Origin of the sequence: Burkholderia pseudomultivorans (genome assembly GCF_001718415.1) — a bacterium.
In the GTDB taxonomy this organism is placed as follows: Bacteria; Pseudomonadota; Gammaproteobacteria; order Burkholderiales; family Burkholderiaceae; genus Burkholderia; species Burkholderia pseudomultivorans_A.
This window is the reverse complement of sequence record NZ_CP013377.1, coordinates 1,772,535-1,829,152: the sequence shown is the minus strand read 5'-3', so window position 1 is coordinate 1,829,152 and position 56,618 is coordinate 1,772,535. Positions and strand designations below refer to the sequence as shown.

At 69.7% G+C, this 56,618-nt stretch carries 49 protein-coding genes (1 of these 49 only partly in view); 28 read left to right on the top strand and 21 right to left on the bottom strand.

From position 1 onward, the window contains the following. Positions 1-283: the final stretch of an SH3 domain-containing protein gene (locus tag WS57_RS07750; protein ID WP_069243993.1), read on the top strand. It extends 587 nt beyond the left edge of the window; only the last 283 of its 870 coding nucleotides appear in the window; its start codon lies beyond the left edge, outside the window; it ends in the stop codon at positions 281-283. Between the two features lie 129 nt (positions 284-412). Here WS57_RS07750 and ilvD read toward each other — a convergent pair whose 3' ends face one another. From ilvD to WS57_RS07730, 4 genes are all read right to left on the bottom strand, one after another. Continuing rightward, complete coding sequence (gene ilvD, locus WS57_RS07745; RefSeq protein WP_009689752.1) at positions 413-2,272, bottom strand: dihydroxy-acid dehydratase; 1,860 nt, start codon at positions 2,270-2,272, stop codon at positions 413-415. Between the two features lie 279 nt (positions 2,273-2,551). Beyond that, positions 2,552-3,574 carry an Ldh family oxidoreductase gene (locus tag WS57_RS07740; protein ID WP_009693180.1) on the bottom strand — a complete coding sequence of 341 codons (1,023 nt, stop codon included), beginning with the start codon at positions 3,572-3,574 and terminating at the stop codon, positions 2,552-2,554. Next, positions 3,567-5,159 (bottom strand): aldehyde dehydrogenase (NADP(+)), encoded by a 1,593-nt coding sequence (locus WS57_RS07735; RefSeq protein ID WP_069243992.1) that lies wholly within the window; start codon positions 5,157-5,159, stop codon positions 3,567-3,569. The genes WS57_RS07740 and WS57_RS07735 overlap by 8 nt, the downstream gene beginning before the upstream one ends. A gap of 65 nt (positions 5,160-5,224) precedes the next feature. Next, on the bottom strand, positions 5,225-6,850 hold the full coding sequence (locus WS57_RS07730; RefSeq protein WP_069243991.1) for an APC family permease: 1,626 nt from the start codon (positions 6,848-6,850) through the stop codon (positions 5,225-5,227). 383 nt (positions 6,851-7,233) lie between these two features. Between WS57_RS07730 and WS57_RS07725 the strand changes: the two genes are divergently transcribed. The 4 genes from WS57_RS07725 to WS57_RS07710 are packed head-to-tail and all read left to right on the top strand — an operon-like array spanning position 7,234 to position 10,785. Then, on the top strand, positions 7,234-8,166 hold the full coding sequence (locus tag WS57_RS07725) for a 4-hydroxyproline epimerase (protein WP_009694647.1): 933 nt from the start codon (positions 7,234-7,236) through the stop codon (positions 8,164-8,166). Beyond that, positions 8,163-9,290, top strand: a complete 1,128-nt coding sequence (locus WS57_RS07720) for an NAD(P)/FAD-dependent oxidoreductase (protein WP_059515774.1) — start codon at positions 8,163-8,165, stop codon at positions 9,288-9,290. The genes WS57_RS07725 and WS57_RS07720 overlap by 4 nt, the downstream gene beginning before the upstream one ends. Then, positions 9,287-9,520, top strand: coding sequence for a 2Fe-2S iron-sulfur cluster-binding protein (locus tag WS57_RS07715; RefSeq protein WP_059515772.1), 234 nt, complete (start codon positions 9,287-9,289; stop codon positions 9,518-9,520). Before WS57_RS07720 ends, WS57_RS07715 begins: the two co-directional genes overlap by 4 nt. After that, positions 9,517-10,785 (top strand): NAD(P)/FAD-dependent oxidoreductase, encoded by a 1,269-nt coding sequence (locus WS57_RS07710; RefSeq protein WP_059515769.1) that lies wholly within the window; start codon positions 9,517-9,519, stop codon positions 10,783-10,785. The genes WS57_RS07715 and WS57_RS07710 overlap by 4 nt, the downstream gene beginning before the upstream one ends. Before the next feature lie 121 nt (positions 10,786-10,906). Here the strand turns inward: WS57_RS07710 and WS57_RS07705 are convergent, their stop codons facing one another. Beyond that, on the bottom strand, positions 10,907-11,860 hold the full coding sequence (locus WS57_RS07705) for a LysR substrate-binding domain-containing protein (protein ID WP_059515767.1): 954 nt from the start codon (positions 11,858-11,860) through the stop codon (positions 10,907-10,909). Between the two features lie 164 nt (positions 11,861-12,024). On the opposite strand from WS57_RS07705, the gene gtdA reads away from it, so the two are divergent. The 8 genes from gtdA (at position 12,025) to WS57_RS07665 (ending at position 18,505) form a co-directional block, all read left to right on the top strand. Then, positions 12,025-13,071 carry a gentisate 1,2-dioxygenase gene (gene gtdA / locus WS57_RS07700; RefSeq protein ID WP_059478336.1) on the top strand — a complete coding sequence of 349 codons (1,047 nt, stop codon included), beginning with the start codon at positions 12,025-12,027 and terminating at the stop codon, positions 13,069-13,071. 99 nt (positions 13,072-13,170) lie between these two features. Then, positions 13,171-13,869 (top strand): fumarylacetoacetate hydrolase family protein, encoded by a 699-nt coding sequence (locus WS57_RS07695; RefSeq protein WP_009690214.1) that lies wholly within the window; start codon positions 13,171-13,173, stop codon positions 13,867-13,869. Between the two features lie 24 nt (positions 13,870-13,893). After that, positions 13,894-14,535, top strand: a complete 642-nt coding sequence (gene maiA / locus WS57_RS07690; protein WP_069243990.1) for a maleylacetoacetate isomerase — start codon at positions 13,894-13,896, stop codon at positions 14,533-14,535. Positions 14,536-14,554: 19 nt separating this feature from the next. Next, a complete protein-coding gene (locus WS57_RS07685) occupies positions 14,555-15,763 on the top strand; it encodes a 3-hydroxybenzoate 6-monooxygenase (RefSeq protein WP_069243989.1) in 1,209 nt (402 codons plus the stop codon). A 60-nt stretch (positions 15,764-15,823) separates the two neighbouring features. After that, positions 15,824-17,176 carry an MFS transporter gene (locus WS57_RS07680; RefSeq protein WP_059515763.1) on the top strand — a complete coding sequence of 451 codons (1,353 nt, stop codon included), beginning with the start codon at positions 15,824-15,826 and terminating at the stop codon, positions 17,174-17,176. Between the two features lie 109 nt (positions 17,177-17,285). Further along, positions 17,286-17,636 (top strand): ArsR/SmtB family transcription factor, encoded by a 351-nt coding sequence (locus tag WS57_RS07675; RefSeq protein ID WP_009692735.1) that lies wholly within the window; start codon positions 17,286-17,288, stop codon positions 17,634-17,636. Continuing rightward, positions 17,626-18,060, top strand: coding sequence for a YeeE/YedE family protein (locus WS57_RS07670; protein WP_059515761.1), 435 nt, complete (start codon positions 17,626-17,628; stop codon positions 18,058-18,060). The genes WS57_RS07675 and WS57_RS07670 overlap by 11 nt, the downstream gene beginning before the upstream one ends. A gap of 1 nt (position 18,061) precedes the next feature. Beyond that, on the top strand, positions 18,062-18,505 hold the full coding sequence (locus tag WS57_RS07665) for a DUF6691 family protein (RefSeq protein ID WP_069243988.1): 444 nt from the start codon (positions 18,062-18,064) through the stop codon (positions 18,503-18,505). A gap of 28 nt (positions 18,506-18,533) precedes the next feature. Here WS57_RS07665 and WS57_RS07660 read toward each other — a convergent pair whose 3' ends face one another. Next, positions 18,534-18,887 carry a hypothetical protein gene (locus WS57_RS07660; protein ID WP_069243987.1) on the bottom strand — a complete coding sequence of 118 codons (354 nt, stop codon included), beginning with the start codon at positions 18,885-18,887 and terminating at the stop codon, positions 18,534-18,536. A 211-nt stretch (positions 18,888-19,098) separates the two neighbouring features. Here WS57_RS07660 and WS57_RS07655 point away from each other — a divergent pair, with 211 nt between their 5' ends. Further along, entirely contained in the window at positions 19,099-20,592 is a 1,494-nt protein-coding gene (locus WS57_RS07655) for a PLP-dependent aminotransferase family protein (protein ID WP_059603080.1), read from the top strand. 89 nt (positions 20,593-20,681) lie between these two features. Here the strand turns inward: WS57_RS07655 and WS57_RS07650 are convergent, their stop codons facing one another. From WS57_RS07650 to WS57_RS07640, 3 genes are all read right to left on the bottom strand, one after another. Beyond that, positions 20,682-20,957: a hypothetical protein gene (locus tag WS57_RS07650; protein WP_009692742.1), complete on the bottom strand. Its 276-nt coding sequence runs from the start codon at positions 20,955-20,957 to the stop codon at positions 20,682-20,684. Positions 20,958-21,054: 97 nt separating this feature from the next. After that, a complete protein-coding gene (locus WS57_RS07645; RefSeq protein WP_069243986.1) occupies positions 21,055-22,416 on the bottom strand; it encodes a cytochrome-c peroxidase in 1,362 nt (453 codons plus the stop codon). A 239-nt stretch (positions 22,417-22,655) separates the two neighbouring features. Then, positions 22,656-24,119, bottom strand: a complete 1,464-nt coding sequence (locus tag WS57_RS07640; protein ID WP_059603073.1) for a metallophosphoesterase family protein — start codon at positions 24,117-24,119, stop codon at positions 22,656-22,658. Positions 24,120-24,291: 172 nt separating this feature from the next. Here WS57_RS07640 and WS57_RS07635 point away from each other — a divergent pair, with 172 nt between their 5' ends. Next, positions 24,292-25,146, top strand: coding sequence for a class I SAM-dependent methyltransferase (locus tag WS57_RS07635; RefSeq protein ID WP_059478355.1), 855 nt, complete (start codon positions 24,292-24,294; stop codon positions 25,144-25,146). A 12-nt stretch (positions 25,147-25,158) separates the two neighbouring features. Here WS57_RS07635 and WS57_RS07630 read toward each other — a convergent pair whose 3' ends face one another. The 5 genes from WS57_RS07630 to WS57_RS07610 form a co-directional block, all read right to left on the bottom strand. Then, positions 25,159-25,470 (bottom strand): hypothetical protein, encoded by a 312-nt coding sequence (locus tag WS57_RS07630; RefSeq protein WP_009695072.1) that lies wholly within the window; start codon positions 25,468-25,470, stop codon positions 25,159-25,161. 58 nt (positions 25,471-25,528) lie between these two features. Continuing rightward, positions 25,529-27,550: a BCCT family transporter gene (locus WS57_RS07625; RefSeq protein ID WP_059478356.1), complete on the bottom strand. Its 2,022-nt coding sequence runs from the start codon at positions 27,548-27,550 to the stop codon at positions 25,529-25,531. Between the two features lie 304 nt (positions 27,551-27,854). Continuing rightward, entirely contained in the window at positions 27,855-29,042 is a 1,188-nt protein-coding gene (locus WS57_RS07620; protein WP_009689170.1) for a porin, read from the bottom strand. A 103-nt stretch (positions 29,043-29,145) separates the two neighbouring features. Next, the gene (locus WS57_RS07615; protein WP_069243985.1) at positions 29,146-31,566 is read right to left on the bottom strand and encodes a glycoside hydrolase family 31 protein; all 2,421 of its coding nucleotides are present in this window, start codon (positions 31,564-31,566) and stop codon (positions 29,146-29,148) included. A 27-nt stretch (positions 31,567-31,593) separates the two neighbouring features. Further along, positions 31,594-32,865: an MFS transporter gene (locus tag WS57_RS07610; protein ID WP_059515741.1), complete on the bottom strand. Its 1,272-nt coding sequence runs from the start codon at positions 32,863-32,865 to the stop codon at positions 31,594-31,596. Between the two features lie 354 nt (positions 32,866-33,219). On the opposite strand from WS57_RS07610, the gene WS57_RS07605 reads away from it, so the two are divergent. The 8 genes from WS57_RS07605 to WS57_RS07570 all read left to right on the top strand — a co-directional run bounded on the left by WS57_RS07605 (position 33,220) and on the right by WS57_RS07570 (position 42,539). Continuing rightward, positions 33,220-34,164 (top strand): MurR/RpiR family transcriptional regulator, encoded by a 945-nt coding sequence (locus WS57_RS07605; RefSeq protein WP_059515740.1) that lies wholly within the window; start codon positions 33,220-33,222, stop codon positions 34,162-34,164. Next, entirely contained in the window at positions 34,161-35,153 is a 993-nt protein-coding gene (locus WS57_RS07600) for an isoaspartyl peptidase/L-asparaginase family protein (RefSeq protein ID WP_059515737.1), read from the top strand. The genes WS57_RS07605 and WS57_RS07600 overlap by 4 nt, the downstream gene beginning before the upstream one ends. Positions 35,154-35,180: 27 nt before the next feature. Continuing rightward, positions 35,181-37,067 (top strand): dipeptide ABC transporter ATP-binding protein, encoded by a 1,887-nt coding sequence (locus tag WS57_RS07595; protein WP_059603063.1) that lies wholly within the window; start codon positions 35,181-35,183, stop codon positions 37,065-37,067. A 112-nt stretch (positions 37,068-37,179) separates the two neighbouring features. Next, positions 37,180-38,742: a glutathione ABC transporter substrate-binding protein GsiB gene (gene gsiB, locus WS57_RS07590; RefSeq protein ID WP_009689180.1), complete on the top strand. Its 1,563-nt coding sequence runs from the start codon at positions 37,180-37,182 to the stop codon at positions 38,740-38,742. Between the two features lie 75 nt (positions 38,743-38,817). Beyond that, a complete protein-coding gene (gsiC, locus tag WS57_RS07585) occupies positions 38,818-39,738 on the top strand; it encodes a glutathione ABC transporter permease GsiC (protein ID WP_009689181.1) in 921 nt (306 codons plus the stop codon). Positions 39,739-39,745: 7 nt separating this feature from the next. Further along, positions 39,746-40,639, top strand: a complete 894-nt coding sequence (gene gsiD, locus WS57_RS07580) for a glutathione ABC transporter permease GsiD (protein ID WP_009689182.1) — start codon at positions 39,746-39,748, stop codon at positions 40,637-40,639. Then, complete coding sequence (locus WS57_RS07575) at positions 40,639-41,715, top strand: P1 family peptidase (RefSeq protein WP_059515731.1); 1,077 nt, start codon at positions 40,639-40,641, stop codon at positions 41,713-41,715. Before gsiD ends, WS57_RS07575 begins: the two co-directional genes overlap by 1 nt. Next, entirely contained in the window at positions 41,712-42,539 is an 828-nt protein-coding gene (locus WS57_RS07570; RefSeq protein WP_069243984.1) for a M55 family metallopeptidase, read from the top strand. The genes WS57_RS07575 and WS57_RS07570 overlap by 4 nt, the downstream gene beginning before the upstream one ends. Before the next feature lie 26 nt (positions 42,540-42,565). On the opposite strand, the gene WS57_RS07565 is transcribed toward WS57_RS07570, so the two are convergent. Then, positions 42,566-43,345: an alpha/beta fold hydrolase gene (locus WS57_RS07565; protein ID WP_059515729.1), complete on the bottom strand. Its 780-nt coding sequence runs from the start codon at positions 43,343-43,345 to the stop codon at positions 42,566-42,568. Between the two features lie 142 nt (positions 43,346-43,487). Between WS57_RS07565 and WS57_RS07560 the strand changes: the two genes are divergently transcribed. Then, on the top strand, positions 43,488-44,267 hold the full coding sequence (locus WS57_RS07560) for an AraC family transcriptional regulator (RefSeq protein ID WP_009688949.1): 780 nt from the start codon (positions 43,488-43,490) through the stop codon (positions 44,265-44,267). Positions 44,268-44,721: 454 nt separating this feature from the next. Here the strand turns inward: WS57_RS07560 and pcaG are convergent, their stop codons facing one another. The 3 genes from pcaG to WS57_RS07545 form a co-directional block, all read right to left on the bottom strand. Continuing rightward, positions 44,722-45,315 (bottom strand): protocatechuate 3,4-dioxygenase subunit alpha, encoded by a 594-nt coding sequence (gene pcaG / locus WS57_RS07555; RefSeq protein ID WP_009688950.1) that lies wholly within the window; start codon positions 45,313-45,315, stop codon positions 44,722-44,724. A gap of 3 nt (positions 45,316-45,318) precedes the next feature. Further along, entirely contained in the window at positions 45,319-46,026 is a 708-nt protein-coding gene (gene pcaH, locus WS57_RS07550; RefSeq protein ID WP_009688951.1) for a protocatechuate 3,4-dioxygenase subunit beta, read from the bottom strand. Between the two features lie 288 nt (positions 46,027-46,314). Further along, on the bottom strand, positions 46,315-46,878 hold the full coding sequence (locus tag WS57_RS07545; RefSeq protein WP_059515727.1) for a YiiX/YebB-like N1pC/P60 family cysteine hydrolase: 564 nt from the start codon (positions 46,876-46,878) through the stop codon (positions 46,315-46,317). A 122-nt stretch (positions 46,879-47,000) separates the two neighbouring features. Here WS57_RS07545 and WS57_RS07540 point away from each other — a divergent pair, with 122 nt between their 5' ends. The 4 genes from WS57_RS07540 (at position 47,001) to WS57_RS07525 (ending at position 49,642) form a co-directional block, all read left to right on the top strand. Then, positions 47,001-47,738 carry a helix-turn-helix domain-containing protein gene (locus tag WS57_RS07540; RefSeq protein ID WP_040129478.1) on the top strand — a complete coding sequence of 246 codons (738 nt, stop codon included), beginning with the start codon at positions 47,001-47,003 and terminating at the stop codon, positions 47,736-47,738. A gap of 93 nt (positions 47,739-47,831) precedes the next feature. Then, positions 47,832-48,818, top strand: coding sequence for a pca operon transcription factor PcaQ (pcaQ, locus tag WS57_RS07535; protein WP_059515725.1), 987 nt, complete (start codon positions 47,832-47,834; stop codon positions 48,816-48,818). A gap of 115 nt (positions 48,819-48,933) precedes the next feature. Next, positions 48,934-49,293, top strand: coding sequence for a type II toxin-antitoxin system RelE/ParE family toxin (locus WS57_RS07530; RefSeq protein WP_059515798.1), 360 nt, complete (start codon positions 48,934-48,936; stop codon positions 49,291-49,293). A gap of 52 nt (positions 49,294-49,345) precedes the next feature. Then, the gene (locus WS57_RS07525; protein ID WP_069243983.1) at positions 49,346-49,642 is read left to right on the top strand and encodes an XRE family transcriptional regulator; all 297 of its coding nucleotides are present in this window, start codon (positions 49,346-49,348) and stop codon (positions 49,640-49,642) included. A gap of 220 nt (positions 49,643-49,862) precedes the next feature. On the opposite strand, the gene WS57_RS07520 is transcribed toward WS57_RS07525, so the two are convergent. The 3 genes from WS57_RS07520 to WS57_RS07510 all read right to left on the bottom strand — a co-directional run bounded on the left by WS57_RS07520 (position 49,863) and on the right by WS57_RS07510 (position 56,553). Next, a complete protein-coding gene (locus WS57_RS07520) occupies positions 49,863-51,137 on the bottom strand; it encodes an APC family permease (RefSeq protein ID WP_069243982.1) in 1,275 nt (424 codons plus the stop codon). A 133-nt stretch (positions 51,138-51,270) separates the two neighbouring features. Further along, positions 51,271-55,764 (bottom strand): DEAD/DEAH box helicase, encoded by a 4,494-nt coding sequence (locus tag WS57_RS07515; protein ID WP_069243981.1) that lies wholly within the window; start codon positions 55,762-55,764, stop codon positions 51,271-51,273. A gap of 264 nt (positions 55,765-56,028) precedes the next feature. After that, a complete protein-coding gene (locus WS57_RS07510; RefSeq protein WP_009694477.1) occupies positions 56,029-56,553 on the bottom strand; it encodes a metal-dependent hydrolase in 525 nt (174 codons plus the stop codon). Positions 56,554-56,618 lie beyond the last annotated feature (65 nt).

Here is a 56,618-nt window from a genome sequence, read left to right as displayed (position 1 = left end):
GCAGGGCGGCCCCGCGCCGATGCAGGGGCGGGGCGCCGAGATGCACGCGCCGGCGCCTCAACCGCAGGGCGGCCCCGCGCCGATGCCGGGTCGAGGCGCCGAGCCGCACACGCCTGCGCCGTCGGCCGTCATGCATCCGCCGGTCGCGCCGGGCGGCGCACCGCGTACGATGCAGCCGCCGACGTATCAGGGTGGCGGCGGCCGGTCGCAAGGCGGGAACGGCGGCGGCAATCACGGCGGGGGCGGTGGCGACGGCGGCCGCGGCGACGAATTCCGTCACTGACGCCGACCGCGCGATCGACGAAAAAAAGCCGCTCCGAAGAGCGGCTTTCCGAGCGGGCGGGTTGGCGGGCGGGCGGGTTGGCGGGCGGGCTGCCGGTCGATAGTCGCCCGCAGCCGGTCGCCCGTCACATCAGTCGTCGAGCAGCGACAGGTCGCGCACAGCGCCCTTGTCGGCCGACATCACGAGCTTCGCGTAAGCCTTGAGCGCCGCCGACACCTTGCGCGGACGCGGCTGCGCCGGCTTCCAGCCCTTCGCGTTCTGCGCTTCGCGGCGACGCGCGAGTTCGTCGTCCGACACCAGCACGTCGATCGTGCGGTTCGGAATGTCGATGCGGATCCTGTCGCCGTCGCGCACGAGGCCGATTGCGCCGCCCGCGGCCGCTTCCGGCGAGCAATGACCGATCGACAAGCCCGACGTGCCGCCCGAGAAGCGGCCGTCCGTCAGCAGCGCGCATGCCTTGCCGAGGCCCTTCGACTTGATGTAGCTGGTCGGATAGAGCATTTCCTGCATGCCGGGGCCGCCCTTCGGGCCTTCGTAGCGCACGATCACCACGTCGCCGGCCTTGACCTTGTCGTTCAGGATGTTCTCGACCGCCTCGTCCTGCGACTCGGTCACGTGCGCGGTGCCTTCGAACACGAGGATGCTCTCGTCGACACCCGCCGTCTTCACCACGCAGCCGTCGAGCGCGATGTTGCCCGTCAGCACCGCGAGGCCGCCTTCCTTCGAGAACGCGTGCTCGTACGAGCGGATGCAGCCCTCGGCGCGATCGAGGTCGAGGCTCGGCCAGCGCGTGTTCTGGCTGAACGCGACCTGGGTCGGGATGCCGGCCGGGCCGGCCTGGTAGAACGTGCGGACCGCTTCGTCCTGCGTGCGGACGATGTCCCACTGGTCGAGCGCGTCCTTCAGCGTCGGCGCGTGCACGGTCGGCACGTCGGTGTGCAGCTTGCCGGCGCGGTCGAGCTCGCCGAGGATCGCCATGATGCCGCCGGCGCGGTGCACGTCCTCGATGTGGTACTTGTTCGTGTTCGGCGCGACCTTGCACAGCTGCGGCACGACGCGCGACAGGCGGTCGATGTCCTTCATCGTGAAGTCGATGCCGGCTTCCTGCGCGATCGCGAGCAGGTGCAGGATCGTGTTGGTCGAGCCGCCCATCGCGATGTCGAGCGTCATCGCGTTCTCGAATGCCTTGAAGCCGACCGAGCGCGGCAGCACGCGTGCGTCGTCCTGCTCGTAGTACTGGCGCGTCAGCTCGACGATGCGGCGGCCGGCGCGCTTGAACAGCTGCTCGCGGTCCGCGTGCGTCGCGACCACCGTGCCGTTGCCGGGCAGCGACAGGCCGAGCGCTTCGGTCAGGCAGTTCATCGAGTTCGCGGTGAACATGCCCGAGCACGAACCGCAGGTCGGGCAGGCCGAGCGCTCGACTTCGGCGACCTCGGCGTCCGAGTACGACTGGTCGGCCGCGATCACCATCGCATCGACGAGGTCGAGCTTCTTCAGCTCGACGGTCTTGGTGACCGGGTTGGCGAGGCGCGTCTTGCCCGCTTCCATCGGGCCGCCCGACACGAAGATCACCGGGATGTTCAGGCGCATCGCGGCCATCAGCATCCCCGGCGTGATCTTGTCGCAGTTCGAGATGCAGACCATCGCGTCCGCGCAGTGCGCGTTGACCATGTACTCGACCGAGTCGGCGATGATGTCGCGGCTCGGCAGCGAATACAGCATGCCGTCGTGGCCCATCGCGATGCCGTCGTCGACCGCGATCGTGTTGAATTCCTTCGCGACGCCGCCGGCGGCCTCGATCTCGCGCGCGACGAGCTGGCCGAGATCCTTCAGGTGCACGTGCCCGGGCACGAATTGCGTAAACGAGTTGACGACCGCGATGATCGGCTTCGAGAAATCGTCGTCTTTCATGCCGGTGGCGCGCCACAGCGAGCGCGCGCCTGCCATGTTGCGACCGGCGGTGGAAGTTTTGGAACGGTATGTGGGCATTGTGGTTGCTGAAGAAAGATCGCGGAAAAGGGTTCGGGGCACGGGAATAAGGCCCCTCGCGCGCCCGTGCGAACAACCTCTTGAGCTGCGCCCTGGGCAAACTTCGCGATTATCCCACAGGCGGTGCGGGCGTGGCGCCGGCGGGGTGGGCGGGGCGGCAGCAGGGTGCCGGATGCCGTGGCGGCAGGACGGCGCGGCGCGGGGGTGTTCCGGAGCAGGGCCGGAAGCGGCGGCGGCGCACCGGGGCGCGCCGCCGCCGTCCCGCATCCCGCCGTCAGCTCAGTCGAGCAGCGCCAGGATCTCGTCGTAGAGCGCCTTGCCGATCCGCACGCCGTTCGCGAGGCTGCGCGCGCGGGCGTCGAAGCGCCGCTGCGACGGCAGCCGCGCGCCTTGCGCGACGATCGACTCGAACAACCGTTCGCCGCGCGCGAGCCCCGCGTCGAGGTCGTCGCCGAGGAACACCTTCGGATCGAACGCGATCACGAGCTCGCCGTGGCACGGCGTCGCGCCGACGCCCTCGTCGAAGTCCATCGACTCGCGGCTCGTCATGTCGCCGATCAGCGCGCCGCCGAGCAGCTCGACCATCGCCGCGAGCGCCGACCCCTTGTGGCCGCCGAACGTGCGCATCGCGCCCTGCAGCGCGGCCTTCGGATCGGTGGTCGGCCGCCCGTCGGCGTCGATCGCCCACTCGGGCGGGATCGGCTTGCCCTGCTTCGCGTGCAGCTCGATGTCGCCGCGCGCGATCGCGCTGGTCGCGAAATCGAACACGAACGGCAGGCCGCCCGGCCGCGGCCACGCGAACGCGATCGGATTCGTGCCGAACACCGGTTCCTTGCCGCCTTCCGGCGCGACCCAGCTGTGACTCGGATTCATCGCGATGCCGACCAGCCCATGCGCCGCAATCGCCTCGACTTCAGGCCACAGCGCGGAGAAGTGGTAGCAGCGGTTGATCGTCATCGCGGCGATCCCGTGCTGCTTCGCCATCTCGACGAGCACGGGCAAGCCCGTCTCGAAGCTCAGCAGCGAGAAGCCGCGATGCGCGTCGACCGAGACGATCGACGACGACAGCCGGCGCAGCGTCGGCACCGCCTGCGGATCGACCTTGCCCTTCTTCAGCGAACGCACGCAGACGAGCAGCCGGTACATGCCGTGCGAATGACATTCGTCGCGCTGGCCCTGCGTGATCACGTTCGCGATCGCGCGCGCATGCGCCTCGGTCATCCCGTTGTGCGTCAGCACGCGCAGCGCGAGCGCGTGGACTTCATCGAGCGACAGGACGATTTCGTCGGCGGACTCAGTCACGTCCGGCCTTTCGCGGTGCAGGCACGCCGTCGATGCGTTGCGGCACGTTCAGCGGATTGCCGTCGCGGATCGCGTCGGGCAGCAGTGCGTCGGGCACGTCCTGATACGACACGGGGCGCAGGAAGCGCTCGATCGCGCGCGCGCCGACCGATGTCGTGCGCGTGTCCGACGTCGCCGGGAACGGGCCGCCGTGCACCATCGCATGGCCGACCTCGACACCGGTGCCGAAACCGTTGACGAGAATGCGCCCGGCCTTGCGTTCGAGCGTCGGCCGCAGCGTGGCGAACAGCGCCGCATCGCCGTCGGAGAGGTGCGCGGCGATCGTCAGCTGGCCTTCGAGCGACTTCAGCACGCGATGCAGCGTGTCGGCATCCGGGCAGCGCACGATCAGCGACGCGGGGCCGAAGACTTCGTCGCGCAGCTCCGGACGCGAGACGAACGCATCGGCCGAGGTCGCGAACAGCGCCGCGCGGGCCTGGTAGCGGCCGCCTTCGGCACCTTCCGCAAGCGATTCGACCGCCTCGTGCGCGCGCAGCGATGCGACGCCCTGCGCGTAGCTCGCGTGGATGTGCGGCGTCAGCATCGTCTGCGCGGCGGCGGCGCGCACGGCTTCGGCGGCCGTCGCTTCGAACGCGCGCAGCGCGGGGCCGTCGACGGCCAGCACGAGGCCCGGGTTCGTGCAGAACTGGCCGGCGCCGAGCGTCAGCGATGCGACGAACTGCTGCGCGATCGCGTCGTGGCGCGCGTCGAGCGCGGCGGGAAGCAGCAGCACCGGATTGATCGAGCTCATTTCCGCGTAGACGGGAATCGGCTCGTGGCGCGCGGCCGCGACATGCATCAGCGCGACGCCGCCGCGGCGCGAGCCCGTGAAGCCGACCGCCTTGATGCGCGGATCGGCGACGAGCGCCTGGCCGACCTCGCGCGACGTGTCGAACAGCAGCGAGAACACGCCGGCCGGCAGCCCGCATTCGCGCACGGCCTGCTGGATCGCGCGGCCGACGAGCTCGGACGTGCCCGGATGCGCGGAATGCGCCTTCACGATCACCGGGCAGCCGGCCGCGAGCGCCGATGCGGTGTCGCCGCCCGCGACCGAGAACGCCAGCGGGAAGTTGCTCGCGCCGAACACGGCGACCGGGCCGATCGCGACGTTGCGCAGGCGCAGGTCGACGCGCGGCAGCGGCTTGCGCTCGGGGCGGGCCGGATCGATCCGCGCATCGACGAAAGCGCCGTCGCGCACGATCGACGCGAACAGCGCGAGCTGGCCGACCGTGCGGCCGCGCTCGCCTTCGATGCGCGCGCGCGGCAGGCCCGTTTCGATGACACAGCGCTCGATCAGCGCGTCGCCGAGCGCCATGATGTTGCGGCCGATCGCGTCGAGAAACGCGGCGCGCGCCTCGGGGCCGGTTTCGCGATACGCGTCGAACGCTTCGTCGGCGAGCGCGCAGGCCGTTTCGAGGTCGTGCAGGCTTGCGCCGCCGAACGCGGGTTCGAGCGCTTCGCCGGTCGCGGCGGCGATTGCATGGAGGGTGCCGTTCTGTCCGGCGACGCCGGACTGGCCGATCAACAACTGACCTGTGAGTTGCATGGTTTTCCTCGAAAAAAGCAGGCCGGGCATGGCGTGCCCGGCCGAATGGTGCAAAGGAACGGGCGTCAGTTTTCGTCGTCGTCGAGCTGGAGCTTCTCCGTGCACACGCCGGTATTCGCGCCCCAGTAGTAGATGACGAGTGCGACGGCGGCGACCACGACCGTGTCGTACGGATGCGCGAGCTGGCCGGTGCCGCCGAAGCCGCCGAAATACGACAGCACGATCATCGCCGCGTAGAACGCGACGAGCCACGCGGACGAGCGGACCTGTTCGCGCAGGCTCAGGTGCGCGGTCGGCACCCAGCGGCGGCACGCGAGATAGATCGCGTACATCGCGATCTGCAGGCCGAGCAGCCAGGACACCGTGTGCCAGCCCGACCAGTAGACGATCAGCGCGGCGATCACGAACGACGCGGGGCCGGTGATCGCGAACGCGCTCGCGCGGAACGGCCGCGGCAGGTCGGGCGCGTTGCGGCGCAGCGCGGCGACCGACACGGGCGCGACCGCGTAGCTGAGCACCAGCGCGGCCGACACGATGTTGATCAGCGCTTCCCACGACGGGAACGGCAGCGTCCAGAAGATCGACAGGCCGAAGGTGAGCCACAGGCCCGCGCGCGGGATGCCCGACGCTTCGTCGACGCGCGTGAACACCTTGAAGAAGGTGCCGGTCTTGGCCCAGCCGTAGACGACGCGCGGCGTCGCGTTCATGTAGATGTTGCCGCAGCCGCTCGGCGAGATGATCGCGTCCGCGACGACCATGTATGCGAGCCAGCCGACGCCGAGCGCCAGCGCGATGTCGCGGTACGGCAGTGAGAACGCCTTGCTGACGTCGTGCCAGCCGGCCGCGATCAGCTCGGTCGGCACGCTGCCGATGAACGCGAGCTGCAGCAGCACGTAGATCAGCGTCGACAGCAGGATCGACAGGATCAGCGCGATCGGGATCGTGCGCTGCGGGTTGCGCACCTCGCTCGCAACCGAGACGATCGGCGTGAGGCCGAGATACGCGAAGATGACGCCGCCTCCGGCCACCGCCATTTCGATGCCGGAGATGCCGAACGGCGCGAAGCCCTGGATCGTCAGGTTCGCGGGCTTGAAGAACGTGAACAGCACCGCGATCACCGACAGCGGCACGACGAACTTGAAGACGCTGATGATGTTGTTCGCCTTCGCGAACGTCTTCACGCTCGAATAGTTCAGGTAGAAGAAGAAACAGAGCAGCGCGGCCTGCACGATCCAGCCGAGCGTGGTCGGGTCGCTCGAACCTTCGATCGTCAGGCCCGGAAACCACGCGGCCGCATACTGGCGCGCCGCGACCACTTCGATCGCGATCAGGCTCGAGAACGCGATCAGCGTGATGAAGCCCATCAGGTAGCCGAGCAGCGGGCCGTGCGAGAACACCGGGTAGCGGACCACGCCGCCCGCGCGCGGCAGCGCGGCGCCCAGCTCGCAGTAGACGATGCCGAGCAGCAGCACCGCGAAACCGCCGAGCAGCCACGAGAAGATGCCGGCCGGGCCGGCGATCGTCGACACGTGACTGGCGGCGAACAGCCACCCCGAACCGAAGATGGCGCCGAGACCGATGAACGTCAGGTCGGTCAGTGACAGCTGTTTCTTGAATTTGCCGTGACCCGCGTCGGGGTGCGCGGAACGGGAAAGCGGGGCGGTCGATTGAGCGTTGCCTTGGCCTGGCATGGGCGTGTCTCCTATGGGAATGTCGGCACAGGCGTCGTGCGCGCCGCGCCCCGACGGAGCAGCGGCGCACGCCTGCCGGCCGGCGTTGCCCGGTTCGAACGACCGGGGCGGGCCCGTGGGCCATGCCGGACCGGAGACGATTGCGCGGGGGGAAGCCGGCGCGCCGTCGTCAGGGGAACGGAACTCAGTATCGCCGCGCAAACCCTCATCGCGCTTGAGTCATTTCCCGGAGCAGAATGACGAAATCGGCATAGCCATCGCGGCTCGGACAAGACCGCAGCGCGCTATGCCGATTTCGTCGTCGTCCTTATCGAAAACCCACAAGCGGCCGGACGCGCGACGGAGGAAGCTGTGCTCCTTTCCCCACTTTCGGACGACGCATGATGAAGCGCATCCAGATCATCGATTCGCACACGGGCGGCGAACCCACGCGGCTCGTCGTGTCCGGCTTTCCGTCGCTCGGCAGCGGCACGATGGCCGAGCGGCGCGACCGGCTCGCGCGCGAGCACGATCGCTATCGCACCGCCTGCATTCTCGAACCGCGCGGCAGCGACGTGCTCGTCGGCGCGCTGCTGTGCGAGCCGGTGTCGGCCGACGCGGCGGCCGGCGTGATCTTCTTCAACAACAGCGGCTATCTCGGGATGTGCGGGCACGGCACGATCGGCGTGGTGCGCACGCTGCATCACATGGGCCGCATCGCGCCCGGCGTTCACCGGATCGAGACGCCGGTCGGCACCGTCGAGGCGACGCTGCACGACGACCTGTCGGTCAGCGTGCGCAACGTGCCCGCGTATCGCCATGCAAAGGGCGTCGCCGTCGACGTGCCGGGCTACGGCCCCGTCACCGGCGACATCGCCTGGGGCGGCAACTGGTTCTTCCTGATCAGCGATCACGGCCAGCGCGTCGCCGGCGACAACGTCGCGGCGCTGACCGCGTATGCGTCCGCGGTGCGCGAAGGGCTCGAACGCGCGGGCATCACGGGCGCGAACGGCGGCGAGATCGACCACATCGAGCTGTTTGCCGACGATCCCGAGCACGACAGCCGCAGCTTCGTGCTGTGCCCGGGCCTCGCGTACGACCGTTCGCCCTGCGGCACCGGCACCAGCGCGAAGCTCGCCTGCCTCGCGGCCGACGGCAAGCTCGCGCCGGGCGTCGTGTGGCGGCAGGCGAGCGTGATCGGCAGCGTATTCCAGGCGAGCTATGCGCAAACCGACGGCGGCATCGTGCCGACGATTCGCGGCAGCGCGCACCTGAGCGCGGAAGCGACGCTGCTGATCGAGGACGACGATCCGTTCGGCTGGGGCATCGCGTCGTGAGCGCAGCGGGGACCGATGTCGTCGTGATCGGCGCCGGCATCGTCGGCGCGGCCTGCGCGCACGAATTCGCGCAGCGCGGGCTGCGCGTGATCGTCGTCGACGATGCGAGTGGCGGCGCGACCGGCGCGGGCATGGGCCACCTCGTCGCGATGGACGACAACGCGGCCGAACTCGCTCTGAGCCATTACTCGATCGAACTGTGGCGCGCGTTGAGCGGCGCGATGCCGGAAGGGTGCGCGTATCGCAACTGCGGCACGCTGTGGCTCGCGGCCGACGCGCACGAGATGGACCTGGCGCGCGCGAAGCAGGCGACGCTGGCCGCGCACGGCGTGGCCGGCGAGCTGATCGACGCGGCGACGCTCGCGCGGCTGGAGCCGATGCTGCGTCCGGGCCTCGGCGGCGCGCTGAAGATTCCCGGCGACGGCATCCTGTATGCGCCGGTGACGGCGAACTGGCTGCTGCAGCGCGTGCCGGGCATCACGCTGCGGCGCGAGCGGGCCGTCGACGTCGACGGCGCGAGCGTCACGCTCGCGAGCGGCGACGTGCTGCGCGCGCAGCGCGTGGTCGTCGCGAACGGCGTCGCCGCGCGCACGCTGCTGCCCGAACTGCCGCTGCGCCCGAAAAAGGGCCACCTGGTGATCACCGACCGCTATCCGGGGCGCGTCGCGCACCAGCTCGTCGAACTCGGCTATGCGGCGAGCGCGCATGCGAGCGACGGCACGTCGGTCGCGTTCAACGTGCAGCCGCGGCCGACCGGCCAGCTGCTGATCGGCTCGTCGCGCCAGTTCGACACCGAGGATGCGCGCATCGAGCCGCCCGTGCTCGCGCGCATGCTGCGCCGCGCGGTCGGCTATCTGCCGGATCTGGCCGAGCTGAACGGCATCCGCGCATGGACGGGATTCCGTTCGGCGAGCCCCGACGGCCTGCCGCTGCTCGGCGAGCACCCGGCGCGGCCGGGCGTGTGGCTCGCGGTCGGGCACGAAGGGCTCGGCGTGACGACCGCGCCGGGCAGCGCGCGGCTCGTCGCCGCGCTGATGGCCGGCGAACGGCCGCCCATCGACATCGAACCGTATTTGCCGGGACGTTTCCTGATGACGTCCCCTGTAGCCGGAGCGCTTTCATGATCATTCACCTGGACGGCCGCGCGCTGACGGTGGCCGACGGTGCGACCGTCGCGGCCGCCGTCGCGGCGAGCGGCGACGACACGACGCGCGTGTCGTGCACGGGCGCGCGGCGCGCGCCTTTTTGCGGGATGGGCATCTGCCAGGAATGCCGGATGACGATCGACGGCCGCCGCCGGCTCGCGTGCCAGACGCTGTGCCGCGACGGCATGCAGGTGGAGCGCACGCGATGACACAGCAACGACTGAGCGTCGACGTCGCGATCGTCGGCGCGGGGCCGGCCGGGCTGTCGGCCGCGCGCGCGGCCGCGCAAAGCGGCGCGACGATCGCGATCGTCGACGACAATCCGCGCGCGGGCGGCCAGATCTGGCGACAGCCGGCGGCCGTGTCGCCGGTGCCGGCTGCGGCCGAGCGCCTCGCGGTGCTGCGGCAGCCGAACGTCACGCATCTCGCGGCGACGCGCATCGTCGCCGAAACGCAACCGGGCACGCTGCTGCTCGAAGACGACGAGCGCGGGCTGCTGCTCGACTACCGGACGCTGATCCTGTGCTGCGGTGCGCGCGAGCTGCTGTTGCCGTTTCCCGGCTGGACGCTGCCGGGCGTCACCGGCGCGGGCGGCTTGCAGGCGCTGATCAAGTACGGCCTCGACGTGCGCGGGCAGCGCACGGTGATCGCGGGCAGCGGGCCGTTGTTGCTGGCGAGTGCGGCGACTGCCCGCCAGGCCGGCGCGCGCGTGTCGCACGTGCTCGAACAGGCGGCGTGGGGCGACGTCGCGCGCTTCGGCGCGGGGCTGTGGCGCTGGCCGTCGAAGCTCGCGCAGGCGGCGAAGCTCGTCACGGCGGCTTATCGACCGGACGCGCATGTGGTCGCGGCATTCGGCGACAAACGGCTCGAAGGCGTGCGGATCCGGCAGGGCGGGCGCGAGTTCGACGTCGCATGCGACCGGCTCGCCTGCGGTTTCGGCCTCGTGCCGAACACGGTGCTGCCGAGCCATCTCGGCTGCCGGATCGAGGACGGCGCGGTAGCGGTCGATGCGCACCAGCGCACGAGCCGCGACGGGCATTTTGCGGCGGGCGAGTGCACCGGCGTCGGCGGCAGCGAGCTGGCGATGATCGAGGGCGAGATCGCCGGCCATGCGGCGACCGGGCAGACCGCGCCGCTGGCCGCGCTCGTCGCGCGGCGCGCGCACTGGCAGGCGTTTGCCGACACGGTGCGCGAACGCTTCGCGATCCGCGAGCCGATTCGCCGGCTCGCGCGGCCCGATACGCTGCTGTGCCGATGCGAGGACGTGCGCTTCGACGCGGTCGCGGGTGCGCCCGGCTGGAGCGCCGCGAAGCTGCAATCGCGTTGCGGGATGGGCGCATGCCAGGGCAGGGTATGCGGGGCGGCCGCGCAGGCGCTGTTCGGCTGGACGCCGCCGGTGCCGCGCACGCCGCTCGTGCCGGCGCGAATCGGCACGCTGACGCTCGAATGCGAGGCGCGCTGCGACGGCGCGTGACGGCTGGCGTGCGTTCCGCTTGCCGGCTCAAATCCCGGTGCGGCCCTGCTTATGAACGCGCCCCGGGCTTGACCCGCGGCGTCTGACGACGAAGCGGCCCGGTTCGTGCCGGGCCGCCGATTCAATCTGCCCTGGCGTTCGCCGTTGTCGCCGTATCACCGGCCTGCGGCGTCGCACACGCACGCAGGCATTCGATTGCGGCCGCCACCGCCGCGCGATTCTCGCTGTCCGGATGCCAGTACATCGACACCGCGCCCTGGCCTTCGAGCTGCATCGGCAGGATGCGCAGCGCGTTCATCTGCGCGAAGCGGGTCGCGGCGCGCTGCGACGCGACGCCGAGCAACGACGTATTGTTCAGCAGCGTGATGTTGAGGATCGACGAGTTCGATTCGACGCAGTGCGGCGGCTGCGTGCGGCCGGCCGCCGTCAGCGCGGCCTCCAGCGCGTTGTGCACGGGCGTGCCGGCCGGCCAGACGATCCACGGGTAGGCGAACACGTCGTCCCAGCCGACCGACGCGGCTTCGGCAAGCGGATGATCGCGCCGTGCGACGAACACGACCGGATCGACATACAGCGCCTCGACCTGCAGCAGCGGATCGACGGACGCGGAACCGGAGCGCCCGACCACGATGTCCAGTTCGCCGCGCGCCAGTTGCGGCATCAGCTGGACCATCGTGCTTTCGGTGAGCCGCACCTGGGCGCGCGGCATCCGTTTCAGCAACTGCGACACCGCGAGCGGCACCGTGTCGGCCGCGGCGACGCCCGACGTGCCGATCGTCACGAGGCCGCTGCCGCCTTCGCGCAGCGCGGCCATGTCGTCGCGCGCGATGTCGAGCTGCGCCTCGACCCGCCGCGCGTGCTCGATCAGCGCCTCGCCGTACGGCGTCGGCCGCAGCCCGCGCGCATGCCGTTCGAACAGCGGCAGCCCGACATCCTCCTCCAGCTCCTTCAGCCATTTCGACAGCGCCGGCTGGGTGGTCGCGAGCGCCGCCGCCGACTGGCTCAGATTGCCGGTGCTGGCCACGCTCAGCAGCACCTGCAGATGCCGCAGCCGCAGCCGGTAAGTCCAGTCCATCGCACACCTCGTATCGGAAGGTATATCCAAAACAATATGGATTAGATGATTTGACCATTTTACCGGGTATGGCTGCGTCGAATATAAATGTGCTGACGGACTGAAGCACGCGGTCCCGCCCCGACACAGCGCCGATGCCGATCGGCCGACATCAAGGAGACACCATGACGACCCGACACCCGGATGCGTCGCGCGCCGCCTACTACGCACGGATCGCCGAGCAGCGCCTGACGCCGCTGTGGGAATCGCTGCACAGCCTCGTGCCGAAGACGCCGCAGCCGGCCGCGCAGGCCGCGATCTGGAAGTACGCGCAGGTGCGCGACCTGGTGATGCAGGCCGGCGACGTGATCAGCGCGGAAGAGGCCGTGCGCCGCGTGCTGGTGCTGGAGAATCCCGGGTTGCCGGGCAAGTCGAGCATGACGCCGAACCTGTATGCGGGCCTGCAGCTGATCCTGCCGGGCGAGATCGCGCCGAGCCATCGCCATACGCAGTCGGCGCTGCGCTTCATCGTCGAAGGGCGCGGCGCGTGGACCGCGGTGAACGGCGAGCGCACGACGATGCATCCGGGCGACTTCATCATCACGCCGTCGTGGACCTGGCACGACCACGGCAATCCGTCCGTGGAAGCGGGCGGCGAGCCGGTCGTGTGGCTCGACGGGCTCGACATCCCGCTCGTCGCGCATCTCGACGCGGGCTTCGCGGAGAACTACCCGGAAGCCGTGCAGCCCGTCAGCCGGCCGGAAGGCGACAGCTTCGCGCGCTACGGCCACAACATGCTGCCGGTGCGGCATCGCGTGACCGATCCGACCTCGCCGATCTTCAGCTATCCATATGCGCGCAGCCGCGAGGCGCTCGACGCGCTGTACCGGAACGGCGAACTCGACGCGTGGGACGGCGTGAAGCTGCGCTACGTGAACCCGGCAACGGGCGGCTGGCCGATGCCGAGCATCGCGACCTTCATGCAGTTCCTGCCGGCCGGTTTCGACGGCCGCACGTATCGCAGCACCGACGCGACGATCTACTGCGTCGTCGAAGGCAGCGGCACCGCGCATGTCGGCGGCGATGCGTTCGCGTTCGAGCCGCACGACATCTTCGTCGCGCCGTCGTGGGCGCCGGTGCGGCTGTCGGCGTCGTCCGACAGCGTGCTGTTCAGCTATTCCGACCGGCCCGTGCTGTCCGCGCTGAACCTGCTGCGCGAAGCGCGCGACTGACGCCGCCGGCCGCCGCCTCGCGGCGATTCGATTCGTTTCATGCGCCGCGCAAGCGGCGCGTACCCCTCACTCGTTGTTCACGCTGGAGCCGTTCCGATCATGACTTTCGTTTTCCCGCCCGAAGCCCCGGTCGCCCTTTCCGTCGCCGGCAGCGACGCCCGGTTCGCGGTGCGCCGCGTCTACTGCGTCGGCCGCAACTATGCCGCCCATGCGCGCGAGATGGGCTTCGATCCCGATCGCGAGCCGCCGTTCTTCTTCTGCAAGCCGGCCGATTCGGTCGTGCCGGTCGCGTACGGCGAGACGCTCGATCTCGCGTACCCGTCGCAGACGCGGAACTATCACTACGAAGCCGAGCTCGTCGCGGTGATCGGCAAGGGCGGTGCGGACATTCCGCTCGACAGCGCGCTCGATCACGTGTGGGGCTATGCGGTCGGCCTCGACATGACGCGCCGCGACCTGCAGATGAAGATGCGCGAGATGGGCCGGCCGTGGGAAATCGGCAAGGCGTTCGACCGTTCGGCGCCGATCGGCCCGGTGCATCCGGCGAGCGAAGTCGGCCATTTCGAGCAGGGCGGCCTGTGGCTGACCGTCAACGGCGCGACCAGGCAGAAGAGCGACGTGTCGCACCTGATCTGGTCGGTCGCGGAGACGGTCGCGGACCTGTCGAAGTTCTTCCGCCTCGAACCGGGCGACGTGATCTTCACGGGCACGCCGGAGGGCGTCGGCGCGGTGGTCGCGGGCGACGTGATGCAGGTCGGCGTCGAGCGGCTCGGCGAACTGACCGTGCGCGTGGTTTGACGCGCGTTCCGGAAAGGTGCCATCGTGAAACTGCACAGCTTCTTCAACAGTTCGACCTCCTATCGGGTGCGCATCGCGCTCGCACTGAAGGGTTTGCCGTACGACACGCTGCCGGTGAACATCCGCACCGGCGAGCACCGCGACGCCGGCTACGTCGAACGCGTGAACCCGTCGGCGTCGGTGCCCGCGCTGATCGACGGCGACTTCCGTCTCGGCCAGTCGCTCGCGATCCTCGACTACCTCGACCAGTTGCATCCGGAACCGCGGCTGATTCCGCTCGAGCCGCGGCAGCGCGCCCGCGTGCTGGAGCTCGCGACGCTGATCGCCTGCGACATCCATCCGGTCAACAACCTGCGCGTGCTGCGCTATCTCGATACCGAGTTGAAGGTCACGCCGCAGCAGAAGACCGCGTGGTACCGACGCTGGATCGCCGAAGGGATGGCGGGCGTCGAGCGGCTGCTCGCGCGCGCGGACACGGGCCCGTGGTGTTTCGGCGATGCGCCGACGTTGGCCGACGTGTGCCTCGTGCCGCAGGTCGCGAATGCGCTGCGGATGGATTGCGACCTGAGCCCGTATCCGCGCAGCCTCGCGGTGTACGAACACGCGCAGCGCGAGCCGGCCTTCGCGGCCGCCCAGCCGCAGCGGCAACCGGATTACGTCGCCTGAGGCGATGGTGGAGACAGAGATGAATCAGACAGGAGACAAGGGCCGGCACGTGCTCGTGATCGGCGGCGGCATCGGTGGGCTGGCGGCGGCGCTCGTGCTGGCGCGCCAGGGCATTCGCGTGAAGCTGCTCGAGCAGGCCCCGGAGATCGGCGAGATCGGAGCGGGCATCCAGCTCGCCGCGAACGCGTTCAATGCGCTCGATGCGCTCGGTGTCGGCGAGGCGGCGCGCAGCCGCGCGGTGTTTACCGACTGGCTGCAACTGATGGATGCGGTCGATGCGCACGAGGTCGCGCGCATCGATACGGGCGCTGCGTATCGCGCGCGGTTCGGCAATCCGTATGCGGTGATTCATCGCGCGGACATCCATCTGTCGATCTACGAGGCGGTCAGGGATCATCCGCTGATCGAATTCCGCACCAGCACGCAGGTGTGCGCGTTCGAGCAGGACGGCAGCGGCGTGACCGTGACCGACCAGCACGGCGAACGCTATCGCGCCGACGCCGTGATCGGCTGCGACGGCGTGAAATCCGCGATCCGTCAAACGCTGATCGGCGACGCGCATCGCGTGACGGGGCATGTCGTGTATCGCGCGGTGGTCGACGTCGACAACATGCCGAAGGATCTGCAGATCAATGCGCCGGTCGTGTGGGCCGGCCCGCATTGCCATCTCGTCCACTATCCGCTGCGCGGCGGCCGGCAGTACAACCTCGTCGTCACGTTCCACAGTCGCGAGCAGGAAACCTGGGGCGTGCGCGAAGGCAGCAAGGAAGAAGTGCTGTCGTATTTCGACGGGATCCATCCGCTGCCGAAGCAGATGCTCGACCGGCCGACGTCGTGGAAGCGCTGGGCGACGGCCGACCGCGATCCGGTCGAGCGCTGGAGCGTGGGCCGCGCGACCGTGCTCGGCGACGCCGCGCATCCGATGACGCAGTACATCGCGCAGGGCGCGTGCCAGGCGCTCGAGGACGCGGTGACGCTCGGCGCGGCCGTCATCCAGGCCGATGGCGATTTCGAGGCCGCGTTCGCGCTGTATGAACGCGTGCGGATTCCGCGTACCGCGCGCGTGCTGTATTCGGCACGCGAGATGGGGCGGATCTATCACGCGAAGGGCGTCGAGCGGCAGGTGCGCAATGCGCTGTGGGTCGGACGCACGCAGGCGCAGTTCTACGACGCGCTCGACTGGCTGCACGGCTGGCGCGCCGAGGATTGCCTGAAGTCGGCCGTGTAACGCACGCTGCGCGCGCTGCCGGCGGCGTCGCGCGCCCGCCATCCTGGAGGAGACACCATCATGACCAATACGCTGTCCATCGACGTCAGCGAATGGATCGATCGTCATCGCGTTGCGCCGTTTCAGGCCGCGATCGTCGTGCTGTGCTTTTTGATCGTCGCGATCGACGGCTTCGATACCGCCTCGATCGGCTTCATCGCGCCGGTGATTCGGGCGGAATGGGGACTGTCGCCCGCGCAGCTCGCACCGGTGTTCGGCGCGGGGCTCGCGGGGCTGATGGCCGGCGCACTCGTGTTCGGGCCGTTCGGCGACCGGTTCGGACGCAAGCGCCTGCTGCTCGCATGCGTCGCGTGCTTCGGTATCGCGAGCGCCGCGTCGGCGAGCGCGGGCGGACTGACCGAGCTGATCGCGTGGCGTTTCGTGACCGGCCTCGGGCTGGGCGGCGCGATGCCGAACGCGATCACGCTGACCTCCGAATACTGTCCGGCACGGCGCCGCTCGCTGCTCGTGACGACGATGTTCTGCGGCTTCACGATCGGCTCCGCGCTCGGCGGCCTTGCCGCCGCGTCGTTGATCGAACGCGACGGCTGGCGTGCGGTGCTGCTCGTCGGCGGCGCCGCGCCGCTGCTGTTGCTGCCCGTGCTCGCGTGGCGGCTGCCCGAATCGGTGCGCTACCTCGTCAACGCGGGCGCGGCGCGCGAACGGATCGCGGCAATGCTGGCCCGCATCGAGCCGGACCCGCACCTCGCGCACGCGTCGTTCGTCGCGCCGCGCGGCAAGCCGGCCGGTTCGCCGCTCGGCCGTCTGTTCGGGCCGGATCTGCTGCGCGGCACGCTGCTGCTGTGGCTCGCATTCTTCATGAGCCTGCTGGTGATCTACCTGTTGTCGAGCTGGCTGCCGACGCTGCTGCGCACGACCGGCGCGACGCTGCAGACGGCCGCGCGCGTGACCGCGATGTTCCAGATCGGCGGCACGCTCGGCGCGATCGTGCTCGGCGGGCTGATGGACCGCTTCGATCCGCATCGCGTGCTCGCGTGCAGCTATGCGGCCGCCGGCGCGTTCGTCGCGGCGATCGGCGTCTGCGCGGCATCGCCGTGGGGCGCCGCGCTGGCCGTGTTTGCGGCCGGCTTCTGCGTGTCGGGCTCGCAGGTCGGCGCGAACGCGCTGTCGGCCGCGTTCTATCCGACCGAGTGCCGGACCACGGGCGTCAGCTGGGCGAACGGGATCGGCCGCGGCGGATCGGTGGTCGGCTCGATGGCGGGCGGCGCGATGCTGGCGATGGGGCTGCCGTTGCCGACCGCGTTCGCGGTCGTCGCGGTGCCGTGCGTGATCGCCGGGATCGCGGTGTTCGCGCTCGGCGCGGGCGCGAAGCGGGCGCCGGTGGGGGATGCCGTCGCGGGTGAGCAGGCCTGAGTCGGGCAGGGGGTGTCGGCGGATTGAGGCCGGGTTCGGAAGAGCGGCGAGTTTGAACGTTATATGAATGCATATAATGTTTGTTTTGCAACTGTTGCTCTGCCTCTCGATGACCGCCGAATTTCCCGCCGATTTTCCCGACCCCGACCGGATGCGGGCGGCCGCCGAATCCGCGTGCGCGCTGCTCAAGGTCCTGTCGAATCCCGACCGGCTGCTGCTGCTCTGCGAACTGTCGCAGGGCGAGCGCTGCGTGAGCGAGCTCGAGGCGCGGCTGGACATCCGCCAGCCGACGCTGTCGCAGCAGCTCGGCGTGCTGCGCGACCACGCGCTGGTTCGCACGCGCCGCGAAGGCAAGAACATTCATTACACGCTCGACAGCCCCGCCGCGATCGCGGTGATGGGCGTGCTGTACGAGCAGTTCTGCGGCCCGGCTGCGAAGGGGGAGCGCGATGCAGCTTGATGCGCTTCATTTCACGCCGTGGCTGTCGCTGGCCGGTGGCGTACTGATCGGGTTCGCCGTTGCGTGGCTGCTGGCGTTCAACGGACGGATCGCGGGGATCAGCGGCATCATCGGCGGCCTGCTCGCGTCGGGCCGGTCGGAGCGCGGCTGGCGGGCGGCGTTCGTCGCCGGCCTGATCGCCGCGCCGCTGGCGATGCGCATCGCGGGCGAAGCCGCGGCGCCACAGGTCGACGCAGGCTGGCTCGAACTGCTTGCGGCAGGCCTGCTGGTCGGGCTCGGCACGCGCTATGCGGGCGGGTGCACGAGCGGTCACGGCGTGTGCGGGCTGTCGCGCGGCGCGGTGCGGTCGGTGGTCGCGACGGCGACCTTCATGCTCGCGGGATTCGTGACCGTGTTCGTGCGACGGCACGTGATCGGAGGGTGACATGCCAGCCGCCTTCGCTTTTGTGTCCGGCCTGCTGTTCGGGATCGGCCTTATCGTGTCGGGGATGGCCAACCCGCAGAAAGTGCTCGGCTTCCTCGATCTCGCAGGCCGCTGGGATCCGTCGCTCGCGTTCGTGATGGTCGGGGCGACCGGCGTCGCCGTGTTCGCGTTCGCATGGGCGAAGCGCCGGACGCGTTCGTGGCTCGGCCTGCCGATGCAGATGCCGACGGCGCGCGCGATTACGCTGCGCCTCGTGGCCGGCAGCGCGGCATTCGGCGTCGGCTGGGGACTCGCGGGGTTCTGCCCGGGGCCGGCGATCGTGTCGATCGGCCTGGGATCGGTCAAGGGCATTGCGTTCGTCGGCGCTATGCTGGTCGGGATGGCGTTGTTCGAATGGCCGCTCCAGCGCGTGACGATGCGCGGCGGGCGCCGGGAAGGCGGCTGACGTTCGCGCGACGCGACGGGTCGCTACGTCAGCGACGTGCGCGCACCCGCAGGCTGCCGAGCAGTTGCGCGGGCAGCCCGCACAGCACCGCCAGCCGCTGCCCGAGCAGGCGAGAACGACGGGCAGGCGCCGTCGCCACCGTCGCGCGGACCGTGCCGGCGCCATGGGCGGCCAGCGTCACATGCCCGTCGGTCTCGATCGTCAGGCATTCGCCTTCGGCCAGCATGCGCCGGATGCCCGCGGGCGCGTCCGCCAGCCAGTCGAGGCCGCCGTGACGCAACGTGACGGCGAGCACGCCGTCCAGCACGACCACCTGGCTACCCTTGTCGAACCACGCAATGTGGCTTTGCCCGGCGTCGAGCCGGATGTCTTGCGTTCGCATGGTGGATCCCGTTCCGATTGTCCCGATTGCCCGGATTGCGCTGCCCCGCGACGGCGAGGCGGCGACGTGCAATCAGGTTAAGGAAACGGGCGTGAGCGCGACAGATTCAGGGGACGGGAATCTGTTGCGATGCAGCCGGCGGTTTTACGTCGCTGTATCGGCGGGTTTCCCCCGAATCTGTATCTGGCGGCCGCTGTGCTGGGCGGGCACGATGGCCCGCATGACATCTTCTACCGACGCATCCCGCGGCCCGTTGCCGATGGCCGGCGAACCGTTGTACGAACGGCTGGCCGAGCACTACCGCCGCATCATCTCGGCCGGCACGCTGCTGCCCGGCGACCGGATGCCGTCGGTGCGCGCGTTCATGTCGCAGCACGGCGTGAGCCTGTCGACCGCGATCCAGACGTTCCGGCGGCTCGAAGACACCGGCTGGTGCGAGGCGAAGCCGCGTTCGGGCTACTTCGTGCGCCGTCGCGCGTCGCTTGCGCTCGATGCGCTGCCCGAAACCGACGGGCCGGCGCTGTCGGTCGAGCCGCCGTTCGCGGGCCTGCACGAGCGCGTGTCGCGCGTGATCGACCGCGGGAACGCGGCGGTCGATGCACTGAACCTCGGCGGCGCGTCCGCGTCGGCCGCGCTGTATCCGACCGAGCGCCTGCAGGCGCTCGCGATCCGGTTGCTGCGCCGCCAGCCGACGCTGCTGACCGACGCGGGGCGCGTCGGCGGGTCGCTCGAGTTTCGGCAGGCGATGGCGAAGCGTGCGCTGTCGTATGGCGTGGCTGTGTCGCCGGACGACGTGCTGTCGACGAGCGGCGGCGTCGACGCCGTGAATCTTGCGCTGCGCGCGGTCGCGCGGCCCGGCGACACGATCGCGATCGAATCGCCGGCGTTCTTCGGGCTGATCCAGTTGCTCGAAAGTCTCGGGCTGCGTGCGCTCGAGATTCCGGCCAGCCCGACCACCGGCTTGTCGATCGAGGCGCTCGAAGTGGCGCTGACCGCGTATCCGGACATTCGCGCGGTGGTCGTCGTGCCGAACCTGCAGAACCCGCTCGGCAGCGTGATGCCCGACGAACGCAAGGCCGCGCTCGTCGCGTTGTGCGCGAGCCGGGGCGTGGCGGTGATCGAGGACGAGCCGTACCGCGAACTCGTCGAAGCGCCGCAAACCGTGAAGCCCGTCAAGGCGTGGGATCGCGACGGCACGGTGATCTACTGCCCGTCGTTCAACAAGGTGCTCGCTCCCGGCATGCGGCTCGGCTGGATGAGCGCAGGGCGCTGGCACGCACGCATGAAGATGCTGAAGTTCGCGCAAAGCCGGCACAACGCCGCGCTGCTTCAGGCCGTGGCAGCCGAATTCGTCGGTTCGGGCGCGTTCGACCGCCATCTGCATCGGTTCCGCGAACAACTGCGGGTGCAGCGCGACGCGACGATCGATGCGGTTGCGCGCCATTTTCCGGCCGGCACGCGGATGAACCGGCCGCCGGGCGGCATGCTGCTCTGGATCGCGCTGCCCGACGGCGTGCATTCCGATGCGTTGTTCGACGCCGCGCTGGCGCATGGCGTGCGGATTGCGCCCGGGTCGATCTTCTCGAATTCCGACCGCTTCGACGCGTATATCCGCATCGGTTGCCCGCAGACGTTCGACGCCACGCAGGAAGCGGCGATCGAAACGCTTGGCCGCCTCGCGCGCGAAGCGCTCGCGACCACCTGAATCGGGCGACGGCCGGCGGGCGGCGGCTCGCACGCATCCGCGTTCGGCTGGCCCGCCCGACACGCCGGACGTCGATGCCGAGCGCATGCTCAGCGGCCGGCCGTATGCGCGGCCAGATGCTCGCGAATCAGGGACAGATAGCGATCGCCCACCGAGAAGTCGCGCGCGACGCGCGGCCGGCTTGCGTGACGCAGCGTGGCCGGCGCGTTCATGCCGAGATACCGGCACACGGCGGACGGGAACGGCTTGCGTGTATGCCCGAGCTGACGGGCCGCGCGCTCGACGCGGGCGTCGCCGACCTGCGCACGCAGCCATGCCAGCACTTGGCGATCGGTGTCGTTGACGATACGGACCAGATGTTCCATCGCACACCCCACTGTTCATCGATACAGTACTGTAAATATAACCAGTGTTCGGGGCGGCCGCAAGCGGGCGCACGGGCCGCTGGCCATTCGGCCAGGGTTAGCGCGCCGCGGCGGCGGTGCGGGCGAGCGGGGCCTCGGGCGCGGCGGGCCTCCGGCCGGCGGGCGCGGCGGCGGCGACCGGCGCGTAGCGCGCGTCGGTCAGCGTGCCGAGGAAGGCGACGATGTCGTCGATTTCCGCGTCGGTCAGCGCGGGCGGCGTGCCGGGCCGGCGGTTCATCGGGGTCGAGTTGACGTTGATGTTGCCGCGGTAGGCGGCAGGTACGTCGTCGAACGTCGCTGCGCCGTGATACCAGCGGCGCGGGTCGGTCGAACGCGTGTTGTAGAACGCGACCGCGTCGCGCAGCGTCGCGAACACGCCGTTGTGCATGAAGGTCTGTTTCACCGCGACGTTGCGCAGCCCCGGCGTGCGCAGGTAGCCGCACCATTGCGTCGGCTCCGGCCAGTGCAGCCGGCGCGCGGTGTCGCACAGCCCGTTGTCGAAGCGGCGCGGATCGCGGTTCGCGGGCAGCGCGCGATTGCGCGGCACCGCGATCGCGTCGTAGCCGAAATCGGTGAACAGCGAGCGTTCGGGGCGGCTCGACGTGTCCGACAGTGTGTGGCAGCTCATGCAGTTGCCCTTGTCGGGATTCCGGAACAGCGCGAGGCCGCGCATCTCGGCCGGCGCGAGCGGCGTGCGCGTGCGCAGGTACGCGTCGAACCGCGACGTGAACGGCGCCATCTCGTCGCTTTGCAGATATGCTTCGACGGCGAGCCCCAGCGCGCGCGCGAGCTGCGCGGGATCGCGCCGTACCGATGCGCCGAATCGCGCGGCGAGATCGGCAGCGAGTTCGGTTGCGTCGACCTTGCGCAGCAGCGCGGCCGGCGAGCGGTTGTTCATCTCGTCCGGATCGAACAGCGGCCCGCGGATCTGCTCGGCGAGCGTGTCCGCGCGGCCGTCGGCGAACAGCCCGCCGAACGGCGACGGCGCGGGCGCATCGTCGTCCTGATAGAAGTGGCGGCGCGGCACATAGCGCACGTACAGCAGCGACGGCGCGTTGCGTGCGCTGAAGTGCCCGGGCCGGCTGCCTTGCGGCACGCCGGGCCCCGCGAGCGACGCCGCCGACAGCGTCGGCGCGAACGCGCGGCCCGGATCGTGACAGCCGGCGCACGACATGCCGCGCGGCTCGGACAGCCGCGTGTCGAAGAAGATCCGGCGGCCGAGCGCGACGAGCGTCGGATCGGGGGCGAAGCGCGCAGTGGCCGCGTCGATCTTGCCGGCGACCTGCGGTGTGCCGTCGCCGACGACGCCGACCACGCGCGACGGCGGCGCACCGGGCAACAGGACCATTTCCGAAGGCGGCGCGGCGCCTGCCGCAAGCGCCAGCCCGGCAAGCGTCGCGGCCGCACATGCCAGCAGCATGCGTTTTCGACGGGCGCGCGCGGGGACGGAAGTCCGGCCTGGCGCAGGCGCGGCGGCGCGGGCTGCCGAAGCGGCCGAAGCGGCCGAAGCGGCCGAAACGGCAACCGGAGCGGCCGTCTCGAACGGAACGGCGCCTGCCATCGCGGCGGAAATCCGCTCCGAATCCGTGAGCGACTTCGTCACGGCGGCGCACCGATCGCGCGAACGCGCCGGACGATGCGCATATCGAACCGCGTCAATCACGGTGCAATGAATCCCGTCTTGTCGCATGCGAGCGTCGTGCCCGACTGGTCGCACGACGCGAGCAGCTTGCCCGCTGCCGAATACGCATGGAATACCCAGCCCGTCGCCGGCGCGGCGCGCCGCTCCATGATCAGGAAGCCGAAGCTGTTGTTGTGCGACAGCCGTTCGATCACGGCGCCCGGCGCGGGTGTCAGCCCGGCGGGGAACGGATCGGGCAGCGCGACGTCGAGATTGTCGCCGCCGTTGCCGGACACGATCGTCGCCGGATGCCCTGACGAGAAGTTGATCGCCTGGAAATCGTGCACGTGGCCGTGCAGCGCGACATGCACGCCGGGCGGGTAGTACGCCTGCGCGTTGAGGCTCGACATCACCGACTGCAGCGCGAGATTGCCCGGCGCGGGCGTGCTGCCTGCGATCGGCGCGAACGCGAGGATCGGATGATGGTTCGTGAAGATCGTCGTCGTCATGCCGGCCTTCGACGCGAGCGCGGCGACGGTCTGGAACTGCTTGCGGTAGATCCCGAACTGCGCGTCGGTCGGCTTCAGCGGATTGCGGCCGACCTTCGCGGTGTCGAACACGATCACCTGCGTGCCGCCGCCGAGCGACACCGCATACGGCTCCGAGTAGTTCGCGTCGTTGTCGTTGGCCGGGTCGTCGCACGAACGGGCGGCCGCGTACGGGTGCGGATCGAGGAAGCGGAACCAGCCCTGGCCCGCGCGAGCGCATTCCTCGTGATTGCCGCGCACGACGATCCACGGCGCCTTCGCGAACAGCGGCGCGGCCGGGCGGAACAGGTCGGCCTGCCACGTATCCCAGCCGTAGCCCCACGGGCTGTCCTTGCAGCCGGCGATGTCGGGCGGGCACGCGTTCTCGCGATAGTGATAGTCGCCGATATGCATGACCAGATCGGGCGACAGCTTCGCGACGCTCGCCGCGATCGTGTCGAACGGCCAGACCGTTGCGTCGTTGCAGGCCTGCCACGCGTTGTCGGCCTTCTTCATCCGGCAGCCGGTATCGGCGATGATCGCGATACGCTGCGGCTGCGCTTTCGGCAGCGGCAGCGCGCGGCCCGCGACGTTCGCTGACTGCGCGTCGGACGGCAGCGTCGCTTCGCAAACGGAGACCGGAAAGCTCGACGGTTTCGAATCGGCCGGATCGCTCGCGGTCGGACGCTGCGGCACGGTCGCCGCGCCCGCGCGCAGCGCCATGCGCGACAGCTTCCCGTCGACGGCCAGTTGCGGACACAGCGGATCGCCGGACGACGCGGGCTGGTAAGTCGTGATCGCGCGCGCGATCGCCTGGTTCGCGTCGCCGATCTCGACCCACGCGGCCTGCACGTTGATCGCGGCGCTGGCCGGATCGGCCGGTGCATCGATGTGGTTCGAACACGCGGAGAGCGAGGCGAGGGCCGCAAGGGCCGCGCAGCGCGCGAGCAATGCGCGCGGGAAGAGTCGTCGCATGGGAGGCACCGTAGGAAAGTCGTCAACGATACGCAGCGCGAATGTAAGAAATATGAAAAGCGGGCGCGACGTCGGCTTGGCCGGACGCGCGTCGCGACGGTCTTGACTTCAAGCCGGCTTGAGGCAGCACAGTCTGATTCACGATCAACGAGGCAGGCAAGGGGAAGCGGAGATGGAACAGGAGCAGCCCAATGAAGAACAGTCCGCGCTGTGGAACGGGCCGTCCGGACGCGCGTGGGTCGACATACAGGCGCCGATCGACCGGATGTTCGAACCGTTCGGCACGCTGCTCGCGGATGCGGCGGCCGCTTCGTGCGCGCGCAGCGTGCTGGACGTCGGCTGCGGGACGGGCGCGGTCACGCTCGCGATCGCGCAGCGGCTCGGCGCGGACGCGCAGTGCACGGGCGTCGACATTTCGGCGCGGATGATCGACGCGGCGCGCGTGCGCGCGGAGCGCAGCGGCCTGCCTGTGCGCTTCGTGCGCGCGGATGCGCAGACGCATGCGTTTGCGCCCGCCAGCGTCGAGCTGATCGTGTCGCGCTTCGGCGTGATGTTTTTCGACGATCCGGTTCGCGCGTTCGCTAATCTGCGGCGCGCGGCGCGCACCGATGCGGAACTGCGCTTCGTCGCGTGGCGCACTGCGCTCGACAACCCGTTCATGACGACCGCCGAGCGGGCCGCGGCACCGCTGCTGCCGAACCTGCCGCCGCGACGGGCCGGCGCGCCCGGGCAGTTCGCGTTCGGCGACCGGCAGCGGATTGCATCGGTGCTGTCCGACAGCGGCTGGGCCGACATCGCGATCGAGCCGGTCGACATCGCATGCGCGCTGCCGGAGCCCGCGCTGAACGACTACATCGCGCGGCTGGGTCCGGTCGGCCTCGCGCTGCAACAGGTGGACGATACGACGCGACGCCGCGTGGTCGAAACCGTCCGCACGGCGTTCGAGCCTTACGTGCAGGGCGCCGACGTGCGGTTCGACGCGGCGTGCTGGCTGGTTACGGCGCGCGCGCCGTCTGCAGCGCGGTAGCGTGCACGCAGCTCAGCCGCGCCGCGCGCGCAGCATCAGCCACGCACAGCCCGCGGCGACGAGCACGAGTCCGAGCAGGACCGCCTCGACGCCGAGCGCGAAGCCCGGTGGCATCGCACCGCTGTTCGGCACCGGCGTCAGGTTGCCGGCGATCGCGAACGCGCCGCCGGCCAGCAGCGCCAGGCAGGCGGTCCAGTAGAGCTTGCCGCGCGGCGCAGCGGCGCGGATGCGCCAGACCGCGAGGCCGAAGCCGCCGAGATACAGCACGACGAGCGTGCCGAGCGCGACGAAGTCGGCGGTGCGATCGTGCAGGATGCCGCTCATCGCACGGATCCTGCGCGCACTGGGGGCGCGTGCCGCGCGGCCGCGATCGCGCGCGCGTTCATTCCGCCTCCGTCGCGTGCCCCGGCGCGCGGCTCAGCAGGTGCGTGCGCTTGTCGGCCGCGAGCGACACATAGCGCTCGTACTGACGCAGCACGTCGGCGATCACTTCGTCGCCGCGCAGGTATTCGATGTCGTAGCCGAGTCGTCCATCCTCGAAGAACGTGATGATCCCGTACACGTGCGGCCGGGCCGATTCCGGCTCCGCCGCCTCGCGCATCAGGAACGCGGGCGCGGATTTCGCGGTCACGCGCACGCCGTACACGAAGTCGCGCTGTTCGGCGGTTGGCACGGTGAGCCGCACCGCGTCGTCGCTGTCGCGCTGCACGTGCGCATCGACGCCGCCGGCGCGCAGCTCGTCGGCGACCTTGCGCAGCGCGGGCGCGACGGTCTCGGCGACGAACAGGCGCGCGTCGGCCTCGGTCGTCTGCCGCAGGATGTGCGTCAGGCGATGGCGCCAGTGCTGGCCGGTCCAGAAGCTGGTTGCCGGCGCGACGTCCTGCGAATAGTGCGCGCGGTCGGCCGCGAGCCCGCGCCACAGGCTGTAGCAGAGCGCGAGCATGATGACGGCGACCGGCAGCGCGGCGATCAGCGTCATCGCCTGCAGCGCGCCGAGCCCGCCCGCGACGAGCAGCACGGCCGCCGTCACGCCGAGCAGCGCGGCCCAGAACAGCCGTTGCCACACGGGCGAGTGCGCGGCGCCGCGCGTGGCGATCTGGTCGACCACGAACGCGCCCGAATCGGCCGAGGTCACGAAGAACACCGCGATCAGCACGATCGCGACGATCGACAGCAGCTGCGACAGCGGCAGGAAATCGAAGAAGCGGAACAGCAGCGCGTCGACGTTGGTGGCCGTCTGCGCGAGTGCGCCGGCCGCGCCGTGCGTGTCGAGCCAGATCGCGCTGTTGCCGAACACGGTCATCCAGACGAGGTTGAACGCGGTCGGCACGAGCAGCACGCCGATCACGAACTGGCGGATCGTGCGGCCGCGCGAGATGCGCGCGATGAACATGCCGACGAACGGCGACCACGACACCCACCACGCCCAGTAGAGGATCGTCCAGCCGCCGAACCAGCCTTCCTCCCGCGGCGGCGCATAGGCATAGGTGCGGAACGACAGCGCGACGAGGCTCGACAGATACTGGCCGATGTTGTCGCCGAGCGCACGCAGCAGGAACGTGGTCGGCCCCGCGACGGCCACGAACGCGAGCAGCAGGAACGCCAGCAGCAGGTTCAGCTCGGACAGCCGGCGCACGCCCTTGTCGAGGCCGCTGGCCGCGGACGCGCCCGCCAGGATCACGACCATGACGACGAGCCCGATGCGAAACGCGTTGCCGCCGGTGTCCCAGCCCGCGACCGTGTGCAGGCCCGCGCTGATCTGCATCACGCCGTAGCCGAGCGTCGTGGCGATGCCGGCGACCGTGCCGACGAGCGCGAACGCATCGACCGCGTGGCCGATCCAGCCGTTCACGCGCTCGCGCAGCACCGGATACAGCCCGGAGCGCAGCGTCAGCGGCAGGTTGTAGCGGAAGCCGAAGTACGCGAGCACGAGCCCCATCAGCCCGTAGATCGCCCATGCATGGAAGCCCCAGTGAAAGAACGTCATCAGCATCGCTTCGCGCGCGGCGGCGGGCGTCGCGGGATCGACGGTCGGCGGCTTCAGGAAGTGCTGCATCGGCTCGCCGACGCCGAAGTACATCAGGCCGATGCCCATGCCGGCCGCGAACAGCATCGCGGTCCACGACACGAAGCTGAATTCGGGCTCGGCGTCGTCGGGGCCGAGCCGGATGTTGCCGAAGTCGCTCGCGGCGATCAGCACGAGGAACACCAGGAACGCGGTGACGGCAAGCACGTAGAACCAGTCGAAGCGCGCGACGACCCATTGCTGACCGGCGGTGAACAGCGCGCCGGCTTCGTTCGGGAGCAGCGCGCAGACGACGAGCAGTGCGCCGATGAGCGCCAGCGACGGCACGACGACCTGCGGCTTGAACGTCGTGCGAGGCGAGGGACGGGAATCTGGCATGGCTGGCATCCAGTTGTGGGTGCAACGAAGCGCAACGCCGCCCGGCCGCGCAAGGTGCGCGTCGGACCCTGATACGGCGTGCGTCGAGTGTACCCCGGTGTCAGGACTGCAAGAAGGGTCGTGCAGAAAATTCGAATCTGACGAATTGTAAGGTATCGGGCGGATCGGGGAAACCGGAGCGGCGTGGGGGACGGGAAGGACCGGCCCCCGCCGCGCGCGACGCGCCGGCGCCCCGTGTGCCTGCGCGGAATGCCGTCGCGGAGGGGGCAGCGCACGAAAGGCGCTGCCGCGCGGGTTCGGAGCGTCAGAACGTGACGGCGATTCCCGCCATGCCGACGAACTGGCCGTGCGTCGACGACGGCGTGAGCTGCTGCGAGTCGCCGACGATCGGTGCGGCGTCGATGATGTGGCCGGCCCCCTGCGCGCCGAGCGTCTGTCCGCTCGCGTGCGTGTAGGCCTGCAGCGCGTAGAGCGTCGTGCGTTTCGACAGGCTGTACGACTCTTTCAGCGAATACTGCTGGTAGCGGGCCGCGCTTCCGATGCCGTTTGCCTTCGACGCGAGCGTATACGCGAACGCGCCGGCCACCGAGAACGTCGGCGTGAAGCGGTACGCGGCGAGCGCGCCGTAGGTGTTGAACACGGCGGTATCCGTAAACGCGGAGCCGTTGCCGGGCAGATACTTCACGTTCGAATAGTTGATGCCCATTGTCAGCGCGCCGAGCGTATAGTTGCCCGCGGCCGCGACCTGCTCGACGGCCTTTGCGGTCAGGTAGCCCTGGTTCAGCACCGACACCGCGAAACTGCCCGACGACGCGGTCGCCGGATTCAGGAAGCCGGCGGACGATCCCGAGCTGTTGATGCGCAGATAACCGGCCGCGATGCCGAGCGGGCCGTTCGCATAACGCAGCGCGGCGCTGAACGTGTTGCCCTTGCCGGTCGCGCCAGCGATGCCGCCGAACGCATACATCGCGCTCGCGGTCAGCCCGGCGAACGTCGGCGACGTGTAGGTAACCGAATTGTTCACGCGTATCGTCGTGTCGAGGCCGTCGATGTCGCCGGGGTGCGCGCCCGTTGCGCCGGTCAGCCAGCTGCTCGACGCGTAGGGCCCGACGAACAGGAAGTAGGGCGTGTACTGGCGGCCGGCCGTCAGCGTGCCGTAGCGGTCGTTGCGCAGGCCGACGAAGGCCTGGCGGTTGAAGATCGTGCCGGCGGCCGACTGCGCGCCGGTGTTCAGGTTGAAGCCCGACTGCAGGTCGAAGATCGCGTGCGTGCCGCCGCCGAGATCTTCGTCGCCGCGCAGGCCGAATTTGGACGCGTACAGGTTGCCGTCCCGCATGTATACGTTCGAGTGTCCCTGCTGGTTGTTCACATAAGCCAGCGCATCGTCGACGACGCCGTACAGCGTCACGCTGCTCTGGGCATGGGCGACGGACGCACCCAGCGACGCGGCGGAAACGATCAGGATTGCATAGCTGTTTCGAGGTGCTTTCATTGAGGATCTCCAGGTCTCTACAAGATGGGACGGAAGGCTGCAGGCCTTCTCTGTGATGGCGCGGCGGGCCGTGCGAACGGCCCGCCCGATCGGGGTGCGTCCGTCAGTCCTCCAGTGCGACGACCAGGCGGCGCCATGCGCCGTCCCGCGTCTCCTGTTCGAGCCGCGCGCCGTGGATCGCGATGGCGTCCTGCCGCGTCGCGGGCAGCAGGAGGTCGATCCGGTCGGCGGGCCGCTTCATGCGGCCGTCCCAACGGATCGAGACGGCCAGCGCACCGGAAGCGTCGAGCCCGGTCTCGATGCGCCACAGCCCGTATTCGCCGTCGCGCCAGGCCTCCGTTTCGCCATCGTCCTCGACGCACTCGCCGTGCGCCACGCCGTCCGCCGTGCGCGGCGCGACGATGAAGCCGCGTGCGTCGGCGCGCGAGCCGAAATGCTGTTCGGCGACGTTCAGCGGCAGCACGTGTCCTTCGCGCAGCAGCATCACCGGCGTGTCGAGCGGCGCGGGCAGCGTCACGCTCGCGCCCCCGTCGAACGATTGCGCGCTTGCGCAGCACAGCCAGCGCGCGCCGCACGGCAGGTAGACCGTGCGCGTGTCGCGGCCCGGTTCGACGACCGGCGCGACCAGCAGTGCGTCGCCGAGCATCATGTCGTCGTTTTCGTCGTAGCAGCGCGCATCGTCGGGGAAGTCCGCGAAGGTCGGCCGCAGCACGGGTTCGTAGCGCGTCGTCGACAGCCACAGCAGGTGATAGAGATAGGGCAGCAGCCGATAGCGCTGCTTGATCAGCGACGCGATCTGCGCGGTGATTTCCGGATACATCCACGGCTCGTTGACGGTGCCGTCGTCGTTCCACGAATGAATGCTGAAGCGCGGCATGAAGACGCCGAACTGCACCCAGCGCAGCAGCAGCTCGGGGGACGGCGCGGGCCCCGAGAAGCCGCCGATGTCGTGGCCGATGTTGGACACGCCCGACAGCGCGAGGCCGAGCCCCATCCTCAGGTTGTAGCGCAACGTTTCCCACGACGTGTAGTTGTCGCCCGACCACGTCTGCACGTAGCGCTGCATGCCGGCGCCGCCCGAACGCGACACGAGGAACGGACGCAGCGCCGGCGCGTGCGCGCGCTGCGCTTCGTACGACGCGCGCATCATCAGCATCGTCTGCAGCACCTTCGCCTCGCGCACGGGGAACGGCTGGCCGAAGCCGTGCGCGATCGCGTCGGGCGACCACACCTCGTACTCGTTGTTGTCGTTCCAGGTCGACTCGATGCCGTAGTCGAGCAGCGCCGACGTGACCTGTTCCTGCCACCAGCGATACGCGTCGGGCTGCGTGAAGTCGAGATAGGCGCCGACCTCGTCCCAGAACTGCACCCACGCGGGTTCGCCGGACGCGGAGCGGATCAGCAGCCCGCGCCGCTGCGCGTCGTCGAAGGCCGGATGATCGCGCAGCAGGCACGGCTTGATGTTGGCGCACAGGCGGATGCCGTGGTCGCGATAGTGCTTCACGAATCCCCTGGGATCGGGAAACTTCTCGCGGTTCCAGTTGAACACGTAGCGCTTCGCGCCGATCGACGTATAGCCCGACGACAGGTGGAACGAATCGCACAGAATGTCGTGCGCGTCGCACTGTTCGACGAAGCGGTTCATCTGCTGCTGGGCATCCGGCGCGTCGGTGTAGCTCATCGTCGAGCCGGAATAGCCGAGGCCCCACCTCGGCGTGCGCGCCGGGCGGCCCGTGAGCCACGTGAAGCGCCGCGCGGCGGCGAGCGGCGTGTCGGGCGACGCGATGAAGTAGTAGTCGAGATCGCCGTGCTCGGCGACGAAGTAGCGGTACGGGCCGTGGTAGTTGTCGAGTTCGCGGCCCATGTCGAACGTGCAGTCCGACAGCGTGTCGTAGAACAGGCCGAATCCGCGGCACGCTTGCGGCGACCACGTGATGTAGAACGGAATGTGCTTGTAGAGCGGGTCCGTATGCTTCGCGCTGTAGCCCATCGCATCGATGTTGCGCATCTCGAAGCGCCCGCCCGTGCGGTCCAGGTCGCCTGCGCGCTCGCCGAGACCGAACACCTTGTCGCCGCGCTCGCGCACGACGTAGTGGTAGGCACGCTCGTCCCACCAGCCGAAGTTGTACGCCTGCGTCGGCCGGTCGGCGAGCACGGCTTGCCATGTGCCGTCGGCGTCGCGCATCGACCAGGTGCAATGGCCGCCCTGCCGGCGCACCGAAACGCGAATCAGCGCGGTCTCGACCGACAGGCTGTCGTCGTCCTCGAGCAGATCGTAGGCGGGCAGCGCGAAGCCGCTCAGGTCGAGGCGGTCGCGCCCGTCGAGCGGCACGTCGTCGAGGCCCGGCGCGATCGACCACGTGCGCGGGTTGCGCGCCCGCGCGTCGGGGAGTACGCGCACCCGCACGATGTCGTCCTCGAGCACGAATATCTCGAGGGTCGCGCCGGTGTCGGAAGCCAGCAGCAGCCGGTTCGCGTGCCGGCCGGCGAGACGGAAGACGGGCGGATGAAGAAGCGAATTCATGAAGGCGATTTCCTGTGAGAACGGAGGTCAGGCGTGCCGTGCGAGCAGGCGTTCCTGTTTCGATTGTCCGCGGATCAGCCACGCGAGCAGCGCGACGCCGACGATGTCGAACAGGCCGAGGCAGGCGAACAGCGGCGCATAACCGATCCGGTCGGCCAGCGCGCCGACCATGAGCGAGAAACCGAGGCCGCCGATCCAGGCAGCCATGCCGGCGAAGCCGCTCGCGGTGCCGACTTCCTCGGGGTCGAACACGTCGGCCGACAGCGTGTTGACGAGCGCGGAGATCATCTGGTGCGCGAAGCCGCCGACGCAGAACAGCGCGATGGCCATGTAGGGCGATGCCACCAGCCCGATCGTTGCGGGGCCGAGCATCAGCAGCGCGCCGAGCGCGACGCCGGCGACGCGCGACCATACGAGCGGCAGCTTGAACCGCCGGGCCAGGAACGGCGACAGGTAGCCGCCGGCGATGCCGCCGAGATCGGCGGCAAGGAACGGCATCCACGCAAAGACGGCGATCTGCGCGAGCTCCATGTGGCGCTCGGTCGCGAGATACAGCGGGATCCAGAAACTGAAGGTCTGCCACGCGGGTTCGGCGAAGAAGCGTGGCAGCGCAATGGCCCAGAAGCGCCGTGCGGTGACGACGTCGCGAATGCGGCGCTTCGATGCGGCGGGCATCGTGGCCTGGCCGTCGCGGATCAGCGTGCGCTCCTGCGGCGTGATGCGCGGATGATCGCCGGGCGACCGGTACTGCGTATACCAGAGCGCCGCCCACACGAAGCCGAGCGCGCCGGTGACCATGAACGCCGACTGCCAGCCGAAGCGCATCGAGAGGAAGACGACGAGCGGCGGGGCGATCGCCGCGCCGAGCGACGTGCCGGCGTTGAAGTAGCCGACCGCGACGGACTTCTCGCGATCGGGAAACCACTCGGCGACGGCCTTCATCCCGGACGGAATCGCGGCAGCTTCGAACAGCCCGAGCAGGCCGCGCAGCAGGCCGAGCGACAGCCAGCCCGACGCGAAGCCGTGCAGCACGCCGACCACCGACCACAGCGTCGCGAACAGCGCGAAGCCGAGCCGCAACCCGATCAGGTCGACGACGAAGCCGCACACCGGCTGCATGATCGTGTAGCCCACCTGAAACGCGCCGACGATGTACGAGTACTGCTGCGTCGAGATCGCGAACACGTGTTTCAGCTCGGGAGCGAGCACCGCGAGGGAATTTCGCGCGAGGTAGTTGAGGATCGTACCGAGGCAGACCAGCACGATGATCCACCAGCGCAATGCCTTGATTGTCTTCACTATCGTCTCCAGGCGATCCACCGGCGGGGCGAATCGCTTGTCTCATTCATATGATGTCTGATCTTTTGAGATATCAGTCCGCCCGTACTCGGGTGATATGGCGGCGTTCGAGCGAACATTCTGCCCTTTTCGGGAACCGACGTTGTCGGACAACTGACCATTTTCGAACATCCTATGTTCGAATGTGAATTCGGTCAACGTGAAAATGCGTTCGAACGAACTTTCTGAGGGTTTTCCCGGGCGACGGGCACGAGGGTGCGGGGCGGGGGCGTGACAACCCTGATGAAAATTAATTTTTTCTTCGCCTTGAATTGTGTAAATTGATTTTCATCCACCTTGCAATCCTCGCTGCTCATGACGACCCACGTTCAGCACGACGTCACCCACGACGAACCCGCGATCGCCGAGCGCATCGCGGCGGCGATGCCGTCGATGACGCCGATCCACCGGCGCATGGGCGAGTTCGTGCTGGCCAACCCGTTTCGCGCGGCGACGATGCGGATCGACGAACTCGCGGTCGCGGTCAACGCGTCGATCGCGACCGCGAACCGTTTCGCGAAGGCGCTCGGCTTCGACGGCTATCCGGCGATGCGCGCGGCGCTGGTGCGCGGTTTCGAGGCGACGCTCGGGCCGGTCGAGCGGCTGCGTTCGGCGCAGGAGCAGGAGGCCGGCGTGCGCGGCGCCGTATGGATCGACGCGGTGTTCGACCAGGCGGTCGCGAACATCGAGAACACCCGCGCGCAGCTGGACGCAGCCGATGTCGAGGCCGCGGTCGAGGCGATCGTCGGCGCGCGGCGCGTGATGATCCTCGGCGCGGGCTCCAGCGCGTTTCTCGCGGGGCTGATGGAGCACGGGCTGTCCGTGTGTCACGACAACGTGCAGTCGCTCGCGATGTTCGGCGGTCCGACGCATGCGGCGCGGCGGCTGTATACGGCCGATGCGCGCGATCTCGTGATCGCGCTCGCGTTTCCGCGCTACGTGAAGGACACGATCGAGCTGGCCCGACGGGCGGCCGCGCGCGGCGCGCGCGTGCTCGGCATTTCCGACGGGCCCGGCTCGCCGCTCGCGCCAGTCGCGTCGCTGAACCTGTACGTGAAGGCGGAACGGCGCTTCGCGGCGACGTCGGAGGCGGCCGTGCTCGCGACGATCGAGGCGCTGATCGATGCGGTCGCGCTGCGCACGCACCGCTCCGCGAAGTCCGCCGCCGAGATGACCGAATTCCTGCTGCCCTGGCTCGTGCAGCCGCAAGCGGCGCTGCCGGCCGCCAACCTTCCCGTTTCTCGACCGAAAAAACCATGACTTCAACCGCGATCGTCGCGATTCACGGCGGCGCAGGCACGATCCTGCGCGATGCGATGGACACCGACACCGAACGGCAGTACCGCGCCGAGCTGAGCGCGATCCTGCAGGCCGCCCGGCAGGTGCTGGCCGACGGCGGCAGCGCGCTCGACGCCGTGACCGTCGCGGTGCGGATGCTCGAGGACTGTCCGCTGTTCAACGCGGGGCGCGGCGCGGTGTACACGGCCGAGGGCAAGCACGAGCTCGACGCCGCGATCATGGACGGCGCGACGCTCGCCGCGGGCGCCGTCTGCTGCGCGACGCGCGTGCGCAACCCGGTGCTCGCCGCGCGGCGCGTGATGGAAGCGAGCGAGCACGTGCTGTTCGCGGGCGCGGGCGCCGACGCGTTCGCGGCCGCACAGGGGCTCGAACTCGTCGAGCCCGGCTACTTCGACACCGAGGCGCGCCATGCGCAGTGGCTCAAGGCACGCGCGGCGGCCGGCATGATGCTCGATCACGACGCCGCGACGTTCGCGTTCGGCGCGGCGCAACCGCCCGAGCCGCTCGATCCCGACAACAAGCTCGGCACCGTCGGCGCGGTCGCGTGCGACCTGCACGGGCACGTCGCGGCGGCGACGTCGACGGGCGGCATCACGAACAAGCAGCCGGGGCGCGTCGGCGATTCGCCGATCATCGGCGCGGGCTGCTATGCGGACGACGCGACCTGCGCGGTGTCGTCGACCGGTACCGGCGAGATGTTCATCCGGCTCGCGACCGCGCACGACGTCGCCGCGCAGATCGCATATCGCGGCGCGTCGCTTGCCGATGCCGCGCACGACGTCGTGATGAACAAGCTGCCGCGTCTCGCGGGGCGCGGCGGCATCGTCGCGGTCGACGCGCACGGCAACGTCGCGATGCCGTTCAACACGGAAGGGATGTATCGCGGCTACGCGCGCGTCGGCGAAGCGCCCGTCGTCGGCATCTATCGCGATGACGACGATGCGCGCTGATTCCGGAGCGCCGCAGGAGGCTCACGCATGACTTCGAACCGAAATCCGTCCGGCCTGGTGCTGCCCGAGCAGCGCGTCGTCGCGGTCGACGACCTGTCGGTCACGTTCCGCCGCGAAGGCGCGACCTTCGACGCGGTGCGCAACGTGTCGTTTCACGTCGATCGCGGCGAGACGCTCGCGATCGTCGGCGAATCGGGCTCCGGCAAGTCGGTCACGTCGCTCGCGCTGATGCGGCTCGTCGAGCACGGCGGCGGCGAGATCACCGGCGGCCGGATCGTGCTGCGGCGCCGCAGCGGCGCGCTGCTCGATCTCGCGCAGGCCGGCGCCGCGACGATGCGCGGCATTCGCGGCGCGGACATCGCGATGATCTTCCAGGAGCCGATGACGTCGCTCAACCCGGTGTTTACGGTCGGCGACCAGATCAGCGAGGCGATCGCGCTGCACCAGTCGAAATCGCCGGGCCAGGCGCGCGCGGAAGCGCTGCGCCTGCTCGACCTCGTGCGCATTCCCGAGGCGCGCCGCGTGTTTGCGCGCTACCCGCACCAGCTGTCGGGCGGGATGCGGCAGCGCGTGATGATCGCGATGGCGCTGTCGTGCCGGCCCGCGCTGCTGATCGCCGACGAACCGACCACTGCGCTCGACGTGACGATCCAGGCGCAGATCCTGCAACTGATACGCGGGCTGCAGGACGAGATGAAGATGGGCGTGATCTTCATCACGCACGACATGGGCGTGGTGGCCGAGGTGGCCGACCGCGTGCTGGTGATGTATCGCGGCGAGAAGGTCGAGGAGGGCGAGTCGGAGCGGATCTTTGCGGCGCCCGTGCATCGCTACACGCGCGCGCTGCTCGCGGCCGTGCCGCGGCTCGGCTCGATGCACGGCACCGACGCGCCCGAGAAATTCCCGCTGCTGAAGGTCGACGGCGCCGGCGCGGCCGTTCCGGTGCACGGCGATGCGCAGCCGCGCGTCGATCCGGGCGCGCCGCCGGTGCTGCGCGTGCGCGACCTGGTCACACGCTTTCCGGTGAAGAGCGGGCTGTTCGGCCGCGTGTCGCAATACGTGCATGCGGTCGAGCGCGTGAGCTTCGAGCTGCGCGCCGGCGAAACGCTCGCGCTGGTCGGCGAGTCGGGCTGCGGCAAGTCGACGACCGGCCGCTCGCTGCTGCGCCTCGTCGAATCGCAGAGCGGCTCGATAGAATTCGACGGCCGCGACATCAGCGCGCTGAAAGGCGCGGATCTGCAGGCGCTGCGCCGGAACATCCAGTTCATTTTCCAGGATCCGTTCGCGTCGCTGAATCCGCGCCTCACGGTCGGCTTCTCGATCATGGAGCCGCTGCTCGTGCACGGCGTCGCGAACGGCCGCGACGCGCAGGCGCGCGTCGACTGGCTGCTCGACAAGGTCGGCCTGCCGCCCGAGGCGGCGCGCCGCTATCCGCACGAGTTTTCCGGCGGTCAGCGCCAGCGGATCGCGATCGCGCGCGCGCTCGCGCTGAACCCGAAAGTCGTGATCGCCGACGAATCGGTGTCCGCGCTCGACGTGTCGGTGCAGGCGCAGATCGTCAACCTGATGCTCGACCTGCAGCGCGAACTCGGTGTCGCGTACCTGTTCATCTCGCACGACATGGCCGTCGTCGAGCGTATCAGCCATCGCGTCGCGGTGATGTATCTCGGCCAGATCGTCGAGATCGGCCCGCGCCGCGCGGTGTTCGAGGCGCCGCAGCATCCGTACACGAAGAAGCTGATGAGCGCGGTGCCGGTCGCCGATCCCGCGCGCCGGCATGCGCCGCGCCAGCTCGCGGCGGACGAGATTCCGAGCCCGATCCGCGCGGTCGGCGACGAGCCCGTCGTCGCGCCGCTCGTCGCGGTCGGGCCCGGGCATTACGTCGCGACGCATCGCGTCGGCGGCGCGTACTGACGCAGCGCCATGCGGTCGCGCACGCGCTGCTACGCGGTTTTTTCCGAAGCGGGGGGCCGTCGTCCCGCGCATTCATCACGCGTCACAGAACCTTGCACAGGAGCCAGCCAGCATGAACCAATCGCTTTCGTCCCCGATGTTTCGCCTGCGCACGCTGATCGCGACCGGCGCGAGCGTGTTCGCGCTGACGGCCGCGCTGCCCGCGCTCGCGCAGCAGACCGCGGTGATCGCCGTCGACCAGACGTTCACGACGATGGATCCGTACGACGCGAACGACACCGTGTCGCAGGCCGCGGCCAAGTCGTTCTACGAAGGCCTGTTCGGGTTCGACAAGGACATGAAGGTCGTCAACGTGCTCGCGACCGGGTATGACGCGTCGCCGGACGCGAAGGTCTACACGATCCACCTGCGCAAGGGCGTGAAGTTCCACGACGGCACCGATTTCAACGCGGAAGCGGTGAAGGCCAACTTCGACCGCGTGACCGATCCGGCGAACAAGCTGAAGCGCTACAACCTGTTCCGCGTGATCGAGAAGACCGAGGCCGTCGATCCGTACACGGTGAAGATCACGCTGCGCGAGCCGTTCTCGGCGATCATCAACACGCTCGCGCATCCGTCGGCGGTGATGATCTCGCCCGCGGCGCTGAAGAAGTGGGGGCGCGACATCGCGCTGCATCCGGTCGGCACCGGGCCGTTCGAGTTCGTCGAATGGAAGCAGACCGACGACCTGAAGGTGAAGAAGTTCGCCGGCTACTGGAAGAAGGGCTATCCGAAGATCGACGGGATCGACTGGAAGCCCGTGATCGACAACAACACGCGCGCGGCGCTGATGAAGGCCGGCCAGGCGGACATGGCGTTCCGCATTCCGTATGAGCAGGTGCCCGACCTGAAGGCCAATCCGAAGCTCGATATCGTCGAGCGGCCGTCGATCGTCGCGCGCTACGTGTCGCTGAACATGCAGCAAAAGCCGTTCGACAACCTGAAGGTGCGCCAGGCGCTCAACTACGCGATCAACAAGGAGGCGCTCGTGAAGGTCGCGTTCTCGGGCTTTGCGACGCCGTCGACGGGCGTCGTGCCGCCGGGCGTCGAGTTCTCCACGAAGACGGGCCCCTGGCCGTACGATCCGGCGAAGGCGCGCGCGCTGCTGAAGGAGGCCGGCTATCCGAACGGCTTCGAGACGACGCTCTGGTCCGGCTATAACAACACGACGTCGCAGAAGGTGATCCAGTTCCTGCAGCAGCAGCTCGCGCAGGTCGGCGTGAAGGCGCAGGTGCAGGCGCTGGAATCGGGCGAGCGCGTGTCGAAGGTCGAGAGCGCGCAGGATCCGGCGAGCGCGCCGGTGCGGATGTTCTATATCGGCTGGTCCGCGTCGACCGGCGAGGCGAACTGGGCGCTCGCGCCGCTGCTCGCGACGGTGTCGGCGCCGCCGAAGCTGTTCAACACCGCCTACTACCGCAATCCGGCCTTCGACGACGACCTCGCGAAGGCGCTGCAGACCGTCGACCGCGCGAAGAAGGCCGAGCTGTACGCCGATGCGCAGAAGCGAGTCTGGGCCGATGCGCCGTGGATCTTCCTCGTGCAGGAGAGCATCGTCTATGCGCGCAGCAAGCGGCTGCAGGGCGTCTACGTGATGCCGGACGCTTCGTTCAACATCGACGACATCTCGATGAAGTAAGCGCGTCCGCGCGCATCGCGGCTCGCCGGCGCGGCATGTCGAACGCGCGGCGGGCCGCCAGGATCCGGTGCCCTCATGCTGAATTTCATCATCAAACGCCTGTTCGGCCTGCTGCCGACGCTCGCGATCGTCGCGGTGCTCGTGTTCCTGTTCGTGCACCTGCTGCCCGGTGACCCGGCGCGGCTCGCGGCCGGTCCCGAAGCCGACGACGCGACGGTCGCGCTGGTGCGCGCCGATCTCGGGCTCGACCGGCCGCTGCCGACGCAGTTCGCGAACTTCTTCGTGAAGATCGCGCACGGCGATTTCGGCAAGTCGACGCGCAGCAAGCGGCCGGTGTCGACCGAGATCGGCGAGCGCTTCATGCCGACGCTGATGCTGACGATCGTCAGCATGGCGTGGGCGACGCTGTTCGGGATGGCGATCGGCATTGCGTCGGCGGTGTGGCGCAATCGCTGGCCGGACCGCATCGGCATGACGCTCGCGGTGTCGGGCATCTCGTTTCCGGCGTTCGCGCTCGGCATGCTGCTGATGGAGATCTTCTCGGTGAAGCTCGGCTGGCTGCCGGTCGTGCCGGACGGCACGTGGAAGAGCTACGTGCTGCCGTCGCTGACGCTCGGCGCGGCGGTCGCGGCGGTGATGGCGCGCTTCACGCGCGCGTCGTTCGTCGAGGTGCTGAACGAGGATTTCGTGCGCACCGCGCGCGCGAAGGGCGTGCACGAGCCGATGGTCGTGCTCAAGCACTGCCTGCGCAACGCGATGATCCCGGTCGTCACGATGATGGGGCTGCAGTTCGGCTTCCTGCTCGGCGGCTCGATCGTCGTCGAGGCCGTGTTCAACTGGCCGGGGCTCGGCCGCCTGCTGGTCGATTCGGTGACGATGCGCGATTACCCCGTGATCCAGGCGATCGTGCTGCTGTTCTCGCTCGAATTCATCCTGATCAACCTGACCGTCGACGTGCTGTACGCGGTCATCAACCCGACCATCCGGTTCAAGTGAGGTGCGCATGAACGCGACTGTCCCGACCTCGGCGCCGCCCGCATCGACCGCGATCCGCACGCCGTGGCGCGAATTCTGGCGCAAGTTCCGCCGGCAGACCGTGGCGCTCGTCGCGGGCGGCTTCGTGCTGCTGCTCGTCGTGCTGGCGTTCGTCGGCCCGCATGTCGTGCCGTTCGATCCGGAAAACTATTTCGACTACGACGCGCTGAACGCGGGGCCGTCGGCCGTGCACTGGTTCGGCGTCGATTCGCTCGGCCGCGACATCTTCAGCCGGATCGTCGCCGGCACGCGCATCTCGCTCGCGGCCGGCTTTTTCTCGGTCGCGCTCGGCGCGCTGATCGGCACGTTCTTCGGGTTGCTCGCCGGCTACTACGAAGGCTGGTGGGACCGCATCACGATGCGCATCGCCGACGTGCTGTTCGCGTTCCCCGGGATCCTGCTCGCGATCGGCGTGGTCGCGATCCTCGGCAACGGCATGATCAACGTGATCTGCGCGGTCGCGATCTTCAGCATCCCGGCGTTCGCGCGGCTCGTGCGCGGCAATACGCTGATGCTCAAGCACATGACCTATGTCGAGGCCGCGCGCAGCATCGGCGCGTCGGACTGGACGATCATCATGCGGCATATCCTGCCGGGCACGGTGTCGTCGGTGGTCGTCTACTTCACGATGCGCATCGGCACCTCGATCATCACGGCCGCGAGCCTGTCGTTCCTCGGGCTCGGCGCGCAGCCGCCGACGCCGGAGTGGGGCGCGATGCTCAACGAGGCGCGCGCGGACATGGTGAGTGCGCCGCACGTCGCGATCTTCCCGAGCCTCGCGATCTTCCTGACCGTACTCGCGTTCAACCTGCTCGGCGACGGGCTGCGCGACGCGCTCGATCCGAAGCTGGAGCGCCGCTGATGGTTGCCGTACCGACGATGTGGAGCGCGACGCTGCCGGCCGGGCGGCGCGGCACGATCGCCGACGTGCCGGGCGTGACGGTCGGCCACTGCACGCTCGACGCCGGCGCGGTGCAGACCGGCGTCACGGTCGTGAAGCCGCATCCGGGCGACGTGTACCGCAGCAAGGTGCCGGCCGGCGCGGCGGTGATCAACGGCTTCGGCAAGAGCGTCGGGCTCGTGCAGGTCGACGAACTCGGCACGCTCGATACGCCGATCGCGCTGACCAACACGTTCGCCGTCGGCGCGGTCGCCCATGCGCAGATCCGCGCGGCGATCGCCGCGAATCCGCGGATCGGCCGCGACTGGCCGACCGTCAATCCGCTCGTGTTCGAGTGCAACGACGGTTATCTGAACGACCTCCAGGCGTTCGCGGTGATGGCCGCGCATTACGACGCCGCGTGCCGCGCCGCGTCGCGCGAGGTCGCGCGCGGCGCGGTAGGCGCGGGGCGAGGGATGGCGTGCTTCGACCTGAAGGGCGGGATCGGCTCGGCGTCGCGGGTCGCCGTCGCGGCCGGGCGGCCGTACACGGTCGGCGCGCTCGTGCTCGCGAATTTCGGCCGGCTGCCGATGCTGACGCTCGGCGGCGTGCCGGTCGGACGGATCCTCGCCGAACGGCAGGCGGCCGCTGCCGCGCAGGCTGCGCCGCCCGAGCAGGGCTCGATCATCCTGCTGCTCGCGACCGATGCGCCGCTCGACGCGCGACAACTGTCACGGCTCGCCCGCCGGGCGGGCGCGGGGCTTGCGCGCACGGGCTCCGTCTACGGGCACGGCAGCGGCGACCTCGCGCTCGCGTTCTCGACCGCCTACACGATCGCGCACGATGCCACGCATGTCGCGCTGCCGGCGCTGCTGGCCGATGCCGCGCTCGATCCGCTGTTCATGGCCGCGGCCGAGAGCGTCGAGCACGCGATCGCCGATGCGCTGCTGCAGGCCGTGACGGTCGCCGGGCGCGACGCTCATGTGCGGCAGTCGCTGCGCGACGCGCTGCCCGATCTCGATGGCCTCTTCCACGCAGACCGTCCGAACCATTCATGAAGATCCTGATTTCGACCGACATCGAAGGCGTTGCCGGCGTGTTCGCCGCCGAGCAGACGCGCGCCGGCAATCCCGAGTACGAGCGCGCGCGCCGCTGGATGACCGCCGAGGCCAACGCGGCGATCGAAGGCGCATTCGCGGGCGGCGCGCAGGCCGTGTGGGTCAACGATTCGCACGGCGGCTTTCGCAACCTGCTGCCCGACGGGCTCGATGCGCGCGCCCGCGTGGTGCTCGGCAAGCCGCGCACGCTCGGGATGATGGCGGGCATCGAACAGCAGCCCGATCTCGTGTTCATGATCGGCTATCACGCGAAATCGCAGACGCGCGGCGTGCTGGCGCACACGATCAACAGCTTCGCGTTCACGCAGGTGTGGCTGAACGACGTCGAGCTCGGCGAGGCCGGACTGTACGGTGCGCTCGCGCGCGAGTACGGCGCGCATGTCGCGCTGGCGACCGGCGACGACGTGTTCGCCGACGAGACGCGGCCGCTGTTTCCGCAGGCGCGTTTCGAGACGGTCAAGACCGCCGGCGGCGCGTCGAGCGGCGATACGCTGACGCCGGCCGCCGCCTGTGCGCGCATCGCCGTCGCCGCGCGTGAAACGGTGGCGCAGGCCGTATCGGCCGGCTGGCGCGCGGGCGCGCATCGGCCCGCGCCGGCCGCATGCACGCTGCGCGTGCAGACGGCCGCGATCGCCGACCTGTTCGCCGTGCTGCCGTCGCTGACGCGCGTGGACGCGGTGACGCTGCGCTTCGACGGGCCGTCGGTCGAGCACGTCGTGCGCACGCTGAACAGCCTGTCGGCGATGTCGTTCATGCTGCGATGACGCGCGCCGACAGCATGCCGCGCCCGTTACGCGCGACCGGCCGGTTCCGCTGCGGTGGCGAGCAGGAAGGACTCGATCGCCGCGACCAGCGCAAGCGGGGTTTCGTTCATCGGATAGTGGCCGGCGTTGCGCAGCACGTCGACGGTCGCGAGCGGGTAGCGCCGCAGATAGGTGCGGGCCATCAGCGCGGCGTCGAACGCCGGGTCGTGTTCGCCGATCAGCACCTTCACCGGATGATGGCCGGCGATCTCGTCACTGAAATCCGTATCGGCCCACGCGCGGAAATACGCGCCGAACGCGTGCGCCGACGAACAGGCTGCCGAATACGCGGCTTTCCACTCGACCCAGGCGGCGGGTAGCCGCCCGCCCGTGCTGCGATCGATGATGGTCCGGCGCGCGGCGGGATGGTCGGCGGCCCGTTCGAACAGCGTCCGGCGCGGCGTGTCGAACGGCACGCCGCCGCACGGCACCGGTGCGACCGGAACCAGCGCGCGCACGCGCTCGGGCGCGAGGGCGGCGACCTTCTCGATCGCCATGCCGCCCATCGAATGGCCGACCAGGCTGAAGCGGTCGAAGCCGAGCGCGTCGGCGAGCGCGATGGTGTCGGCGGCGATCTCGTCGATCGTGTATGCGCCGCGCGCATCGCGCATGCGGCCGTAACCGCGGTAGTCCATGAACACGTAGCTGAAGCGTTCGCGCGACAGCCACGCCTCGACGGGTTCGAACGCGTGTGCGTCGCCGAACCAGCCGTGCAGCACGAGCACCGCGTGCGGGCCGTGGCCGACGCGATGAAAGGTATTGGGCATATCCGCTCCGAAGTCGTTGCAATGCGGCCGATCCGGCCGACGATCCGGGCGACGCGTCGGTCGCTCGGGCGTGAAGCGGATCGTAGATCGGTCGAAGGCGACCCGCTTTCGATATCGGGTCATTCATGATGGAATTCGGGCCATGAGAAATACGCTGCTTGATCCCTACGAACACATTCCGCGTAGCGTGGTCGTGATCGCCAACGACTATGCGGCAGGCACGACGTTTCCGGAGCACGCGCATGCGCGCGGGCAGTTCGCGTTCGCGTCGCGCGGCACGATCAGCGTGGCGACGCCGCACGGCCGCTGGCTGGTGCCGCCGCAGCGCGCGTGCTGGGTGCCGGCCGGCGTGCGGCATGAAATGACGATGAGCGGGCCGGTCACGATGCTCAACACCTTCGTGTCGGACGCCGCCGCGCGTGAGGCCGGCCTGCCCGAGCATTGCGGCGTGTACGGTGTGTCGGCGCTGCTGCGGCAGCTGATCGACGAGGCGATCGACTTGCCGGCGATGTACGACGTCGACGGGCGCGCCGGCAAGCTGATGGCGCTGCTGGTCGCGGAAATCGCCGCGATGCCGCGCCTGTCGCTGCATGCGCCGCTGCCGGTCGACGCGCGCCTGGCGCGGATCTGCCGCCACCTGTTCGCGTCGCCGTCGATCGCGGCCGACCTCGACCGCGTCGCGGCCGACGCGGGCCTGAGCCGGCGCACGTTTACGCGGCTGTTCCGCGCGCAGACGGGCGTGAGTTTCGCCGCATGGCGTCAGCAGGTCTGCATGCTCGCGGCGATTACGCGGCTGAGCGACGGGCAGCCGGTGACGCGCGTGGCGCTCGATCTCGGCTATGCGAGCGCCAGCGCGTTTGCGTCGGCGTTTCGGCGCATCCTCGGCGACACGCCGAGCCGGTATCTGGAGATTCGCCGCTAGCCGCCGGATTCCGCGGCGCGTGCGTGCCTGCGACGACGGGGCAAAAAAATGCGCGCCTGCCGAATTTCGCAGCCGCGCCAAAGGCACCCGGTCAGAAAAAATGCGCGAGCCGGCGGCCTGGGCCGTGTCGCGCATCTATGGGTCATTGTTTCCTGTGCCGATTCAATTTGCTCGAGTCGTTTCGGAAAACACAGAATACGCCGCATAACGCGGTAGTCAATTTCCATCAGACCGGTGAAGCATGTGCGTTTGCAGCATGCATTTCGCTGCTGCAGAAGATGTAAGGGTCGGAAGCCTTGATGCGTCGACCGCGCCGGTCTCGACCGAGCGCCATGCGGCGCAGCATCGAATGATGTCGGCGGAAATGAAAAACGCCGCGTGCGGCGAGGCCGGATCGGCGTCGCGTCACGCGGCGTTGCGCTTCGCGCAGGGCCGGCCTGCGCCGGCGCGTGCATCACACGTCGAAGAACACGGTTTCTTCCGGGCCCTGCATCCGGATGTCGAAGCGGTAGACGGTCGGGCGGCCCGGTTGCGCATCGCGCTTCGCGACGAGCGTCGCACGGCGCTCGGCCGGCACCAGGTTCAGCACGGGGTCGGTCGCATTCGCCGCGGCTTCGTCGTCGAAGTAGACGCGGGTGAACGCGTGCGTGAGGATCCCGCGCATCATCACGGTCACGTTGATGTGCGGCGCTTCGTCCGCGGCGATCCGGCCCGGCTTCACCGTCTCGACGATGAAGCGGTGCTGCGCATCGGTGCCCGTGCCGACGCGCGCGAAGCCGGTGAAGCCCGCGGTCGCGATGTCGTTGCGCGAGGCGGGGTAGCGGCCCGCGCCGTCGGCCTGCGTGAACTCGAGGATCGCGTCGCTGACGACCTTGCCGTCGCCGTCGAACACCTGGCCGACCAGCAGCACGTGTTCGCCTTCGGCGTGCGGCGCGGCGATCGTCGGCGTAAACAGGCTCTTCAGGTCGTAGTCGTATTGCTGCGGGCACAGGCCGTATGCGAAGTACGGGCCGACCGTCTGCGAAGGGGTTTGCTTCAGCGTCGTCATGGTTCAGCGCTCCATCGGGGTGGCGTCGCGGCCGCGCAGCACGATGTCGAATTCGTAGCCGAGCGCATAGCCTTCTTCGGTGATGTCCATCGAGAAGCGCGAGATCAGCCGATCGCGCGCAGCCTCGGGCGTGCCCTGGAAGATCGGGTCGTACGCGAGCAGCGGATCGCCGGGGAAATACATCTGCGTGACGAGGCGCGAGCCGAAGTAGTCGCCGAACAGCGAGAAGTGGATGTGATTCGGGCGCCACGCGTTCGGATGATTGCCCCACGGATACGCGCCGGGCTTGATCGTCAGGAAGCGGTAGCGGCCTTCGTCGTCGGTCAGGCAGCGGCCCGCGCCGAGGAAGTTCGGGTCGAGCGGCGCGTCGTGCTGGTCGACCTTGTGCACGTAGCGGCCTGCGGCGTTCGCCTGCCACACCTCGACGAGCGTGTTGCGCACGGGCTTGCCGCCTTCGTCGAGCACGCGGCCGGTGACGACGATGCGTTCGCCGAGCGGCTCGCCGTTCTTCACCGCGTTCTTCGTCAGGTCGTGGTCGAGCGCGCCGAGATCCTCGGCGCCATAGACGGGCGCGTACTGGTCGCGCAGCTTTTCCTTCAGCGGGATCAGCGGCCGGGTCGGGCCGCGTTTCACCGACGAGCGGTACTCGGGATGGATATACGCGGGATGCGACGGCCAGTCGCGCGGCGTGAGGATCGTGGGGGAATCCATCGGGCGTCTCCTGATAGGTATTTCGCGAAGTGGATGGCAGGACTTTAGCCAATCCGGAAAGTTATGCAAAATGACCTTTTTTCGCGAATCGCATAACCGTTCGTTATGCGTTCGGGCGCTGCGCCAATAAAGACGCCGCCGGACAGGATGCCTGTCCGGCGGATAAAGCGATCGGGCTTCGCGTCGTCGTCACCGTCGACGACCCCGTGCACGGCCCTCCAGCCAGCCCGTCGCTGTTTTTTGGTATGTCGTTGTTGTTGTTATCGGGTCTCCCTGCGCCTGCCGTCGTTACTGGCGGGCGGGATCGAACACGATCCCGTCGAATTCGAGCGACAGCGCGCCGCTGCGCAGCAGGGTCGCGGGCGTCGCGGCGCTGTCGGCGCCGAGCACTTCGCTCACGTAGCGCGCGCAGAATCCGCGGCGCGCGCGCAGGTTGAAATGCGAGCCGAGCAGTGCGCCGATCAGCCGTTCGGCGGTGCCGTGCAGCCGGCGCTGCGCGTCGGCCGTCGGCGCGGCGGTGCGACGCGCCAGCGCGATGCGTCCGCCGCCGGCGCGGGCGACGAAGCGGGCGAGCGTCGTGAGCTTCGTCCACGGGAAACCGGGCTCGGCGATCATCGGCTCGTCGCCCGACGTGTCGACGACGATCCCGAAACGATTGGCCCACGCGCCTGCCGTGCCCGCCGGGTCGCGCGCTGCGCCCGCCGCGGCGCGGATGAACACGAGATCGCCGAGATGCGCGCTGGCGGCGAGCGTGCGGACGGTGGCGAGCGGCAGCGCGCGATCCGTGTCGCGGGTATCGCGCGGCGTGGCGCGATGCGGGTCGTACGCGGCGGTTTCGGTTCGGGTGGACATTTCGGCTCCGTCTCGGTAAGTGACAGCACGGGGCGAATTATGCAGACAAGTATCTGAAAGTGTTCATCTGCCTGCTCGAGTAGCCTAATATCCGACTCGAAGCATCATTTTTCGATACCAAAATGACCGAGACCGCCCAACTTATCGATACGCTGAAGCGCCTGTTGAAGGCGCAGGGGATGACCTACCGCGACGTCGCGCGAGCGCTCGACGTGTCCGAGACCAGCGTGAAGCGGCTGTTCGCGAGCGGCCGCTTCACGCTCGAGCGCCTCGTCGAGATCGCGCAGCTGCTCGGCTACACGCTGGCCGAGCTCGCGCAGGAGGCGTCGGCGTCCGCGCCGCGGCTGCACGTGCTGAGCGAGCAGCAGGAGGCACTGCTCGTGTCGGACGAGAAGCTGTTGCTGGTCGCCGTCTGCGCGATCAACTACTGGACCGTGCAGGACATCGTGACGACCTATCGCGTGACGAAGGCCGAGTGCGTGAAGTACCTGCTGATGCTCGACCGGATGAACGTCGTTGCGCTGCTGCCCGGCGACCGGATCCGCGTGCGTGTCGCGCGCGACTTCGACTGGCTGCCGGGCGGCCCGATTCGCCGCTATTTCCATGCGCACGCGCTCGGCGATTTTCTCGACAGCCGCTTCGACGGCCCGGGCGAGACGATGACGTTCTCGCAAGGGATGCTGACCGAAGCCGCCGCCGCGGAACTCGAACTGGAGCTGCGCCGGCTGCGCAGCAAGGCCGCCGCGCTCCACGCGGAATCGGCATCGGCGCCGCTCGGCCAGAAGCACGGCACGGGATTGCTGATCGCGAAGCGAATCTGGGAGCCGACCGGTTTCCATGCGTTGCGGCGCAGTGCATGACGGGGGCCGACCGCGTCATTGCGCGGAACGCTTGGGGCTGCCCGGAAAGTTATGCAAAATGGCGTTTCATCGTCTTTCGCATAACCGCACGTTATGAATAACCGTATCGCCGACGGCCGCGTCAAGTTCCGTCACCTGCAGTGTTTTCTGGCGGTCGCGCAGCTGGGCGGCGTGCAGAAGGCGGCGGAAAGCCTGTCGATCACGCAGCCGGCCGTGTCGAAGACGATCGCCGAACTGGAGTCGATCCTCGGCGTGAAGCTGTTCGAGCGCGGCAGGCAGGGCGCGCAGCCGACCCGTGAAGCGCAGCTGTTCATGCCGCACGCGAACGCTTGCGTGCTCGCGTTGCGACAGGGCGTCGGGCTGCTCGCGCGGGAAGGCGGCGCGGCCGCGGCGACGCTGGAAATCGGCATGCTGCCGACCGTCGCGGCATCGCTCGCACCGCCGCTGATGAAGGCGTTGGCCGAGCGCTGGCCGCGCGTCGTGGTGCGGATCGCGACGGCCGCGAACGCCGACCTGCTCGAACGCCTGAAGGCGGGTGCGATCGAATGCGCGATCGGACGCCTGTCGGAGCCGGAGCGGATGATCGGGCTCGCGTTCGAGCAGTTGTACAACGAGCCGCTCGTCGCCGTCGTGCGCGCGGGACATCCGCTGCTCGCGAGCGCCGCGCCGGCGGCCGAGCTCGCGCGCCATCCGGTCGTGCTGCCGCCGTACGGCACGCTGATCCGGCAGTCGGCCGAGCATCTGCTCGGCGCTTGCGGCGCACCGCCGCTCGATTCGTTCATCGAGGTGCTGTCGGTGTCGGTGGCGCGCGCGCTGGCGCTGGAGAACGACGCGATCTGGTTCGTGCCGCTGTATACGGCGGAGTACGACCTGTCGGCCGGGGTGCTGGCGCGCCTGCCGCTGCCGTCGGCCGGCACCGATGAACCGGTCGGGCTGATCCTGCGCACCGACGCGCAGCCATCGCCGGTCGCGCGCACGCTGATCGACGCCGTGCGCGAAATCGCGCGGGCGCGCTTCGGCGATGCGCGTGCGCGCCGTCCGTCACGCGGCGCGCGCAAGCCGGTTCGGCGCGAGCGCTGACGCGCACGCGGCGGCTCGGGCCAATCCGTCGGTCGCGGACTGGCTGTTCGGTCGACTGTCGGCTTTTTCGTGCTTGGCATATCGTATCAATTTTGATACGATCGGTGGCAAGACGATGGCGAGACAGCAGATTCAGGTCACGCTCGGCGTGCGTTTTTTCAGGACGGCGGGGGGCAACGAACCCGTTCGCGAATGGATCAGGGCGCTCGAGCCGGCAGAGAGAAGGGCGATCGGCGAAGAGATCAAGACCGTTCAACTGGGCTGGCCGCTCGGCATGCCGCTGGTCCGGAAGATGTCGCAGGATCTGTGGGAGATCCGGATCATGCTGCCGCGCCGGATTGCCCGCGTGCTGTTTACGGTCGTCGGCGACACGATGGTCCTGCTGCACGGGTTCATCAAGCAGTCGTCGGCGACGCCGTCGGACGATCTCGACGTCACGCTCGCCCGCCTGAAGGCGCTGGCGCGAGCCATCTGATTTCCCGGTTGAGCCGGCACGCGGCCGGCAACGCCATGCACTGGAGTACGACATGACGACTACCAACAACGCCCACATCGGCAGCGATTTCGACGCCTTCCTCGAAGAAGACGGCCATCTCGAAGCCGCGACCGCGACCGCGATCAAGCGCGTGATCGCATGGCAGATCGGGCAGGAAATGAAGGCGCAGCACATCACGAAAACGGCGATGGCCGCGCGCATGAAGACCAGCCGTGCCGCGCTCAACCGGCTGCTCGACGAAACCGACACGAGCCTCACGCTGACGACGCTCGCAAGCGCCGCCGCGGTGCTCGGCAAACGGCTGAGTTTCGAGCTGGTGCCGGCCTGACGCTTCGCCGCAACGGCGTGCCGCCGCTGCGCCGTTCGCGTCGGCGCAACTCGCCGGGCGATCTGCCCGGCCATTGCGGCGATCGAGCGCCGACTTCCGGCCCGCCGGGCGGCGCGCTACGACCCGCCGTGGCGCGTATCCCGCGCGAGCCGGTTCGATGCAGACGGCACGGACCTCGGGCGGCGAGCGGCCCCGCGCGTCGCCGCGAATGCCGGTCGGCTCAATCGTGTGCGCCTGTCATGCGCAGATAGAGCAGCGCACCGCCCGCGAGCAGCAGCGGGCACAGCAAATACCATCCGGTCGTCAGGAACAGCCCCGCGACGGCGATCAGCGAAATCCACGCGCAACGACGGGCGATGCCGCCGCGCGGCAGCAGCTTCAGCGCGGCGGCCGCGCCGAGCCCGTACACCATCACGAAACATCCCGATGTGACCAGCACGAGCGGCTTCGGCCCGACGTCACCAAACGTCGTCGCGGCCAGCGCGATGGCCGCGAGCACGGCGATCACGCCCAGGCTGCGGCGCGGCACGCCGCCGACCTGGCTGCCTTGCGCAAGCCATGCGGGCAATGCGCCGTCGCGGCCGAGCGCGGCGCCCAGCTTTGCCGCCCCCGCGAAATACGCGTTCATCGTGCCGAGCGTGAGCAGCAGCGCGGCCACCGCAGCCAGCACTTGCGCATGACCGCCGAGGCCGCCCGCGATCAGCTCCGCGAGCGGCGCACCCGACGCGCCCGCTGACGGCCCCAGCACCGCGACGCTCGCAGCGGCGACCGACAGATACAGCAGGCCGACGACGACCACCGCGATGCCGGCGGAGCGCGGCATGTCGTGCGCGGGCCGACGGAATTCCGCCGCGAGATGCGTGATCGCCTCCCATCCGGCGAAGCTCCACACGAGCAGCGCGGCGGCTTGTCCGACCGCGAGCCAGCCGTGCGGCGCGAACGGATGCAGGTTCGCCGCGCGCGCATGGGGCGCGGACGCGAGCACGGCCGCCAGCAACAGCGTGACGAGCAGCGCGGACAGCACGAGCTGCATGCGGCCCGACACCGTCACGCCGAACGCGTTCGCGGCCGAGACGACCGCGATCAGCGCGGCGGCCGTGACGATGACCGTCGTGTGTCCGCCGCCCGTCACGGCGGCGACATAGGCGCCGCCGAACATCGCGGCCGCCGGCGCGCCAGCCGGCACCGCGAAATAGAAGCACCAGCCGACGATCGCGGCCGCCTTCGGCCCGAACGCGCGGCGCGCATAGGTCGACACGCCGCCCGCGTCGGGATGGCGCGCGCCGAGCGCAGCGAAGGTGGCCGCGAGCGGCCCCGACAGCACGACGAGCGCGGCCCACGCGAGCAGCGACGCCGGGCCGGCGACCTCGGCGGCCAGCGCGGGCAATGCGATCACGCCGGTGCCGAGCACCGCGCCGATATACAGCGCGGCGCCCTGGAAAATCGTCAGCGAGCCGGCGTGACGGGCGGCGGGCGAATCGGCATGCGAGGACATTGCGACAGTCTCCGGAAATCTTGTCGTGAGCGCGGCAGTGCGCGCGATGAACAATCGTCCGATGCTACCCGAATGTCGGCGGCGACGCGGTGCGTCGATCAGTAGTCCGCGACGTGCCGCATGTCAGCCGATGTCAGTAGCGGCGCGCGAGCCGCAGGCGCGCGTCCTCGCGCGCGGCGGGCGACAGGTCGGGCGCGTAATGGAACGCGCCCGACACGAGCGATGCGATCGGCACGCCGTCGCGGAACAGCACGCGATTGCCGGCGAGCGCGGGTACCTTGTCGCCGGGCAGCAGCGTGCCGACGAGGTTGAGCGGATCGACACCCGTCACGCAGACGGTTTGCCCGTCGCCCGGTTGCCGCCGCAGTTCGCGCAGGATCGGAATCGCCTCGGGCAACGCGAACTGCTCGCCCGCGAGCCCGGCGACGAAGCGCCCGCCGCGAATCTCGCCGCGCGCTTCGAGGCGTTGCAGCACGCGCACGAGTTCGCGCCAGCTCGGCAGCCAGTCGGCCTCGCGTTCGAGCAGCCGCCAGAACACGACGCCGTAGCGGCGCAGCAGTGTCCATGCGATGTGTTCGAGCGCGTCGGGGTCGGTTGCGGCGACCGCGCCGCGTCTGGTCGCCGGCGTGTCGACCGGCGGCGCCGGGCGCTGCACCAGCGCCCAGCGGCCGGCGTCGTCCATGCCGCCGATCAGTGCGCCGCCGCGCCGCGTGCGCGGCGCATAGGTCGCGCTGCGCTTGACTGCCGGCTTCAGCAGCGCGCGCAGGCCCGCGAAGCTGTCCGCGTTGACGAGGCCGGCCGACACGAGTTCGCCGAGTGCCTGTTCGAGTTCGACGGGCAGCATGTGCAGGTCGTCGAGCAGCGCGTCGAAGAACATCGCGCCGTGTGCGGCCAGCGCATCGCGCACCTGTGCCGCGCGAGCGGACAGCGTGGGCTGCGCGTCGGGATCGCGCAGCGCCTGCCATGCGCCGAGATGGCGGCGCGGCAGCAGCACGATCGGCGTGGTTTTCACGGGCGTGCCGGCCGCGCGCGCCGGCGCGCCGATGCGGGTCCATACGAGCTTGCCGGAGCGGCACAGGTCGTCGATGCCGCCGGCCGTGTAGTCGGTGAGCCGTGCGGGCAGCAGCGCGTCTTCCCACGCGCCGGCCGCGGCCTCGTAGCCTTCGAGCTGCTCGACGACGGCCGCGAGCGCATCGCGGCCCGTGCCGCGCGTGTCGGGCGTCAGGTGTTGCCAGTGGAACAGGAAGCGCATGAAGTCGGCGCGCTCGACCGGTTCGATTTCGCGACGCAGCCGCTTCACCGTATAGCGATGAATGCGGGCGAGCAGGTGGCGTTCGCACCATTCGTCGAGCGTCGTGCCCGGCGTGAAGCGGCCGCGCATCACGTAGCCCTCGCGCTCCAGCGCGGCAAGCGCCGTCGCGACCGCGGCGGGCGGCAGGTCGAGCGGTTTCGCGATCGCGTCGAGCGGCAGCGGGCCGAAGCCGGTGAGCCGTGCGCGGATCACGTCGACGAGCGCGGCATCGGCGTCCCACGGTTCGGCGCACGCGGCCGGTATCTTGAGCACGGGCGAGAGGCGGGCGTCGGGATGCAGCGCGCGCAGGCAGACCAGCCGTTCGACCGGCACCCACAGCGCCGCGCCGTCCGGCGTCGCGAGCTTCGTCGCGCGACGGCGTTCGGCCAGTTCCGCGAGCCGCGCGGGCCAGCCTTCGTGCGCCTGCGCTTCGTCGTCGGCGATGCAGGCGAGCGTCAGCAGCGCGTCGTGCATTTCGTCCGCGTCGCGCACCAGCGGCCAGGCTTCGTCGCGCACCGCGTCGATCGCATCGGCGTCGAGCGCGCCGAGATCGTCGGCCGATTCGGGGTCGCTCCAGCGACGCGACTGCACGGCCTGCGTGCGGCGCTCCTCGAGCGGCGCGTCGTCGAGGAACGCGTAGGGCTTTGCGTTGAGGATCTCGGCCGCGAGCGGCGACGGCGCCGGCAGGTCGCGCGCGACGAGTTCGATCGCGCCGCTTTCGATCCGGCGCAGCAGCGCGAGCCAGCCGTCGGTGTCCATCGCGTCGTGCAGGCAGTCGTCGAGCGTCTGCTCGACGAGCGGATGATGCGGGATCTCGCGTTCGCCGACGACGTTCTCGAGGCACGCGACCTGATCGGGGAACACGGTCGCGAGCAGATCGTCGCTCTTCATCCGCTGCAGTTGCGGCGCGGTGCGCTTGCCGCCCGTGAAGCGCGGCAGCGCGAGCGCCGTGGTCGCGTTCCAGCGCCAGCGCACGCCGAACAGCGGCGCGTCGAGCAGCGCCTGGATCAGCACGTGTTCGGCGCTCGCCGAACGCAGGTAGCGCCACACTTCGTCGAGCGCGAAGCTGTGCGCGAGCGACAGCGACAGGATGATCGCATCGTCGGTCGCGGCGGCCTGCAGCTCGAAGTTGAAATTGCGGCAGAAGCGCTTGCGCAGCGCCAGCCCCCACGCGCGGTTGATGCGGCTGCCGTACGGCGAATGAATGACGAGCTGCATGCCGCCCGATTCGTCGAAGAAGCGCTCCATCACGAGCGTGTCCTGCGTCGGCAGCGCGCCGAGCGCGGCCCGCGCGCGGGCGAGGTAGTCGGCGATCTGGCGCGCGGCGTCGGGCGATACGCGCAGCTCGTCGACGAGCCAGTGCAGCGCCGGCGCGAGGTGGCTTTCGGGGGGACGGGCCGGATCGGCAACAGCCGTGCTGCGTTGCGCGGCGGCGTCGGCCTCGGCTTGGGTTCCGGCAGGCGGCGCCGATTTCATGCTGCCCTTGGCCTTCGCTCCGCTTGCCGTGTTTGCGCGGGCATGCCGCTCGCCTTCGGCGAACAACGCGTCGAGCCGCGCGCGCAGCCGGCCGACCGCGGCCGACAGTTCGTCGCTGCGCCCCGGCGCCTCGCCGAGCCAGAACGGAATACTCGGCGACTGGCCGTGCGCATCCTCGACGCGCACGCGCCCGGTTTCGACGCGAATGATCCGGTACGACTGGTTGCCGAGCTGGAACACGTCGCCGGCGAGGCTCTCGACCGCGAAATCCTCGTTGACGGTGCCGACCTGGATGCCCTGCGGCTCCAGCAGCACCGCATAGTCGGCCATGTCGGGAATCGTGCCGCCGGAGGTCGTCGCGGTCATCATCGCATTGCGGCGGCCGCGCACCGTGCCGCCGACCACGTCGCGGTGCAGGTACGCCGCGCGCACGCCGCGACGGCTCGAGAAGCCTTCCGCGAGCATCTTCATCACTTCGTCGAAGCGCTCGCGCGACAGGTGCGCATACGGCGCCGCGCGCGTGAAGCTCGCGTAAAGCGCGTCCTCCTGCCATTCGGCGCATGCGGCTTCGGCGACGATCTGCTGCGCGAGCACGTCGAGCGGCGCCTGCGGAATCCGCAGCGTGTCGAGTTCGCCGCGCCGCACGCAATCGAGCAGCGCCGCGCATTCGACCAGTTCGTCGCGCGACAGCGGGAACAGCCGGCCTTTCGGCATGCCGCCGACGTGGTGACCCGAACGGCCGACGCGCTGCAGGAACGGCGCGATCCCGCGCGGCGAACCGACCTGGCAGACGAGATCGACATCGCCGATGTCGATGCCGAGTTCGAGCGATGCGGTCGCGACGAGCAGCTTCAGCTCGCCGCGCTTCAGGCGCTGCTCGGCGTCGAAGCGGTGTTCCTTCGCGAGACTGCCGTGATGCGCGGCGATCGCGTCCTTGCCGAGCCGCTCGGCGAGATGGCGCGCCATGCGCTCCGCGGTGCGCCGCGTGTTGACGAACACGAGCGTCGTGCGATGTGCGGCCGCGAGCGCGGCGATCCGGTCGTACACCTGTTCCCACACGTCGGTCGCCATCACCGGTTCGAGCGGCACGTTCGGCAGTTCGAGCGCGAGGTCGCGCTCGCGCACGTGGCCGGTGTCGACGATCGTGCAGTCGCGCGGCGCATCGGCCGGGCCGCCGACCAGGAAGCGCGCGACCGCGTCGATCGGCTTTTGCGTGGCCGACAGTCCGATGCGCGGCAGCGCGCGGCCCGTCAGCGCGTCGAGGCGCTCGAGCGACAGCGCGAGATGGCTGCCGCGCTTGGACGACGCGAGCGCGTGGATCTCGTCGACGATCACCGATCGCACGGTCGACAGCATCTGCCGTCCCGACGTCGACGACAGCAGCACGTACAGCGATTCGGGCGTCGTCACGAGGATGTGCGGCGCGCGCTTGCGCAGGGCGGCGCGTTCGGCCTGCGTGGTGTCGCCGGTGCGCACCGCGGTGCGGATCTCCGGCACCGGCAGGCCGAGCTGCGCGAGCGACGCGGCGATGCCGGCGAGCGGTGCGTCGAGGTTCACGTGGATGTCGTTCGACAGCGCCTTCAGCGGCGACACGTAGACGACGAGCGTCGCGTCGGGCAGCGCGCCGTCGTGCGCGAGCGCATCGCGCACGAGTTCGTCGAGCGCGCAGAGAAACGCGGTGAGCGTCTTGCCGGAGCCGGTCGGCGCGGCGACGAGCGTCGAGCGGCCGGCCTTGATGTGCGGCCACGCGAGCGCCTGCGCGCCGGTCGGCGCGGCGAACGTGCGGCGGAACCACGCGGCGACGGCCGGGTGGAACACGTCGAGCGCACGAGTGGCGGGGCGGGTGGCGGTGACGTCCATCGGTTCGTTGAAATGGGGTGCGAGCGAGCGCGATACGCGGCGCGCGAATCGCCAGTGTGCCAGACGTCGCGGCCATGTGCCGGACGCGATACGGCGGCAGCGGCGCGGGCGCTGCGCATGCGCGGCATCCCGGCAGATGAGGGCGCGCGGGCGGCTTTCAATGCCGCTTTCGACGCGATGCGCGACGAGAAGGGCAAGCGGCGCCTGTCACGAACGCGGGCAGAGCGCGCGCCTTCCCGCAACATGCTGCGCAAGCGCGCCGCGTCAGACGCGATGCAGCCAGCCGAGCCAGTGCTCGAGCAGCGGCGCGCGCGTCCACAGCGATTGCGCGAGCCACAGCGCGCCGCCCCACGCGGCGGCGACCACGATCAGGTCGCAATGTCCGCTGTTCCACAGGTTCAGCGAATGACGGCGCCAGATCCACGGCACGCCGAGCGGGTTCGGCCAGTCGGCGAGCAGATGCATCAGGCCGCCGCACGCGAAGCCGAACAGCGGCGCGGCCCACAGCGGATGCGGCTGATGGGTGAGCCCGTGCCACGCGAACGCAAGCAGCGCGAGCCAGCCGATTCCCCAGTGCGTGACGGTGCGATGCGCGATCCATAGACGGCGCTTGCGGCTCCACCACGCGAGTTCGAGCCAGTCGGGCGCGGTGCCGCCTGCGACGCCGGCCGCAAATGCGGCGACGAGGCCTGCATGCCACGGGCCGGTCGTGCCGGTATGCGCGACGAGAACGGCGGCGGCGACGCCGGCCGCGAAGCCGGACGCATGATGCGCGTTGTGAGATGCCATAGGAAACGGAACGAGAAAACGTGAAGCAGTGCGTGAACGAAGCGACGATGCGGCGCGCAAGCGGG

Bases quoted from the DNA above. Each gene is read 5' to 3' on its own strand.
- ilvD (WP_009689752.1), bottom strand. From the start codon at position 2,272: ATGCCCACATACCGTTCCAAAACTTCCACCGCCGGTCGCAACATGGCA.
- WS57_RS07735 (WP_069243992.1), bottom strand. From the start codon at position 5,159: ATGCAACTCACAGGTCAGTTGTTGATCGGCCAGTCCGGCGTCGCCGGA.
- WS57_RS07730 (WP_069243991.1), bottom strand. From the start codon at position 6,850: ATGCCAGGCCAAGGCAACGCTCAATCGACCGCCCCGCTTTCCCGTTCC.
- WS57_RS07725 (WP_009694647.1), top strand. From the start codon at position 7,234: ATGAAGCGCATCCAGATCATCGATTCGCACACGGGCGGCGAACCCACG.
- WS57_RS07715 (WP_059515772.1), top strand. From the start codon at position 9,287: ATGATCATTCACCTGGACGGCCGCGCGCTGACGGTGGCCGACGGTGCG.
- WS57_RS07710 (WP_059515769.1), top strand. From the start codon at position 9,517: ATGACACAGCAACGACTGAGCGTCGACGTCGCGATCGTCGGCGCGGGG.
- WS57_RS07705 (WP_059515767.1), bottom strand. From the start codon at position 11,860: ATGGACTGGACTTACCGGCTGCGGCTGCGGCATCTGCAGGTGCTGCTG.
- gtdA (WP_059478336.1), top strand. From the start codon at position 12,025: ATGACGACCCGACACCCGGATGCGTCGCGCGCCGCCTACTACGCACGG.
- WS57_RS07695 (WP_009690214.1), top strand. From the start codon at position 13,171: ATGACTTTCGTTTTCCCGCCCGAAGCCCCGGTCGCCCTTTCCGTCGCC.
- WS57_RS07685 (WP_069243989.1), top strand. From the start codon at position 14,555: ATGAATCAGACAGGAGACAAGGGCCGGCACGTGCTCGTGATCGGCGGC.
- WS57_RS07680 (WP_059515763.1), top strand. From the start codon at position 15,824: ATGACCAATACGCTGTCCATCGACGTCAGCGAATGGATCGATCGTCAT.
- WS57_RS07675 (WP_009692735.1), top strand. From the start codon at position 17,286: ATGACCGCCGAATTTCCCGCCGATTTTCCCGACCCCGACCGGATGCGG.
- WS57_RS07670 (WP_059515761.1), top strand. From the start codon at position 17,626: ATGCAGCTTGATGCGCTTCATTTCACGCCGTGGCTGTCGCTGGCCGGT.
- WS57_RS07665 (WP_069243988.1), top strand. From the start codon at position 18,062: ATGCCAGCCGCCTTCGCTTTTGTGTCCGGCCTGCTGTTCGGGATCGGC.
- WS57_RS07660 (WP_069243987.1), bottom strand. From the start codon at position 18,887: ATGCGAACGCAAGACATCCGGCTCGACGCCGGGCAAAGCCACATTGCG.
- WS57_RS07655 (WP_059603080.1), top strand. From the start codon at position 19,099: ATGGCCCGCATGACATCTTCTACCGACGCATCCCGCGGCCCGTTGCCG.
- WS57_RS07650 (WP_009692742.1), bottom strand. From the start codon at position 20,957: ATGGAACATCTGGTCCGTATCGTCAACGACACCGATCGCCAAGTGCTG.
- WS57_RS07645 (WP_069243986.1), bottom strand. From the start codon at position 22,416: ATGCTGCTGGCATGTGCGGCCGCGACGCTTGCCGGGCTGGCGCTTGCG.
- WS57_RS07640 (WP_059603073.1), bottom strand. From the start codon at position 24,119: ATGCGACGACTCTTCCCGCGCGCATTGCTCGCGCGCTGCGCGGCCCTT.
- WS57_RS07635 (WP_059478355.1), top strand. From the start codon at position 24,292: ATGGAACAGGAGCAGCCCAATGAAGAACAGTCCGCGCTGTGGAACGGG.
- WS57_RS07630 (WP_009695072.1), bottom strand. From the start codon at position 25,470: ATGAGCGGCATCCTGCACGATCGCACCGCCGACTTCGTCGCGCTCGGC.
- WS57_RS07625 (WP_059478356.1), bottom strand. From the start codon at position 27,550: ATGCCAGATTCCCGTCCCTCGCCTCGCACGACGTTCAAGCCGCAGGTC.
- WS57_RS07620 (WP_009689170.1), bottom strand. From the start codon at position 29,042: ATGAAAGCACCTCGAAACAGCTATGCAATCCTGATCGTTTCCGCCGCG.
- WS57_RS07615 (WP_069243985.1), bottom strand. From the start codon at position 31,566: ATGAATTCGCTTCTTCATCCGCCCGTCTTCCGTCTCGCCGGCCGGCAC.
- WS57_RS07605 (WP_059515740.1), top strand. From the start codon at position 33,220: ATGACGACCCACGTTCAGCACGACGTCACCCACGACGAACCCGCGATC.
- WS57_RS07600 (WP_059515737.1), top strand. From the start codon at position 34,161: ATGACTTCAACCGCGATCGTCGCGATTCACGGCGGCGCAGGCACGATC.
- WS57_RS07595 (WP_059603063.1), top strand. From the start codon at position 35,181: ATGACTTCGAACCGAAATCCGTCCGGCCTGGTGCTGCCCGAGCAGCGC.
- gsiB (WP_009689180.1), top strand. From the start codon at position 37,180: ATGAACCAATCGCTTTCGTCCCCGATGTTTCGCCTGCGCACGCTGATC.
- gsiC (WP_009689181.1), top strand. From the start codon at position 38,818: ATGCTGAATTTCATCATCAAACGCCTGTTCGGCCTGCTGCCGACGCTC.
- gsiD (WP_009689182.1), top strand. From the start codon at position 39,746: ATGAACGCGACTGTCCCGACCTCGGCGCCGCCCGCATCGACCGCGATC.
- WS57_RS07575 (WP_059515731.1), top strand. From the start codon at position 40,639: ATGGTTGCCGTACCGACGATGTGGAGCGCGACGCTGCCGGCCGGGCGG.
- WS57_RS07570 (WP_069243984.1), top strand. From the start codon at position 41,712: ATGAAGATCCTGATTTCGACCGACATCGAAGGCGTTGCCGGCGTGTTC.
- WS57_RS07565 (WP_059515729.1), bottom strand. From the start codon at position 43,345: ATGCCCAATACCTTTCATCGCGTCGGCCACGGCCCGCACGCGGTGCTC.
- WS57_RS07560 (WP_009688949.1), top strand. From the start codon at position 43,488: ATGAGAAATACGCTGCTTGATCCCTACGAACACATTCCGCGTAGCGTG.
- pcaG (WP_009688950.1), bottom strand. From the start codon at position 45,315: ATGACGACGCTGAAGCAAACCCCTTCGCAGACGGTCGGCCCGTACTTC.
- pcaH (WP_009688951.1), bottom strand. From the start codon at position 46,026: ATGGATTCCCCCACGATCCTCACGCCGCGCGACTGGCCGTCGCATCCC.
- WS57_RS07545 (WP_059515727.1), bottom strand. From the start codon at position 46,878: ATGTCCACCCGAACCGAAACCGCCGCGTACGACCCGCATCGCGCCACG.
- WS57_RS07540 (WP_040129478.1), top strand. From the start codon at position 47,001: ATGACCGAGACCGCCCAACTTATCGATACGCTGAAGCGCCTGTTGAAG.
- pcaQ (WP_059515725.1), top strand. From the start codon at position 47,832: ATGAATAACCGTATCGCCGACGGCCGCGTCAAGTTCCGTCACCTGCAG.
- WS57_RS07530 (WP_059515798.1), top strand. From the start codon at position 48,934: ATGGCGAGACAGCAGATTCAGGTCACGCTCGGCGTGCGTTTTTTCAGG.
- WS57_RS07525 (WP_069243983.1), top strand. From the start codon at position 49,346: ATGACGACTACCAACAACGCCCACATCGGCAGCGATTTCGACGCCTTC.
- WS57_RS07520 (WP_069243982.1), bottom strand. From the start codon at position 51,137: ATGTCCTCGCATGCCGATTCGCCCGCCGCCCGTCACGCCGGCTCGCTG.
- WS57_RS07515 (WP_069243981.1), bottom strand. From the start codon at position 55,764: ATGGACGTCACCGCCACCCGCCCCGCCACTCGTGCGCTCGACGTGTTC.
- WS57_RS07510 (WP_009694477.1), bottom strand. From the start codon at position 56,553: ATGGCATCTCACAACGCGCATCATGCGTCCGGCTTCGCGGCCGGCGTC.